Source organism: Mucilaginibacter sp. UYP27 (assembly GCF_040547175.1).
GTDB lineage: Bacteria > Bacteroidota > Bacteroidia > Sphingobacteriales > Sphingobacteriaceae > Mucilaginibacter.
Genome location: NZ_JBEPPE010000002.1, coordinates 460484 through 518154 on the forward strand (window position 1 = coordinate 460484; position 57671 = coordinate 518154).

Sequence of the window (57671 nt, forward strand, 5' to 3'; positions counted from 1 at the left end):
ACGATACTAAGGTTATCCCTCAAATCGGTAATTTTAAGAGCATACTTAGTGCTGTCGAGCCTTAATTTAATTGTTTTGCGCGGGGCCAGTTCTATCAGCCCATAATCTTTACTAAACACCAGTGTTGATGCGCACAGCATGCCCGCGCAAAGCGGGACGGCTGCCAGGTACTTTAGCCTTGCTAACTTACCCGATCGGTTTTTGTTTAACATAATGATCCTCTTTTTTAATAGGTTATAATTGAAAAATGAGTGCGCTATAGAATTGCCCTGTATGCCGTAGGCGTTGTTCAATAAAAAAGAAGAGTAGGCGAGGGCGTCCTGCTCGTGGGCAGCGGTTTGCTCGTCGGCTATGTATTCGTGGATGGTTTTAAGGCTGCGCTGTATCAGGTAGATAAATGGGTTAAACCAGTTAAAAACTTTTACCACCTCCAAAAAGATAATATCTGCCGAGTGCTTTTGGCGGATGTGCACCAGCTCATGCGCTATAATGGTTTCGGGCTGGGGTACATTGCTGCCAATGAACAGGTAATTAAAGAACGAAAAGGCGGTGTTCTCATCATTCAGCTTAACCAATTTATACTGGTCCTGGTATAAGGATTGATTTTTACGGGTGAGGATGTACAGCTTGCGCAAACGGAACATCAGCACAAATAAGGCTACGATCGCACCTGCTATATACAGGTAAACTAAAACCTCATCAAACGTAATATGCTCAACAGGCTCGGCTATTTGAATAGGCTGGACATTTACCGCGGTAAGATTTACATTGTAAACAGGCTCTTCTATCAATATCTCGGGTACAATCGGTTTAAGCACGCTTAGTTGCATAACCGGCATTACAAAGGCTATTACACAGCTAAATATCAGGTAAAAGCGACTTAACGTATAATGCGTATCGCGGTTTAAGAACAGGCAATAGCACAAATAAAATACGCCCAGGTATATATTTGCCTCGATAAGGTAATGCAACCAGCTCATTTTTTTTGAGATTTAAGTTTGTTTATCAGTTCGGTTAGTTCATCCAATTCTTTAAGGCCAAGGTCTTTTTCATCGGCGATGAACGATACCAGGCTCTTATAGGAATTATCAAAGTAGTTGCTCATCAGCTTATCAAACGTAAACTTCTTGTAGTCGTCCTCGCTAATGAGGGGGAAGTACACGTGCGAGTTGCCATAGGCTTTATGGTCGAGAAATCCTTTACCTTCCAGCACTCTAACTACAGTTGATACTGTGTTGTAAGCGGGTTTGGGCTCAGGGATCTTCTCGATAATATCTTTTACTATCCCTTCTTTTAATTGCCACAGTATCTGCATGATCTGTTCTTCGGCCTTGGTAAGTTCTTTAAGTTTCATAGCAAACTATCTTTGTAGTTGAATAAAGGTATAACTATTTCTATAGTTTGCAAACTATTTTTGTAGTTTCTATAGATTATTTTTTATAAAATATATTTTTACCTATAAATGCTAATTATTTTAGGAAAATATTTACTTTAGAAGTTCAGAAAAACGCATGTCTCTACTCCACCAGGTTGCTTTAACATTTGTAAATAAGATAGGGCCGGTGCTTGCCCGGTCAATGGCGAGCCACTTTGGTGGTGCCGAAGAAGTATTCAAAAAATCTAAAGAGGCTTTAACGCAAGCCCGCGGAGTAGGCGCGAAACGGTTAGAATTATCTGACTTTGATGAGGCCTTACGCAGGGCCGAGCAGGAATTGAAATTCATCGAAAACAACAAAGTAGATGTACTATATTATACCGATCCACGGTTTCCGCGTAAGTTAAAAACTTGCCATGATGCGCCTTTGCTGTTATATTCAAAGGGTAACGCCAACCTTAACAACCATCGCATAATAAGTATTGTGGGTACCCGCAACGCTACAGATTATGGACGTAACTTGTGTAAACAATTGGTTGAGGAATTACAGGACTATAACGTACTAATTGTAAGTGGGCTTGCCCTTGGCATAGACACAGCCGCCCATCGCGAAAGCATAGCTTTAAATGTGCCCACGGTTGGTGTGCTTGGGCATGGTTACGATAAAATGTATCCTTCACAAAACCGTTCCTTAGCTGAGAAAATGCAGGGTAACGGCGGCTTACTTACCGAATATCCATCGGGCACGATACCAAACCGCGAGAATTTCCCGCAGCGTAACCGCATTGTAGCCGGCATGGCCGATGCTACCGTTGTGGTAGAAGCGGGCTTAAAGGGTGGCGCGTTGATAACTGCCGAGATAGCAAACTCGTATAACCGTGATGTATTTGCTTTTCCAGGAAGGTTGGGAGACGAGTATTCTGAGGGGTGTAATTTCCTGATCCGCAATAATAAAGCTGCCCTGCTTACCTGCGTTGCCGATTTGGCTTACAGCCTCGGTTGGGAAATGAATAGTGATATTACCAGCGCCCCGGAACAATTAATGCTACCGATAGATCTATCCGCAGAAGAACGGGCAGTTTACGAAATTATCCAGCAGCACAAACTCCCGCTGGCAATAGACGACTTATCTATCAAAGCAAATATGCCTATGAGCCAACTTGCCATGACCTTGCTGGATATGGAATTGCAGGGCTTTATCCGGTCGTTACCCGGTAAAACGTATAAGGTGAATTAATCCTCTTTAGGGCTATCGTAAAAGGTAAGTTTGCCGGTTGCTTCATAGATCTCTGTCCAGTTATCCAGTTCAAATTCGATCAGCGCTACCGAACATGGCGGCACATCCCTGATAGCCCCGCTCAGATAATAAAGTACCTGGCTTATACCGGGGTTGTGGCCAATCAAAGCTATAAAATCTTTATCCTGCGGTAAGCTTTCTATCACTTTTAAAAGCGCGCTTTCGCTGGCATCGTAAATTTCTTTATCGGTAATAGCTTGTGGCAGATCTAAAACCTGGCTAAAAACATTTGCGGTAGATAACGTGCGTAAGGCGGGGCTTGCCACCAATATCTGAGGCCAAATGCTGTTCGCTTGCAAACGCGTTGCCATCAGTTCGGCCTGTTTAAAACCTTTGTCGGTAAGCGGGCGTTCAAAATCAGCGAAGCCAGATTCGTGCGTGGCTTTGGCGTGGCGGATAAGCAATAACTTTTTCATGGGCATAAAACAAAAAAGAGGAACGTTTGTCCCTCTTTTTTTGTTTGTATTTAAGCTTTAAGTCTTAGAATTTGTAACCGATAGAAACACCGAATACACGTTTTTTAGTTTTAACTGTATCATCATTAGAGATGTTAGACAGACCAAGGTCGTAGTTTAAACCAGCCAGGAAACCGCCTTTAAATTCAACACCTGCAATGCCATTTAAACCAAAATCAGTACGTTTAATGTCACCGGCATCACTACCAAAACTAAGGTCTGTGCTCTCAGTTACACCACCACTGGTAACTTTTGATTTAGCAATTACACCTACTGCGGCATAAGGGCCTGCACCCAAATATATGTTACCGATAACTACAGGGATGTGATAAACAATGTTTACCGGCACCTGTAAGTAGTAAAGGTTTATTTTTGCAACATCGCCGTCACTTTCTTCTTTACCACCTTTGCCGGTAAAGTTTAAAGCTGGTTGTATAGAAACACCGCCTAATTTAAAATCAGCAAATACACCGGCAGAAAACGTGGTTAAAGTACCTGAAGTGTAGGTAACAGATGAGCCGGATGCTGATGCAGACGCTGATAAAGTTGCGAAATTTGCACCGCCCCTGATACCAAAAGTTGGTAATTGTGCAAACGCTGTTGATGCCGCAAACGCGCAGCAAAGTAATAGTAATAATTTTTTCATGTGATAAGATTTATTGTTTGCGCTAAAATAAGAATTAAAACTAAATAATTCGTTTAAATTACTTATTTACAAATGCAGCTATAGGTTGTTCCGGGATTTCATACATACATTTAAAGTGCCCAAGCGGGCATTTTTCTAACCCGAATTTTGAACAGGGGCGACAGCTTAGGTCAACGCCGGCTACCAAAACATCCTTAACCATATAGGGTTGCACGCCCAAAAGTTCGGGCACCGTGCCACCCCAGATGGATACTATCGGAACGTTAAAAGCCTCGGCAATATGGGTGAGGCCGGTATCAAATCCAATAATGCTTTTGGCCTGCGACACCAGGAAAACTGATTCGTCAAGCGTGGTTATCCCGCAAGCATTATAAATTCTTGTGCCGATGGCCGCGGCAATTTCTTCGCCATTGGCTTTTACATCGTTACCACCTAAAAGCACAATTGGTGCATTGACCTGCCTGCAAATGCTGATGATCTTTTCATTTGGCATCCTTTTGGTAAAGTGTGTAGCGCCAATTACAAATGCCACATAGTTTTGGTGCGATGCAGGGAGCAGGGTAGATAGCTGATAATCCTGTTTAATGTAGTAATCTATCGGCTTGGCATCATTTGTTATCTCTAAAAATTGTACTGTTTTTAAATACCTATCCACCAAATGTGTGGGCGGCACCAGCTTTAAATTAAACTTAAGACTTAGCCATTTGCGGATCGTCTGCTTTTTGTAGGTTGACGATTTGATGCCCGTGCGCAGTTTTATGAGCGCGGTACGCAGGTTATTATGCAGATCGATAATGTGATCGTAACCCTCTGCTTTGATATCGGCAATGGTTTCGCCAAGAGTTGGTTTCAGAAGCAATAACTTATCTACGTAGGGGTTATTGTCGTAAATATATTTGAACGCGGATTTGGTTAGGAAGTGCACCTCAGCATCCGGTAATTGCATTTTTAAACAACGCACAACAGGTGTGGTATATATAATATCACCCATCGAGCTAAAGCGGATAACCAGGATCTTCATTAAATAATTAGTGATTTATTGATTTCGAATTTCGAATGTTCGGTTTCGGATTTATAAATTTGTGGTTTTATATCAACCTTTTTTCGCCTCACTTTGCGCTTTTATCCTGTTAATGATGGATGTGGACGAGTACCCATCAACAAGCGTAATGGTTTTTACTTCGCCGCCATTGGCTAACACTTCCCTGGCCCCGGCAATTTGGTCTACCGTATAATCGGCGCCTTTAACCAATACATCAGGCAGCAGTTCAGAAATAAGTTCACGGGGGGTATCTTCTTCAAACAATATCACAGCATCAACAAAAAACAGGGCGGCTAACAAAGCGGCGCGGTTATTTTGATCATTTACCGGGCGGCTTTCACCTTTTAACCGCTTTACAGATGCATCAGCATTTAGGCCGATGATGAGTTTATCGCCCAGTTCCGCAGCTTTGGATAGATAGGTAATATGCCCTAAATGCAGCAGATCGAAAACACCGTTGGTAAACACCACTTTTTTACCCTCTCTTTTCCACCCGGAAATGGCGGCTTTGAGCTGGGGTAAGGCAACTATCTTACTAAGAAGCGTTTTTTCGAGATCGTGGCGCATGCTATAAATTTAATAAAAATTAATAGGCATCATCCACCGCTTTGCACAGAATGTGGCCAATAAGGATATGCATTTCCTGGATACGGGCGGTAACATCAGATGGCACAATGATATTCAAATCACAAATGCCATTCATTTTACCACCATCGCGGCCGGATAACCCAAGTGTTTTACAACCGATTTTACCTGCTGCATCAAACGCATTCAATATTCCCTGGCTATTACCACTTGTAGAAATGCCTATAAACAGGTCGCCGGGTTGGGCAAGAGCTTCTATCTGGCGCGAGAACACGTGATTATACCCATAATCGTTAGCTATAGCTGTAAGTGCCGATGTATCAACCGTTAAGGCTATGCCCGGCAGGGCTTTGCGCTCTTTTACAAAGCGGCCGCTCAATTCTGCCGCTATGTGTTGCGCATCGGCAGCACTGCCACCGTTACCTGCAATCAATACTTTTTTACCATCTTTTAATACAGCTACCATGGTACGGCAAGCCACCTCAATATCGTTAGACAGGCTTTCGATAACCTTCTGTATTAATTTTTGATGCTCGTATAGTTCTTCAATAACCATCTGTTGTAAATCCTAATTTCTAAAACGCTAAATTCTAAAGTAGACTTAAATTCCAAGATTAAATCCTAATCTGTGATCACAAACCACTAATCTCTGCCTCGAATATCTTCCAGTATTTCTTTAACCGTTGTAACCGCTGCGCCGGTTTGTCTTATCACGATGGCGGCGGCGTGGTTTGCCAGCTCGCAGGCCTCCTCTACATTAAGGCCTTGTGCCATAAAATAAACCATGGTGGCAATAACGGTATCGCCTGCGCCGGTAACGTCAAATACGGATGTGGCCTTAACCGGTAATAGTTTGTATGTTAATTCGCTGATGATAACCATGCCTTGTTCGGATAAGGTTACCACAATATATTCTGCCCCGGTTTGTTTCAGTATGATGCGTGCTGCATGCTGAAGTTCGTCAATATTGGTGATCTTTTCTTTTTTGGCAGCCTCGGCCAGTTCCTTACGGTTGGGCTTGATGATGTAAGCACCTTTGTATTTACCGTAGTTAAGCCCTTTAGGGTCTATAACTACTTTTTTACCTTGTTTATTGGCTTCAGCTATTAATTCCTGTGTAAGGCCTTCAGAGAATAACCCTTTGTTATAATCAGAAAATATTACAATATCCGCTTGCGCGATGCTCGGTTTTATCTGGCTGATAAATTCGGCTTGCAAGCTTTCGGTTAGCGGGTTTGTTACTTCTCTGTCCACTCTCACCAATTGATGGCTGCCGGCCATTACGCGGGTTTTTACCGTAGTAGGGCGGGTATTATCCTTAAAAATGCCATCAACGTCAATGCCTTCTTCAATCAAAATATTGGTTAAGCGTACAGCATCAGTATCATCGCCGGTAATACCAGCTAACGAAATTTTGGCGCCGAGCGATAACAAGTTTTGCGCTACGTTGGCTGCGCCGCCGGGGGTAGTGAATTCTTTTTTTACATTTACGATAGGCACGGGTGCCTCGGGCGAGAGCCTGGTGGCATCACCTATAATATAATGATCGATCATCAAGTCGCCAATTACCAAAATGTTTGGCGTTGGGCCCGTTTTTTGAAGCTCTCGTACTTTATCTGTTAGGGTCATTCTTTCGTGTCATTGGTCATTAAGTCATTTCGACTTGCCGACTTTACAGTGTTTACTTGCCGCCTCTTTTCTTTTCAAATACCTTTGTAATCTCGACTAAAGATAGGGCATTAAGGCACATTTCTTTTGTTAAACCGCCCTTGCGGGCAACATTTATGCCGTATTCCATATCATGGAAACCGCTGTTACGGTGCGCATCGGGATTAATAGATAATGTAACACCTTTAGCCAGCGCATATTGGTGCCATCGCCAGTCGAGATCAAGCCTCACCGGGTTGGCGTTAATTTCTATTACCACATTATTGGCGGCACAGGCATCAATAACCTTTTTGTAGTCGATATCATACCCCTTTCGGCTAAGTAAAAGCCTGCCGGTTGGATGGCCCAAAATGGTGGTATATGGATTTTCTATCGCTTTAATTAAACGTGCCGTAGCTTTATCTTCGGCCATTTTTAGGTTAGCGTGTACCGATGCCACAATAAAATCAAACTTTTTTAGGATTTCGTCCGGATAATCCAGCCCGCCATCATTTAAAATGTCCGATTCGACACCTTTAAAAATGTGGAATCCGGTTATCTTTTTGTTGAGGTGGTCTATCTCTTCCTGTTGCTGCAATACACGCTCGATGCTTAAACCTTTAGCGTAGAAAGCACTTTTGCTGTGGTCGCAAATACCAAGGTATTGCAGTTTTAGCTCGTCGCGGCAGTATAGGGCAATTTCTTCAAGGGTGTTTACACCGTCGCTCCAGGTACTGTGGTTGTGCAGGGCGCCTTTCAGGTCGTGGTAACTTATCAGGGTGGGCAGCTTATTTTCTGCAGCTTTTTCAATAAAGGTAATGCCTTCGCGCAATTCGGGCTGCATCCAGGCAAGGCCGGCCTTTTGGTATATTATTTCTTCTGTTTCGGGCTGCTCTAAAGGGATATTGATGCGCGATAGTACTTCATCAACATGCTCAATTGTGCCTGTGTTAACAAAAAGCTCATAATAGTAATCAGCCTTATCAACGCAGATGATATCAACCAGTAGCCCGTTTTTAAGTTCGGCAGAGATATGGGTGCCGTTTAAAACAACGTTTTGCAGGGTATCCAATTCGGCTAATGCATTAAAGGCTATCTGCTGGCTTAGGCTGCCCACAACAATAACCAGTTCGCTGATGATCTCGTTCAACCTGCGAAACTCGCCTGCCACATGTTTAAGCGCGTCCGGGAAGATTCCTTTGATCTCCTGCATCAGGTTTTTAACTTCCTGCTCCACCTGCGAATAAAGGAACTTGCCATTCCCCGCCATGCGAAATTCGATAACCTTCTTTATCTCGTCCTGCGTTTTTAAACCGAAGCCTTTAGCTTCAACAAGGCGGTTTTCGTTACAGGCATAATATAGTTCACCAACGTTTTCGATGCCAAGCTCTTTCCAGATGATCGCCACTTTTTTTGCACCGATGCCCTTAATGCCCATCATCTCTACCACACCCTCGGGCGTTTGATCGAGCATGTCCTGCAGTTCGGCCATGGTGCCGGTTTCCAGCAGTTCGGCAATTTTGGCGGCCAGGCTTTTGCCAATGCCATCTATCTTCTCCAGTTCGGCAACGGTTTTACCCGCCAGTTGGAAAGGCAGCTTATCTACCTTAAGGGCAGCATTAGCTATCGATTTTATTTTGAAGGGGTTAACCTCGTTTAATTCCATCAATTGCGATAATAAACGAAGCTTGCGTGCTATGGGTTTGTTCTCCATAATTTAGATATGCTGTAAAAATACAAATTGAGGTAGTATAATTACAGATTGTGAGAACGATTGTTCACATATAACCCAAAAAAAGCCGCTCATAAGGCGGCTTTAATATTAAAATTATTAAAATTTAGTATGTAGTACCGTCTTCTGCAAGAACTATTGCTTTTGAAGTTAGAATAGTATTAGGAAGCGGGAACTGCCATATTATAGAACCATTGGCGTCATCAAACGCGGTAAAGTGACCGATTGCGTCGCCGTTATCGCTGCTGCCTATAAATATCCTGCCAAAAGCAACTGTTGGCGTACTATCGCTGACCAGGGTGTTTGCATCCCATATTTGTTCGCCGGTTGTGGCATTAACGGCATACAGATGATTGCCTCCATCGCTTGCATATAACACACCATTGGCTAAGTAAGGCCCCTGCCGAAACCCTCCTTTTCCAACAAGGCCCGTCCAAATAAGGCTGCCATCGCTTTCCTTAACCGCATATAAACTGCCTTCTCTGTTAAAGTCGTCCGGATCGTGCCAGCTACCAAAATAAAGTACCCCACTATGAATAATGATTGTTGAATACTCGAGAGATATGTTGTCATTAGCGTTAAAACTCCATTTTAGTATCCCGGTGTTTGCATCAACAGCCCTTACAAAGCCGCTTCTGTTACCGATAAAAACAACTCCGTTCGAAACTTCAGGCTTTGCTTGAATAATGGCGTTACCCGTAGCGTACTCCCAAATTTTAGTCCCGGCTATGGCATCGAATGCGAACAAGATCCCTGCTGCACTGCCAATGTACACCACCCCGTTTGATACCGTAGGGCTCGAATCAAGATTATATGGAGTTCGATATTTCCATTTTAAAGTGCCTGTCACGGCATCAACAGCGTATAAATAATGGTCTCTGGCGCCAAAATATACGATACCGTTGGCAATGGTAGGGCCTGACAATGTTTTAGCAGCGGCGGGAAATTTCCATTTTACTGCGCCTGTAGTAGCATCAAAAGCATATAAACCATAAGCGATATTGGTAGCGTAGATGACCCCGCTTTCATATACCGGGTAGCCATATGTAAAGTCTGCGTTGAGCTCCTCGTACTTCCAAATCAGAGTGCCGTCCGTTCCTTTAAGGGCATAAAAAAGGCCATTTTGAGACCCGAAAAAAACGGTGTAATTTTCAACCGGATCAGGATCTGGGTGTGGATGAGTGGGTGTCGTTTTATCTTTTTTGCACGACGTGCCAAAAAATATCAAGGCTAAGAAGAGAATTTTAAACAGCGGATTGTTTAAGGAAAGGTTAAATTTGTTGTTTGAAAAGTCGGATTTTTTCATGATAGATAACTTATTTAAATTAATAATCGGCTTATTTATCAATACGTTAAGTGCTTAGGTATATAAATGTAAATAAATTTTAATTTAAAAGCAAAAAAGCTGCCCATACAGGCAGCTTTCATACTCAGGATATTATAATCTTATTTTATAACCACATCGTAAGGCATACGTGCCTGAGGGGTGCGCATCATTTTGGTAACGCCCTTTATTTGTTCGTAATAGCGGTAATTGTCGCCAAGTTCGGCTTTTACAAAGTGTGCTTTTACTTCGGCGGTAAGGCCTGCGCCAAAACGGTCGAGCGTGCTTTTTTGCTCGGGGTAGGATACCAGTTTGTAATCTTTTAGGTTCGCTTTTTTGGCGGCCGATTGTATGGCGTCGTTGATGTTACCCAACCTGTCAACCAAGCCAATTTTTAATGCCTGGGTGCCTGTCCATACGCGGCCCTGGCCAATACTGTTAATATACTCCTGTGTTTTACCGCGGCCCTTTGCTACAGCTTTGGTAAAATCATCGTAACCGTGGTTGACGCTGTTTTGTAGGATAGCCCTTTCTTCGGGGGTAAGCGGACGGCTAACATCCCCCAGATCGGCATACTTTCCGGTTTTTACACCATCGAAACTAAGGCCCAGTTTATCGGTAAATAATTTTTGCATGTTTGGCAAAATGGCAAAAATACCGATAGAGCCGGTAATGGTATTTGGTTCGGCAATAATAGAATCGGCCGCGCAGGCTATATAATAACCGCCCGATGCTGCCACATCACCCATAGAAATTATGATAGGTTTTACTTTTTTGGTAAGCATCACCTCGCGCCAGATAACATCTGATGCCAGCGAACTGCCACCAGGTGAGTTAACCCTTAAAACTACAGCTTTCACTTTATCATCGTTACGCACTTTACGCAACTCTTTAGAAATGGTTTCAGACCCGATGCTGTTATCGTCGCCATCGCCACCAGCTATTTCGCCCGATGCGTATATTACCGCGATACGGTTTTTAGAAGAAATAGCGTCAGGATCGGTAGTAGATGCTACGTCGCTCCTTAAGTAATTGTCAAGCTCGGCGGTTGCTATATCGTTTTTTTCTTTTGTGCCGGTGCGTTGTTTCAGGTCAGAAAGGATCTCGTCTTTATACTTAAGACCGTCAACAAGTTTATATTTTAAGGCGTCTTCGGGTTGTTGTATCAAACCCGTATTGGCGTAATTAAATAACGAATCTTTATTAATGTTACGGCTTTTGGCAATGCCCGTTAAAAAGTGATCATACATCGACCCTAAGTACGAGGTAACCTGCAGGCGGTTGGCATCACTCATTTTGGTTAAGATGTACGGTTCAACCGCGCTTTTATAAGTACCAACCTTTATCACCTGTGCCTCAATACCCAGTTTATCTAACGCACCTTTCAGGAAGGTTATCTGGGAACTAAATCCTCTAAATTCGAAGATCCCTTTTGGATTAATGTAAACTTTATCGGCAACGGATGCCAGGTAGTAAAAGCCCTGGGTATAAATTTCAGAATATGCTATGATGAACTTTTTAGATTTCTTAAAATCGATAAGCGCGTTCCGGATCTCTTCGGTAGTGGCCTGGCCATTCATCATGTAACTTTCGTCTAAAAAGATGCCTTTTATCTTATCGTCTGTTTTGGCTTTTTTAATGCTTGCAAGTATATCGTTCAGGCCCAGGTCGCGTTTTTTATCCAGCCCTAAAAACGGCAGGTTACTAAACGGGTTGTTTGGCGTGCGCTCGTTTATCTGGTAATCAAACTTGATATGAAGTACCGAATTTGCATCAACCTCTTCCGCTTTCTCACTACCGGCCGCAGCAATCAGGCCAATTAAAATTGCAAATCCGATAACGAAAATAAGCGTAACACCAACTATGGTGGCCAATACAAATTTGAAGAATTGTTTCATTAACTGTTATAAATAATCTATATATGCAAACTTAGTAATTAGCACACCATTAAGAGCCTTATACATAATAATTGTTACAACATGATTAACGTTTTTTTACTACTTGGCAGTAACCTGGGCAACCGTAAATCGTTTTTGCATATGGCTATTGAACATGTGGGGCAGGAGGTCGGCACTATCATACAAAAATCGCCCGTTTACGAAACGCAATCATGGGGAAAAACAGACCTGCCCGACTATTTAAACCAAGTTATACTATTACAAACCACGTTAACAGCACAACAAGTATTAGAAAAGGTATTAGGTATTGAGATAGAACTTGGCCGCACCCGCGAAGAGAGGTGGGGCTCGCGCACTATTGATATTGATATTTTATTTTATGGTGATGAGATCATTAATGATGAAAATTTAACGGTGCCTCACCCGCAATTGCACAACAGAAAGTTTACCTTAGAGCCTTTGGGGATGATCGCACCTGATTTTATACATCCTGTGTTAAATAAAACTATATTAGATTTGAAAAATAGCCTTAACGACGATTTGGTCGTAAAAAAGTTATAAATTTGATTATCATAAACTTTGCAGATGCCTGATAATTTACCAAGCCAAGACCTCGACCTGTCGTTTTTATACGAGATTGCCGATGGCAGTGATGACTTTATTGTTGATTCTATCGGGATGTTCCTGGAGCAAACCCCACAATTAATAACAGCTATTACCGATGCCATTGATACCGGCGACTGGGTTGTTGCTGCACAAGCTGCTCATAAACTTAAACCAAACCTTGGCTTTTTTGGAATGCCCCAAAGCCAGGCTAATATTCAAGATGTTGAACTTGCCTGCAAAGCAGGTGGTGCAGACCCCGCAGATATAAAAACCAAATTTGAAGCGGTTAAAGCAGTAGTGGAAACTAACCTGATAGAGCTGGAGAAGATAAAGAAAGAGAAAGAAGCGAACCTATAGGAGTTTAAGGTTCAAAGCAGAAAGTTTAAGGTAGAAAAAAATATAAAAGGAAAGGCAATCACACGTGATTGCCTTTCCTTTTATATTTTATCAAATTTTAGCCCGTTTGAGGACTTTCTACTTTTAACTCTCTACCATTAAGCTACTTCTTCCAGCTTAAAGCTGTAGCTTTCCATAATAAGGTTGGCTAACAGGTTTTTGCAGGCCTGGTCAACTTTGGCGTTAGCTGTTTCGGTGCTGTCGGCTTCAATTTCAAGGGTGATGTGTTTACCTATACGCACGTTTTGTATTTCAGATAAGCCCAGGTTTTTCATGCTGCCAGTTACGGCTTTTCCTTGTGGGTCAAGTATTTCTTTCTTCGGCATTACATCAATTTCGGCCAGGAATTTTTTCATCTGTTTGTTTTTGTAGGGCGATAACGATAATAAGCTTAACTATGTTTATGAGTATTGCCTATTACGGTGCTATCCGCAAATTTTAGTTGAATAATTGATAAGGTGATATACATTACGATAACCACCGGAACTGCCGCAAATTTAAAAAATAGAATGAGTATTGCCGAGAATAACAACAATATATAGCGATAAAAATTTTTGTTAAAATCGCGGTTCTTAAATTTAAGCGACATTAAAGGAATCTCGGCCACCAGCAGCGTACACATAACAATTATGAACGCCGTTAAACCGTAAGGGTTAAGTATATAGCGCGATACATTGCTGTATTGTACCAGTATCAACGGAATAGAAGCTATCAGGATGGCATTAGCCGGAGTTGGTAAACCAATAAAACTTTCGGCCTGGCGTGTATCGGTGTTGAACTTGGCAAGCCTTAATGCCGAGAATACCGGGATAAGGAATGCTATAAAATTAAGGTATTCGCTTACGTGTTGTATTTGCGGGGCTTGTAGCAGCAACTCATACATAATGGCTGATGGCAATACGCCAAAGCTTACCATATCTGCAAGGGAGTCAAGATCCTTACCTATGCCCGAAAAGGATTGTAAAACACGTGAGGCAAATCCGTCGAAAAAGTCAAAAATTGCTGCCAGGAAAATGGCATAGGCGGCAAAAACAAGATTATCCTGAAAAGTGAAAACAATGCCTATGCAACCGCTGAACAGGTTCGCACACGTTATAGCATTTGGAAGATGTTTTTTAACCCGTCGCCTCATAATGTGATGAAGGTATCATAAAATTTACAAAAACCCAAAGGAGTTGTAATTAACCTTCTGTTAACTATTAACTCCTTTAGGTGTAAAGATATTATGAATTCATTGATATCAAAAATTCTTCGTTGGTACGGGTGCCTCTAATTTGCGCCTGTAAGAATTCCATCGATTCTTGCGAGTTCATATCTGCGAGGTGGTTACGCAGTATCCAGATCCGTTGCAGGGTGTCGCGGTCAAGCAGCAAGTCGTCACGACGGGTGCTTGATGCGGTGATATCGATAGCAGGGAAAATACGTTTGTTAGATAGTTTACGATCCAGCTGTAACTCCATGTTACCTGTACCTTTAAACTCTTCAAATATAACCTCGTCCATCTTAGAACCGGTTTCTGTTAATGCTGTCGCGATGATAGTTAATGAACCGCCATCCTCGATGTTACGGGCAGCACCAAAAAAGCGTTTTGGTTTATGTAGCGCGTTGGCATCAACACCACCCGATAATATTTTACCTGAAGCAGGCGCTACCGTATTGTAAGCACGTGCCAAACGGGTGATAGAATCCAGCAGGATAACTACATCGTGGCCACACTCCACCATACGTTTTGCTTTCTCCAAAACAATGTTGGCAATTTTTACGTGGCGTTCTGCAGGCTCATCAAAGGTTGATGAAACCACTTCTGCGCGTACACTGCGGGCCATATCCGTAACCTCTTCAGGGCGTTCATCAATCAGTAATATGATCAGGTAAACCTCAGGGTGATTTTTGGCTATCGCGTTAGCAACATCCTTTAGCAACATGGTTTTACCTGTTTTTGGCTGCGCTACAATTAAGCCACGCTGGCCTTTACCAATAGGCGAGAACAGGTCCATGATACGGGTAGAATAATTACCGGCATCAGTAAATAAATTCAATTTCTCTGATGGGAAAAGCGGTGTTAAGTGGTCAAACGGTACACGGTCGCGTACTTCGGCAGGTATGCGGCCGTTAATAGCTTCTACACGTACCAGCGGGAAATATTTTTCACCCTCTTTTGGCGGGCGGATGCTACCGCGAACGGTATCACCTGTTTTTAAGCCAAAAAGTTTTATTTGAGATTGTGATACGTAAATATCATCAGGAGAGGTAAGGTAGTTATAATCTGACGAGCGCAAGAAACCGTAACCATCGGGCATTATCTCTAAAACGCCTTCGTTAACAATAACGTTATCAAAATCAAGGTTAATAGCAGGCTCCTGGTTTTTGGACTGTTGCGGGGCACGGCGCTCAAATTTTTGAGGGCGGCTTTCAGTTGCAGGTTGTTCCGGCTGGCCGGCTTGCTCTGTTTTTTCACCGGCCTGCTCTTCAGTAGTTTCTGTAGCAGGGGCGGCCTCTGCAGTTACCGTAGGTTCATTATGGTTGTTACCGTCTTTTTCCTGCTCTTCATCTTCTTCCTCCTGGTTAAACAGGTTGGTATCATCTAAAGGCACCTCAACACGTGGGGTATCTTTGGTTTTTACAGAACGGGTACGCTTCCGTGTTTTCTCGTTATTATCTACAGCGGCTTCGGGAGCGGGCTTTTCTGCGTAATTATTTTCAACAGTGTTATGTTGGTTCCTGGCGGCTTCAATTAACTGTTGTTGTTCTACTATTTTGGTGATCAGTGATGCTTTTCTAAGCTCATCTGCTTCTGCAATACCCAAACTTTTAGCAATTTCGCGCAACTCAGAAACGAGTTTGTCGTTCAATTCGGTTGTATCAGACATGATATGAATTATAGTTCAAAAGGATTTTTTGTGTGAAAATTGTTTTGTGAAACCCTGATTATGCAATTAAACGCCAGGTAAAGTATTAGCTAATAAAGTACGTGGAGATAAAATTGTTTCTTTAGTGCAAGAAATAATGCAGGAAAACAATGCAATTTTAATCAAATTATCTTAAAATGCAAATTTATTAAAAAAATAAAGGGTTGATTTTAATTTTTTAGTTTTGCCAACCATAACAAATTCAAAATCTACATGATATCCCGCGCCCAACTCATCGAACAGATAAAACAGAAAAAATCATTTTTATGCGTTGGCCTTGATACCGACATAGATAAGATCCCCGAGTTTTTGCTGAAATATCCAGATCCTGTTTTCGAGTTCAACAAACGCATTATTGATGCCACTAAAGATCTTTGTATCGCTTACAAACCAAACGCTGCCTTTTACGAAAGCCGGGGTTTGAAAGGATTGCAAAGCCTAATCAGTACCGCGCAATACACGCCAAAGGATATCCTGAATATTATAGATGCCAAACGCGGCGATATCGGCAATACATCTGATAACTACGCAAAGGCATTTTTTAATGAAGAAACGTCGGGCATGAACTTTGATGCCATTACCGTTACGCCATATATGGGTAATGACAGCGTAACGCCTTATTTAAAATATGATGGTAAATGGGTAATTATCCTGGCGCTAACCTCATCTGTAGGGAGCAAAGATTTCCAGTACCTGGAAACCGAAACAGGCTTTTTGTACGAAACCGTTATTCAGAAGGCCAATACCTGGGCGGGGGCCGATAGGCTGATGTTTGTGGTTGGCGCCACCAAAAGCACCGAGTTTACCAATATCCGAAAATACGCGCCCGATAACTTTTTGCTGGTGCCCGGCATTGGCGCGCAGGGTGGTAACCTTGCAGATGTTTGCCAATACGGAATGACGAAAGATTGCGGCCTCATCGTTAATTCATCCCGCGGGATCATTTACGCCGGCAACGGCGAAGACTTTGCTGATGCCGCCCGTGCCGAAGCCCTCAAATTACAACGGCAGATGCAGGGTGAATTAGAGAAAGCAGGAGTTATTTAGGAAGAGTCAAGAGATAAGAACAAGAGATAAGAAACAAGAGTCAAGAAACAAGAGCTAAGGCCACGAGAATAAATTTTTTGTCATGGTTCTTGTTTCTTGACTCTCAAAAACTATACTTCCAGTTTTCCTTCAATTGAATCATCAAGTGTTTTACCAAGGGCGGCGCCTACCAGTTGTTTTACAAATGCTACAGCGTTGCCGTGTTTGTTATCCCAATAGTATCCTTGCGTTGGCGAGATCTTGATCACCGAGATCCGCGGGTCGTCCACACCTTCGGTAAACCATGTTTTTAAGATCGGCTCCCATAACTCTTTAATTTTTTCCTTGTCTTGGGTTATTTCGGCGATGCCATAAATATTCAGGAAGTCGGAGTATTTAGATCCCTGGAACAATAGCTGCACCATTGGATCTACAGCTATCTCCGCATTCTTGTGACTGTCATTTGCACTCAGGAACCAAAGGTCGCCGTTATCATCAATTTTTTGTGGCGACATAGGGCGGGTCGAGAAAGGTAACCCTGTTTTAATATTGCTACAGAAAAAGCAGCTGGTACCTTCGGCCATTTCTTTTAATTTTTTCCAGGCTTCATTGCCTTCCAGGTTTGCAAAATTATCTTCGGGTTGATTTTGGTTAATGCTGTCCATCGCTTAGTTTTAATAGTTAAATGATAATATATTAACCTATGAGAAATTTATTTGTTTGAGCGATGGAAAGTAATTTATAATTTTAATTACTCCTTAGGGAGAGGTGTAGTGGAAAGCGCGGCAGCAGGGACGCCATAAATCACTTAATATTTTATATGAACAACGTGGTGACACTGTTTTGTCAGTAGCCAAAAATTATAAGTATTTGATTATTAGTACCATACAAAAAATCCCATGCGTTCACGGCCGTGAACGTGAACATTTTGGCTCATTCTTTCAAAATAAAAGCATGTCAGCATTAACTTGTTTAAGACTTAGGAGTACCTAACGTTTCAAAGGGTCATCATGGCGAATATCACGCCGAAAAACTCACTTTCCTCTGCGGAAACCGCTCTGCATAGCCGGTTACAATATTGCGGATATAATCGTTACCAGGATAGGGGGTAAGGTAATTCTTAAGTGCCTGGATGTTGCCGACATCATAATAGTGAGAAATGTAGCCCATGCCATAAAAGCGGCCTTCTTCTATCAGGATGCAGCTATGCTCATCATCGGTACGGCCTTCATCGCGGATAGCAAATGTTGGAAGGGCCTTTTTCAATTCATCAAGGGCGCTTTGGATGCGGTTGTTATAAACCTCGGGCGGTTCGTGACCTTCGCAGGCGCAAGAGCCAACATTGACACCACTACATGGTTGGTCGTTTCTTTGGATGAAGCAGAGTTTCGGGCACAGGCCAAAAGTATCTATCAAATTTAATAACAGGCTGCGGCCTTCGTAAAGCGAGTTGCAGGCATAAACTGCCGGCATGTGTTTGCGGTGCTTATCAACGGCCAGTCGCAGGTAACCACGCTGGTCCTCATACATGTAAATGCCAAAGGTATTCTCGAACCGTTTTAACGAACGGTTGTATTTGGGCCAAAGGCGTTTTATCTCCACAGCTTCCGTTACCAGTGCGATCAACTCGTTCCCGCAAACCTGGTGACTAATGCGATAAATATTCTTTAAAAACTCCTGGCGTTGCAGGTTGGGGTTATTGCCGGTAAAGTGGCTGCAAACGCGTTTCTTTATATTCTTGGCTTTACCAACGTAAACAACTTTGCCTTTTTCATCGTGGAAATAATAGATCCCTGGTGATGTTGGTAACGCTTCAATATCTGTTTTAGGCAGATTGGCAGGTAGTACCTGTTCCTTACTGTTCTGCTTTAAGGCCGTATTAATATGGTTTGAAGCATCCTGTTTTAAATATAAACCGAACAGTTGGGCGGTAGCCTCCGCATCGCCCATAGCACGGTGGCGGCTGTTGTTTTGGATGCCTAAATGGGTACATAGCTTACCTAAGCTGTATGACATCAGCCCCGGCATAATTTTACGGCCCAAGCGAACAGTGCAAAGCTTGTTAGCATTTAGTTCGTAACCGGCGGCATTCAGGTGGTATCTCAGAAAAGAATAATCGAAATTTACGTTGTGGGCTACAAAGATCTGGCCTTTAAGCAAGTGGTAGATCTCGTGCGCTACATCCTCAAACAGCGGGGCATCCTGCACCATTTCATTGGTGATGCCGGTGAGGGCACGGATATAAACAGGAATATCCCTTTGCGGATTAACCAGCGACTCGAACCGGCGGGTTACTTTTTTTCCATCGTGGATGCATATAGCAATCTCGGTAATGCCATTAGCGCTGGCATGCCCACCCGTCGTCTCGATATCCACAATTGCATACATGGTTTCAAATGTAAACAATTTTGCTAATAATATTAGTTGATTTTTAAAAAAGTCGGCGAGTCTGAAAGTCGGCAGGTCCGAAAGATTTAAAGGGGTATTATATATTGCCACAAAAAAACCGACAACATAGTTATCGGTTTTTTCTTTCTGTCTTGCGGACCTCTCTATTTCTTCTTTGGCTGCAACTGCTGTTGCTGGCGCATTATTTCTTCCATTTTTGCACCGAAGCCTGTTTTTTTCTTTTTGTCCTCAGGTTTGTTTTTGTTTTCCTGGATCTGGGCGTGGATCTTTTTATCATCAACCATAAACTTAATCAGGTATTGCTGTAAAAAGGTTAGCATGTTGGCCAAAAAGTAGTAGTAGTTCAAACCTGATGGGTAGCTGTTCAGCGTAGCCAGGAAGATGATAGGGGTAATGTAACCTATGTATTTCATTTGGCCGGTAGCACCCGAGATCTGGTTATTGAAGTACGTGTAGATCAATGTAGATATCGTCATCAATAAACACATTAAACTGATGTGGTCACCAATAAAAGGGATCTTAGCGAAGGTAATTACCGCGTCATAAGTCGATAAGTCATGCATCCAAAGGAAGCTTTCGCCCCTAAGTTCAAACAAACTTGGGAAGAAACGGAAAAACGCGATCACGATAGGCATCTGTATCAGCAATGGTAAACAACCACCCAATGGGTTTACCCCGGCCTTTTTGTAAAGCTTGAGGTATTCCTGCTGTAAAAGGGTAGGGTTGTCTTCACCAACTTTACCTTTTATTTCGTCCATTTCCGGCTTTAAAACGCGCATTTTCGCCATTGATAAGTACGACTTATACGTAAGCGGCGACAATACCAGTTTAAGCACAATGGTTAATATCAAAATGATGATACCGTAGTTCCAGTTAAACTTGTTCAAAAAGTTAAACAACGGCAATACCGCAAACTGGTTAATGTATTTTAACGGCCCCCAGCCCAGGTTAACTAACTTTTGCAGGTCGTAACCCTGGTCTTTTAAGGTGTTGAAACGGTTAGGGCCAAAATAAAACTCTAAAGGCACCGCACCCGCCGCGTTTGGTGTAAGGGTTAGGTTGGCCTTCATTTTTTTAACGTTGGTTGTATCGGCAACATCGGTAGCAACCTCAAAATCAGATTTCGAGATGCCCTCTTTGGCGATCAGCACGTTGGAGAAGAAGTGTTGCTTGAATGCAACCCATTGCATTTTTTTCTCTACAATAGCCTTTTTATCGTCCTTGGTTTCGCTAAGGTAGTCAACTTCGTTATCGGTATTTTTATAATACACAGTAGAGTATTGACGCTCCTGCGTCATGTCCTTTTCCTTTTTAGGCAAACTCGCGCTCCAGTTAAGGTTGTAACCGCCTGTGGTAGATACTACTTGTTCCAGCCCGGTCGATTTGATATTCAACCCAACTTTAAAGCCTGTGCCTTTAAGCGAGTAAATATAATCTACATATTGTGTTGGGCTGTAGCTTAAACGCATGGTAACAGACGACGAATCCTGACCAGCCACCTGTAAACCTGTGCCGCTCGGCGTGAAATAAAGGTCATTAGTGTTTAAGGTACGGTCGCCGGCCTTAAGGGTTAGGCCAAACTTGTTATCGTCACCATCAAAAAGTATCAGTGGTTTTTTAGTGAACGTTTTGTAGTTTTTAAGTTCGGCAGAGTAAATGCGGCCACCTTTGGTAGATAGCTTTAGGCGCATCTCTTTGTTCTCGATGGTTACAAATTGCTCGGTGCCAACGGTAGCAGCGCCAAAAGGTGTTTTTAAAAGGGCCGAATCAACAACACCTGCTTTTTTAACGGTGTCTATTTTGGTAGCAGCCTTTGCCGCGGCTGTAGCAGCCGGGTCTTTTATCAGTCCTTTTTTGATCGAGTCAAGGTGAACGGTAAGCTGTTCTTTTTTAATGTCAGCTTCAGAAGGTTTCATGAAATATATGGAAGCACCCATAATAATCATGATCAGGAATAACCCTGTAAACGTATTTTTATCCATTATGTATTGTATCGTACTATTAATCAGTTCTTGCGGGCATAAGCTAGCGAAGCGGCGACAAAGTTAATAAAAAGTGGATGCGGATTAGCAACTGTTGATTTTAATTCGGGGTGAAACTGCGCCCCCACAAAAAACGGGTGATTTTTTAATTCCACAACCTCAACCAGGCCGTTATCCGGGTTAATGCCCGACGGGGTTAAACCTGCTGCTTCGTAATCTTTTAAGTAACTGTTATTAAACTCATAACGGTGCCTGTGGCGCTCGCTAATGTGTGTTTTACCGTATGCTAATGCCGCCTTGCTGCCTTTTTTAAGATCGCATGGGTAAGCGCCTAAACGCATGGTGCCGCCTTTGTTCACCACGGTTTTTTGGTCTTCCATCATGGCAATAACCGGGTGGGGGGTATCGGGATTCATCTCGGTGCTGCTGGCATCTTTCAAATTAAGCACGTTACGGCCAAACTCCACAACCGAACATTGCATGCCCAAACAGATCCCGAAGAACGGAATATTGTTTTCGCGTACGTAACGGATCGCTTCAATTTTTCCTTCAAAACCACGCTCGCCAAAGCCCGGTGCAACAAGCACACCATGCAAGCCACGCAATTTGTCTATCGCGTTCTCCGGCGTTAAATGTTCCGACGGGATGTATTGTACTTTCACCTTACACTCGTTTTTAGCGCCCGCGTGGATAAACGATTCGATGATAGACTTATAAGCATCGGGCAGTTCCACATATTTACCAACCAGGCCGATTTTCACTTCGGATGTCGGGTTTTTTAAGCGGCCCAAAAAGGCTTTCCAGTTATCCAGGTTGGGCTCGTTTTTATGCGATAGCTTTAATTTGGTTAAAACTGTTTTATCTAATTGTTCTTTCAGCATCAGCAACGGTACATCATAAATTGTTGATGCATCCATCGATTCGACAACCGCGTTGATGTTAACGTTACAAAATAAAGCGATTTTTTTTCTAATGTCCATATTAATATGGTGCTCGGTACGGCAAACCAAAATATCCGGCTGGATACCGTACTCCAATAACATCTTAACAGAGTGCTGTGTTGGTTTGGTTTTTAACTCGCCCGCTGCAGCCAGGAATGGGATAAGCGTTAGGTGGATCACCAGGGCGTTACCCGGGCCGGCTTCCCATTTAAACTGCCTTACGGCTTCCACAAAAGGTAATGATTCAATATCGCCCACGGTACCACCTATTTCGGTGATCACAATATCGTAATCGCCGGTTTCGCCAAGGATGCGCATGTTGCGTTTTATCTCATCAGTAATGTGAGGTACAACCTGCACGGTTTTGCCAAGAAATGCACCCTCGCGTTCGCGGTTGATCACATTTTGGTAGATACGGCCCGTGGTAATGTTGTTGGCTTTTGAGGTTGGCGTGTTCAGGAAACGCTCGTAGTGGCCAAGGTCAAGGTCGGTTTCGGCGCCATCCTCGGTAACATAACATTCGCCATGTTCGTAAGGGTTTAAAGTTCCCGGATCAATATTAATGTAAGGATCGAATTTTTGGATGGTTACGCGGTAGCCGCGTGCCTGTAAAAGTTTAGCTAATGAGGCCGAAATAATGCCTTTTCCTAACGATGAGGTAACTCCACCCGTAACAAAAATGTATTTAGTCATGATTTTTTTGAAATCCGGTAAGCGGTTTTAAGGCCGAAACCATTGTTTGTGTACGGGATACAAAAGTAGGAAAAATAACGGCATTTAAGAGGCCAAATTACATTTGTGGAAAAGCTTTTGGTGGGTTGGGCATTTGGAGAAAAGCAATAGGATAAGAATCAAGAGCCAAGACATTAGTTAAGCTTATTCAAAAAAAGCAGCCTGTTGTAGCTGCTTTTTAGTTTACTTCCCAATAGCACTTTGTATATGTTTCGGATATCTTGCACCAACAATTTCGATCTCTTTCAAAGCGTTTTCTATATTTACTAATTCATTTTCGTTTAAATGTATGAGTGCACCACCTACATTTTCTTCCAACCTATGAATTTTTGTTGTTCCTGGTATTGGCACAATCCAAGGTTTTTGAGCTAAGAGCCAAGCCAACGAAATCTGTGCGGGTGTTGCATTGTTTTTGGCGCCAATTTCACGAACCACATCCACTAAAGTTTGATTAGCTTTTCTATTTTCTTCTGAAAATTTCGGAACCTGATTTCTAAAATCCGTTGAATCAAATTTGGTGTTTTCATCGATTGCACCGGTCAAAAATCCTTTTCCCAATGGACTGAATGGTACGAAACCGATGCCCAATTCTTCCAACATTGGTAACGTTTCTTTTTCTACATCGCGAAAAAACAACGAGTATTCACTTTGCAAAGCTGCAACAGGCTGTATGGCGTGTGCCGTGCGTATGGTTTCTACCCCTGCTTCTGATAATCCCCAGTGTCTTATTTTTCCTTCTTTTATTAAATCCTGGATAGTTCCGGCAACATCTTCAATCGGAACGTTTGTGTCAACTCTGTGCTGGTAAAAAAGGTCAATATAATCTGTTTGTAAATAGCGCAGAGAGTTTTCTGCCACTACGCGGATCCTTTCCGGCCGACTATCAAGACCGTTAAAAGCTTCGCCATCTTTAAAGCCAAATTTTGTACCGATCACAACCTTATCACGGAATGGCTTTACAGCTTTTCCCAATAACGTTTCATTACCACCCTGGCTGTAAGCCTCAGCCGTATCAAAAAATGTGATGCCTAAATCAAAGGCTTTCCGAATCAGTGCAATAGCATCTTTTTCATCGGTTGCCGGGCCGTAACCGTAGGTTAATCCCATACATCCTAAACCTAATGCAGATACTTCTAACCCGCCATTTCCTAATATCCTCTTCTCCATATTGTTTACTTTTCGGTTGATAATTATTTAGACATTGTTTATGGCTCTAACCCAAACCTACAGATGAAAGTATTGACAAATTAGTATGTAGGAGCATGAAGTCCTATGCAAGGGCGGCTTTAAAACAACCCATTCACTTCCCGCTCAATCTTTTCTACGATAGAGGCCATGTCTTCGGTGTTGTTGGCAAAGTCCAGGTTGTCTTTATCAAGCACAAGCAGTTTGCCCAGTTTGTAGCCGTTTATCCACTTGTCGTATTTCTCGTTCAATTTGGATAGGTAATCTATGCGGATGCCAATCTCGTACTCGCGGCCACGGCGTTGGATGTTGTTTACCAGGGTGGGTACAGATGCTTTAAGATACACCAGCAAGTCCGGTGGTTTAATAAACTCCGTGATGTTATCAAACATGCTTTGGTAGTTCTCGTAATCGCGGGTGGTCATCAGGCCCATGTCGTGCAGGTTCTCTGCAAAAATGTAGGCATCCTCGTATATGGTACGGTCCTGGATAATATCGCGGCCACCTTTTTGGATATCCACTATCTGGCGGTAACGGCTATTCAGGAAATAGATCTGCAGGTTAAAACTCCAGCGTTTCATTTCGTTATAAAAATCTTCCAGGTAGGGGTTGTTATCAACCGCCTCGTAAAGGGGTTCCCAGCCGTAATTTTTCGCTAACATTTCGGTAAGTGTAGTTTTACCGGCGCCTATATTTCCTACAATAGCTATGTGCATCTTTATTTTATTGCGATTATTTGTTCATGGTCAATAGATAATAGTTCATGGTCAGTAATCATCGCGCGAACATCATTAGCTACATCGCTAAGATACGCTATGAACCATGAACCATCAACTATGAACTATCTAAAAATTCCTGAAACCGATAATTTCTCTTACCTCTTTGATGGTTTTCGCGGCGCTTTCTCGGGCCTTGGCAGCACCGTACCGTGCAACCTGCCTTAACATTGGCGCATCGTTAGCTATATCGGCAATTCGTTCGCGGATAGGCGTGGTCGCGATGACCATGTCCTCGGCAAGCTGTTTCTTCAGATCGCCGTAACGGATGGCGCAGGTATTGTATAGGTTATCGAAATGTTCAATAGTATCCGCTGTTGATACCACCTTCATCAGGTCGAACAGATTTTGGATCTCTTGCGGTTTTGGCTGATTATCTTCGGTTGGGCCGCTATCGGTAACGGCGCGCATCACTTTTTTGCGGATGGCTTCAGGCGTGTCGCTTAAAAATATGGCATTGCCTTCACCTTCACTTTTTCCCATTTTACCTTTGCCGTCAAGTCCCGGTATTTTTACCAGGCTCTCGCCCATGCTAAAAGCGTATGGCTCGGGGAAGTAATCGTTATTGTAAAGCCTGTTAAAGCGGTTGCCAAATGTGCGCGACATTTCAAGGTGCTGCTCCTGGTCTTTACCTACAGGTACTTTTGTTGCTTTGTGGATCAATATATCTGCAGCCATTAAAACCGGATAGGTTAAAAGGCCTGCGTTTACGTTATCGGGATTGTCGCGTACTTTATCTTTAAAAGAAGTTGCGCGTTCCAGTTCGCCCATATAGGCGTTCATGTTGAGGTACAAATATAGCTCTGTAACCTCGGGCACGTCACTTTGTACGTAAATGGTCGCTTTTTCAGGGTCGATGCCCGCCGCCAAATACTCTATCAAAACCTGCTTTACATTGCCATGCAGGTTGGCGGGTGTAGGGTGCGTAGTTAACGAATGCAGGTCGGCTATAAAAAAATAGCACTTGTATTCGTGCTGCATTTTAACAAAATTTTGTACCGCCCCGTAGTAATTACCCAGGTGCAAATTCCCGGTTGACCGGATGCCGCTAACAACAGTTTCCATATAGGGGGCGAAAGTAAGTATTTTTTCTATTTTTGGGGGCGATGAAAATGATATTGAAGAAAGTACACCTATACCTTTACCAGGGCAGTGTGGGGCTTTTTTATTTTCTGTTATGGCCTTTGATGTACTACTTTTCGCGTAAACCGCAAAGGTATAAGCACCTGAACCGTTTACGCCGTATCTGGGGGCTTATAAGTTCGTTTTGTGTTGGCATAAGGTATAATTACAATTTTGAAGAACCTATAGACTGGAGCAAAACGTATATTGTTTGCCCCAACCATACCAGCAATCTGGATATTACCGCCCTTAGCCTGCTGGTTAAAAGTAACTGCTGTTTTATGGGGAAAGAGGAACTGGTGGACGGCATTGTTACGCGCCTTTTTTTCCGTACGGTAGATATCCCGGTGAACCGCGAAAGTAAAATAGCATCCTTCAGGGCGTTTAAACTGGCTATGGGCAGGCTGGAGAATGGTATCACCGTAATTATTTTCCCCGAGGCTACCATCCCTGATAATTACCCGCCCCAACTGCATGGTTTCAAAAATGGTCCTTTTCGTATGGCTATAGAGCTTAAGGTGCCTATTATCCCGGTATCATCGCTAAACACCTGGAAGATTTTTTGGGATGATGGCAAGAAATTTGGCAGCAAGCCGGGGGTATGTGATATATTTGTACATAAGCCGATAGAAACGGCGCACTTAACGATTGATGATGCCGATGCGCTGCGTGACCAGGTGCACGCCATTATTAGCAATAAAATACACGAGCATGACCATAGACGAACAAACGGTTGATAAAATAGCCCACCTGGCACGCCTTAAACTGGCCGACAGCGAAAAGCAGGGCATGATCAAAGACATGAACAAGATATTGGGGTTTATGGATAAACTGAACGAGGTAGATACTAGCGGTGTTGAGCCTTTAGTTTATATGACCGCCGAGCCAAACATACTGCGCGAGGATATTATTAAACAACAAATTACCACCCGGGAAGCGTTACAAAACGCACCCGACCACGACCAAAGCCACTTTTTGGTAGAGAAAGTGATAAAGTAAAGGGGCAGCCAAGATATTAGAGTCAAGAATTAAGAAAAGGCACAATTTATCTTCATCCTGGTTCTTGGTTCTTAACTCTTGATTCTTTTTTCTAAGCGTGTAACATTTTATACCACTCTGCTGTCAAAGTAACAAAAAACGGAACATGGCAATAGCTACAAAAAAGGAAGAGCCTCTTATTATTATTAAAGATATCGGCCGTAAATACGTTATTGGTGCGGAGATCATCCACGCTATAAAGTCGGTAACCTTAAATATTAACAAAGGCGAATTTGTAGCGCTGATGGGCCCTTCGGGTTCGGGCAAATCAACCCTGATGAATATCTTGGGCTGTTTAGATACCCCAACCAAAGGCGAATACATCCTTAACGGCATCAACGTGAGCCACATGACGGATAATGACCTCGCTGAGGTTCGTAACACTGAAATCGGGTTCGTTTTCCAGACGTTTAACCTTTTACCACGTAACAGCGCTTTAGATAATGTTGCCCTGCCATTGGTTTATGCAGGCATCAGCAAAGAAAAACGTAACGAACGTGCACGCCAGGCTCTTGAAAATGTAGGCCTTGGTAACCGTACAGATCACCGTCCTAACGAATTATCTGGCGGTCAACGCCAGCGTGTGGCCGTAGCCCGCGCCCTTATAAACGACCCCTCCATCATCCTTGCAGATGAACCTACAGGTAACCTGGATACCAAAACATCCATTGAAATTATGGGCCTGCTCGAGGATATCCACGCTAAAGGCAATACCATTATACTGGTAACACACGAGGAGGATATTGCCATGCACGCCCACCGTATTGTGCGCATGCGCGATGGTTTGGTAGAGAATGATTACATGAACGAGAACATCCAAACCGTAAGCAGACGCGTACCAGAGACAGCCGAAAAAGAAGGCATCAACTTAGAAAAATAATAGTTTTTCATTTATAATAACAAAGCCCTTATTGCAATGCGCAATAAGGGCTTTTAGTTTTGTGTGCTTTTTAGTCTAACACTTCAACTCTGCCAGCCTTGCCACAAAATCGGCAAGGTATAAGGTATGTTCCGGAGTGATGGGTTTGCGGTTACCAATAATAAGCGTATGCTCGTAGATCTCAATCACAAAATCGGTTTCTTTAATAGCCATCATGGCATCACGAAACTCTTGTGTCATAGCAAATTCGGCTTTGCGCTTATCATCGGTTAATACGTAGTAGCGGTCGCTGAACAGCTTGTCTTCCTTAAAATCGAGCTCAATTGGGAATATGATCTCGCGAATCTTATCAATAATGGTTTCGGTACGGATGAAAACCCGGCCAAAGTCGCGCTTTAAATAGGCGAGGCCCCAGGGTTGGTATTCGGTGATGATGGTTTTACGCCCTTTTGCGGGTGTATGCTCGGTATCCATGTCCACAAACAACAAGTAGCTATCGCCGCAGGCGTTTTTGATAGCAAAGGTGTCGCGGATATTTACCGCCTTATGGTGGTTCAAAACCTCGAACTGCTCCAGCTGAAAATCAATAAAACCCGGCACCTCAATCCTGAACTTTTCTTTTAATGCCTGGCTGGTCGCTTCAAAATCATTGCTTTCGGTTAGATGTAGCCCGGTTGTGTCAAATAAAAATTTATCCATCAGTTACCATAAAAAAATGAGACTAAAGATAATAACAGATGTTACAGTTTGATAATAAATTCATTATCAACGAGCGGCAAATAAAAAAAATCCTAAATTAAATGTATTTTGCGTTACTAAGCATTTATCAATTAATATGAAGAAATTATTATTCCCGCTTGTTGCGCTTTTAGCTGTTGCGCTGATATTTCAGTCGTGCAAAAAGGCTAAGGAAGTTACAATAACCAACGGTATAACCATCCAAGGGTTATTATCTATAACAGGTAGTGGCAGTAGCCTGGGTATAACATCCAGTGCAGCCATGCAGGTTGCAGCAGAGGATGTTAACGACTACTTTGCTTCAAAAGAATATAATTACAGTATTGGAGTAAATATTGTAGATACCAAACAAACTGCAGACCTGGCCGTGTCATTATTTACTAATGCGAAAAACAACGGCATTCACTTTATAGTTGGCCCGCAAAGCAGTGCCGAACTTGCAGCCTTGAAACCATTGGCAGATCAGTCAAACATCATTGTTGTAAGCCAAAGCAGTACTGCAGGCAGCCTTGCTATTGCCGGCGATAATATATTCCGCTTTTGCCCGTCAGATAAGATAGAAGGCGCTGCAATGGCCAATACCATTTACAAAAGAGGCCAAACGGCTTTAGTCACCGTAGCACTTGACGATGCCGGCAACAAAGGCTTGCAAGCATCTGTAGGTAATGCATTCGTTGCTAAAGGCGGTGTTGTAAACCCGGTTACACCATACCCCGTTAACACTACCGATTTTACCACTGTAATAGCCAGTATTAAAACCAAAGTTGCCAGCTATAATGCAACCTACGGTGCCGGTAAAGTTGCTGTTTACCTGGCATCATTTGATGATGGTGCCCTGCTGATGAAATCCGCTGCTACCGAGCCAACTTTAGCTGCTGTAAAATGGTATGGCGGTGATGGTTCTGTATTAAACACCAAATTTACAGATGATGCAGTTGTAGCAGATTTTGCTATTGCTACAGGCTTTTTCTCTCCATCGCTGGGGTTGCCTGCCGCTTTTGAGCCACAGTATGCGCCAGTAGCAAAACGTATAAAAGATAAAACCAAGTTAAATGCCGATGCCTTTGCATTAGCCGCCTACGATGCGGTTTGGGCAATTGCCTACACTATTGAAGCTAACAATGGCGATGTAAGCGATTTTGCCAAGCTAAAAACCAGCTTTGTAGAGCAAGCCAATAAACACCAGGGCATTACCGGTGACGATAAACTTGACGAATTTGGCGACCGCGCAAGCGGCACTTTCGATTATTTTGGTATTACAAAAACAGGTACTATTTACAGTTGGGTGTTAGTAGGCAAATCTGATGATTAGGTAATGTTTGATAAAGAGCCTAATTGGAGATAACAAAAATGGGAATTAACTTTAACTTTATTCCCATTTTATGCTTTGATCCGCAGTTAGTTACTCCCACCATTTTGCCTTCTCAATTTGGAGTGCTTTTGTTTTATTTACTGATGATGTGTAGGCGTCACGTAAAGTTTGCCAACCCGCCGGCAGGTATTTATTATCCGGAGAAAATTCGCCTGCCCCAATATCAAAACCTTTTGAATTTGGGATTCGGTAGTCGCCCCAATTACACCGTTTAATTATTTTGTTGTTGTGGCTTATCCATTGGCCTGTAAACTGGTTATTTAAATACCCATCGGCATTTTTATTGATATCATCATAATAAACGGAGTTGTTTTTATCAAGATAAAACCCGGATGTAAAAGCACCTTTAAATGCGCCGGCGTGTTCTTGCTTTGTGGCTTCGGCTAAATTATAAGAGCCAATCAATAAATATTCGCCTTTAATGCCTTTATCTTTAAGTTCATCATCTACTCCAAACGAAGTTTTTTTGTACTTACGGATATTAGTTATTTTAATCGTACCACGAAATTCATTAATATTGTTTTTAACCATTGATTTGCCGTAAACATTGTAAGTATTAGGCAACGATGAGTTTTTGACTATAGAAATGATCTTTATTCTAATGCGTTGAAATTTATCACCAATAAAACCATATACAAAAGAGTTATCTGTTGTGATAAAAAGTTTTGAATAATCGTAGCGGATAAGTTTGCTTTTTAATTCTTTGGACGATAGAAAACTATCGGCTAAATTTTTATTCTTGAATTTTTCAGCCTCGGTTTGCGCAAATACTATTACAAATTTTAAAGTAATAATTGCAACGAGCAGTGCCTTTTTCATCATTATGGTTAAACCATTAAGTTAAGTAATTTATCTTAATACTTATATGGCTGCATCCTGCCACAGCTACATGCACAGTTATCGTCGGTAACGCCCAGTTTCTTTAGGAAGAACTGGTAAAAGCCAATACGATCTTTCATGCTGTAGTTGTCTTCGCCTTTGTTGCATTCCAGTTCACCGTTTACGATGAGTATCGTCATCCCGAAGCCGGAAGCGCGGCCTTTGACTTTGTCGGTAGCGTTTGGCTGCCATTTGCCTATCATTACATCGTGTGCCGATGGTTTGTGAGTTTCGGGTGTCATCCAAAAATAGATGGCCGTTTTAAAAGCAACAACCGGGTCGGTTTCTATTAGCGCCGGGTTATTAAGCAATACGTGCCTGTCGCCAAAAATACAATCTGAGGCATAGCCGTAGTTACCGTTGTAGCTTATTTGCATTGGCCCGCGGCCATAATATTTTTGCCCTTTAACAGGAGGATACTCGTCGCTGTCGCTAACGTAGGTGGCGTTGGTATTATCTTCGTGGATCAGCATCAGGCCGTCGGTGTAACTTTCATTACGGCCGTGGCGCGTTTCATGAGCAATCTGCGCGAAAAAGGCTGCCAGTTCGCGTTTGTTACCTGCGGCATCTTTTTCCGAACAAAAATTTCCGTAATCTACAGTATAGGTGCTATCCGGTTTTACTTTGGCCCAAGCCTCGTTCCAGTCGCCATCCTGGCGTACGGTGGTGGCTTTGCCGTTGCTTTTATTTGTACGGATGAATTGGTAAACCGATACCGCCCTGCGTGTAACCTGCAGCTTTATTTGCGCCAGCTCGTTAACGGCTTGTATAAAGGCTTTGTAGGTGTAAAATTTATTTCGCTCGGGGAATAGGGCGTTAAATTGCTGCTCGGTTAAAAAGGTGGCAAAGTCTGCCTTGTGTTTTGGCGCTATGGCAACAGTTTTTGATGCTGTGCCGCTGCTGCATTTAAAGCTTAGTAATGCAACTGTAATTAAACAAATAAGCCCTGCCCTGGCAGATGATATTATGGGTTTCATAGTTTCTAAATAATATATTTGAACAATATAATACTGTACAAGTTTAGCACAATATGTTAAAACGCCGCTAAAATTGTAAAATTGCTATTGTACTTATGAAGATATACACCAAAACAGGAGATAAGGGCTATACATCATTAATTGGCGGTACCCGTGTGCCCAAGCACCACCTGCGGATAGAAAGCTATGGAACGGTAGATGAACTTAACTCATACATCGGCCTGATACGCGACCAGCAAATTACTGACTATGATAAGGACATCCTGAAACAAATACAGGACAGGTTGTTCACTATTGGCTCGTCGCTGGCGGCCGATCCCGAAAAATCTAAAATGGTAATACCCGACCTTTACCCCCAAGATATAGAACTGCTGGAAAAAGAAATGGACCGCATGAACGAAACCTTGCCCCAGCTGCGCCATTTTATTTTGCCGGGTGGTAATAATACCATATCTTACTGCCACATAGCGCGCTGTGTTTGCCGCCGGGCCGAACGACTGACTGTGCATTTGGCCGAAGAAAGCAAGGTTGACGAGCAAGTGAACATTTATCTGAACAGATTGAGCGATTACCTGTTCACTTTAGCCAGGATGGTGGGGTACGCCGATAAAGTGCCTGAAAATCAATGGATACCCCGTGTTTGAAAAAATTACAAAAAAATAATAAAAATCAATTTAAAAATATTATACTTTTGCGAAAAAGCAAAATTTACCACTTTAACATAAAAACATGTATTGGACACTTGAATTAGCATCGCACCTTGAAGATGCGCCATGGCCTGCCACAAAAGACGAATTAATTGATTACGCCATACGTTCCGGAGCGCCGGTAGAGGTTATTGAGAACCTGCAGGCACTTGAAGATGATGGTGAACCGTATGAAAATATAGAGGAAATATGGCCGGATTATCCTACTAAAGACGATTTCTTTTTTAACGAGGACGAGTATTAAATATGCTTCGGTTAAATATTTAAAGCCCTGTAAACAGGGCTTTTTTTATTTTGACTACTTTTTGGAATGATTTTGGTATAGGTAGATTTAAATACATTTACTTAAACATAAAACATTTTACCATGAGAAGCTTATTGTACCTTATCGCTGTTATCCTTGTTATAGCCTGGATCTTCGGAGCATTTATATCACCGTTTGGTGGTAATATTATACACGTATTATTAGTTATAGCTATTATAGCCGTAATTTTAGGTGTTATCAGGAGGGCTTAGTAAAGCTTTCAAATAATATTAAACCCGGCTAAAGCCGGGTTTCTTTTATGCCAAAACTTTTTATAATAACGTTGGTTTAATATTTACATCTATAAATAAACATTAACTAAACACACAACACTATGAGAAGCTTATTGTACATTATCGCGGTTATTTTAGTAATAGGATGGATCTTCGGATTCTTTGTAAACCATGCAGGCGGTTTAATCCACATTTTATTAGTAATAGCGATCATCGCTTTAATATTAGGCGTAATAAGAAGAGCCTGATATATGTATTAAATACATAGCCATCAGCTTAACGCTGGTGGCTTTTTTTGTTTATTAGTGCCTCGGCGATGGTAATGTCCTCAGGGAAGGTGATCTTGATGTTACTGTAGCTGCCTTCAATAAGCGTTATAGCAACGCCGCTTTGTTCTACTACCGATGCATCATCAGTAAAATTATTTGTATAGGGCTGCTCGTACGCTTTTTTTAATATTTCAGATTGGAAGGTTTGAGGCGTTTGCACCAGGTATATGTTATCACGATTTATACTTGTAGATACGCCATTGTTTACCTGCCTTATCGAATCGCGGCTTTTAACAGCTGTTACGGCGGTTCCTTGGCTAAAAGCACATTGGTAGGCTTCGTCTATAATTGTAGTGCTTACAAGAGGCCTTACGGCGTCATGTACTGCAATAAGTGCATTCTCATCCTCAATTGTGTCTATTGCGTTTTTTACCGAATGGAAACGTGTTTCGCCACCGGCAATGATAGTGTGAGGGATAGAGAAAGAATGTTTGCGGCACAACTCTGACCATAACTCGTGATAGCTGGTATGTAGCGCCAAAATAATTTGAGGCGATGAATTACTATCCTTAAAAGCCCTGATAGTATGCATTAGTACAGGCTCGCCGCAAAGTTCAATAAACTGCTTAGGCAATACCGATTGCATCCTGCTGCCTGAGCCACCTGCTACGATGACTGCGTATGTGGATTTCGGATTTGAGATTTCGGATTTCGGATTTGAGGATTGCATGTGCCGCTAATTTACAGTTTGATAAGCAAAAAAAAGTCATTCCGGTTGGGAATGACTTTTTGTATGATAAATCCGACAGCCCAATTATATGATCAGCATCGCGTCGCCGTAGCTGTAGAAACGGTATTTTTCTTTTACCGCTACTTCGTAGGCGTTCATCACGTGATCGTAACCACCAAATGCTGCAACCATCATCAATAAGGTAGATTCCGGTGTGTGGAAATTCGTGATCATGCAGTTGGCGATACTAAATTCGTACGGCGGGAAAATGAATTTGCTGGTCCAGTCATTAGCAGGTTTTAAGATCTTACCTGCAGATACGGCCGATTCAACCGCGCGCATAGATGTTGTACCTACCGCGCAAATGCGGTTTTTTCTTTCGATACCGCGATTAACTATTCTTGCTTGTTTGTCTTCAATGATGAATTGCTCGGAATCCATTTTGTGTTTGGTCAGGTCTTCAACCTCAACCGGGCGGAAGGTGCCTAAACCAACGTGAAGTGTGACCTCAGCAAATTCAACACCTTTTAATTCAAGGCGTTTCATTAGCTCGCGGCTAAAGTGTAAGCCTGCTGTAGGGGCGGCAACAGCGCCTTCATGCTTGGCAAATATGGTTTGGTAACGTTCTTTATCGTCGGCAGTTGCCTTGCGTTTTATATATTTTGGAAGCGGTGTTTCGCCCAGGATCTCCACATTGCGCCGAAACTCCTCGTCGGTACCGTCAAAAAGGAAACGGATGGTGCGGCCACGTGAAGTAGTGTTATCTACAACCTCTGCAATAAGCAGGTCGTCGTCGCCAAAGTAAAGTTTGTTACCAACACGTATTTTGCGGGCAGGGTCAACCAATACATCCCAAAGGCGTAATTCTTTATTTAATTCGCGAAGCAAAAATACTTCGATGGTAGCGCCGGTTTTTTCTTTGTTACCATACATACGCGCCGGGAATACTTTGGTGTTGTTCAGGATCATTACATCCTGGTCATCAAAATAATCCAATACATCCTTAAATATTTTATGCTCAATTTTACCAGAATCGCGGTGTAAAACCATTAAACGGGACTCGTCACGTATATCTGACGGGGAATGAGCAATTAATGATTCGGGTAAATTGAATTTAAATTGAGATAATTTCATGCTAATATATATGAATTTTCAGGGCGCAAATGTACGGAATTTTTGTTATTTTTCACGCTTTTTTTGATAGGGTTATACTGTTAATAGTAAAAGTGAAAATTACTGTAACTTAAGTGGTTTAACACAGTCTAACAAATACTGTTTTAAAACAACGTTAAATCAATACCAGGCGCGCCTGGTTACATCAAAATAACGATATGATCATACTTAAACTTATTCGTGAAAGTTTCCTGTTCGCGTTTGACGCGCTTAGGCAAAATAAGCTGCGTACCATGTTGTCGTTATTGGGGGTAACCATCGGTATTTTTACCATCATCGCGGTATTCTCAGCAGTTGATACCTTGCGTAACAATCTGCAAAAAAGCGTAAATAAATTAGGTAGTAACAGCATATACGTACAAAAATGGCCCTGGGTAGGCGAGGACAACTTCCCCTGGTGGAAGTATATGCAACGCCCGGTACCAAAATTACGCGATTTTGACCAGCTAAGCCGCCGCAGCCAAACAGCCAAAGCCCTTTCATACGAAATAAGCATAGATAACCGTACCGTTAAATACCTTAGCAACACTGTTGATGGCGCGCAAATAGATGCCGTATCTCACGACCATGATAAAACCTGGAACTTCGATTTTCAGGATGGCAGGTACTTTACAGATATTGAATCGCGCACGGGCGCGCCGGTAACCGTTATTGGCGCTGATATTGCTGATGCGCTTTTTCCCGGTGGTACTGGTGTTGGCAAGCAAATAAAAATTATGGGCCGCAAGGTTACTATTATCGGTGTTTTTGCGAAAGAGGGGAAAGATATTTTGGGCATTACCAGCGATAACGAGATTCTGTTACCGCTAAATTTCGCAAAAAACGTAATTGATATTGAGAACGAAAAGTATAACCCGCAAATAGTTGTACGCGGCCAGGATAACCTGAGTGATGTAGAGGTGGAAAGTGAAGTGCGTGGATTAATGCGTTCTATCCACAGCATCCGCCCGGGTGGAGAGGATGATTTTTCGCTTAATAAATCAACCATCCTTACCAATCAGCTCGACCAGTTATTTGGTATTGTAAATATTGCAGGGGCTATCATTGGTGGCTTCTCGATACTGGTAGGTGGTTTTGGTATCGCCAACATCATGTTTGTATCTGTAAAAGAACGTACCAACATAATCGGGATCCAAAAATCGTTAGGGGCAAAAAACTACTTTATATTGCTTCAATTTTTAATAGAAGCGATATCATTATGCCTTATGGGCGGGCTTATAGGCCTATTCCTGGTTTACCTGGGAACGCTTGGCGTAAAGGCTGCATCCGGCATAGAGGTAGTACTTGATTCAGGCAATATTATATTCGGTATTGGAATATCGGTAGCCATCGGTATGATATCGGGTATCGTTCCCGCCTGGTTTGCCTCAAGGCTTGACCCGGTAGAGGCCATAAGAACTAATTAATTTGAGAGGGATGCAACGCCAATACCGCATCCATAAATTCCTTCATCGTAATACCCCTTAAAACCCTGTTAAATTATCCACGGGTATTACAACCTTACGGTGTTTTGATACCGTGTCAAACAGGACATCGGGTACAAAGGGTTTGGTGAGGTAATCGCACATGCCTGCTTCGTAGGCTTTGCTATGCGTTTCGGGCATGGCATCGGCGGTAAAGGCTATAATAGGGATACCCGGTTGACTTTGTTTGATAATCCTGGTAGCTTCAAAACCATCCATCACAGGCATTTGCAAATCCATTATTACCATATCGTAGCTATTGGCGCTTACCATGTCAACTGCTATCTGGCCGTTAATAGCCTCGTCAACAGTGGCCTGCCACTTCTTTAAGAACTTGGAGGCAATCATCAGGTTCATCTTATTATCATCAACCACCAAAATATTCATACCGTTAAGGTTTGGCGGCAATACAATATTTTCAATAGCGCTGGTATGTTCCGGTTCGTTAACAGGCATGGCAGTTTTAAATCGGATACTGAATGTAAAGCGGGTGCCTTTACCCAGATCACTAAGCACGTTTATGCTGCTTTCGTAAAGCTCGATAAGGCGTTTGGTGATGGCAAGCCCAAGGCCGGTACCACCATAATTATGGGTGATGGTTTGTGGCCCTTGTATAAACGGATCAAACACTATGGCCATATTTTCGGCAGCAATACCAATGCCCGTATCGTTAACCGTAAATTTGATGATCACCTCATCATTACTAAAATGCTCTTTTTCAAGCAGAATGCTCACTTTTCCCTCGTGTGTAAATTTAACAGCGTTGCTTACCAGGTTTATCAATATCTGGCCAAGGCGCGTTTGGTCGCCCATTAGAAATTCGGGAATGCTTTCGTCGGCAATCAACTCGATATCCAGGTTTTTTTCAACCGCTTTTGCATAGAACGACTGCTTTATGTTTTGCGCGAGCTGATGGATGTTGAACGGTATATTGCTCAGCTGTAGCTTACCGGCCTCTATCTTATTATAATCTAAAATATCATTTATGATCGCAAGCAGGTTATCGCTGCTAAATTTTAACGTGTTCAAATACTCTAACTGCTCGGGCTTAGGGTTTTCTTCTAACAGTAAATTAGTTGTACCGATAACCGCGTTCATCGGCGTACGAATCTCGTGACTCATTATAGACAGAAACTCCGATTTAAAGTGCGACGAGCGCTCTGCCTGTTCTTTGGCAGAGATCAGTTCCTGCCTTACCTTTTGCTGTACGGTGATATCCTCGCCAATGCTGGTAGTTTCTTTAACGTTTCCATTCTCATCATAACTAACTGTGTTTTGCCAGCTTATGGTTCGCAGTTCGCCATCGCGGCATATAATAGGGTTAACGTAATGCGCCCGTATGGAGTTGTTTTTAAACCAGCCGGTAAGAATGTCTTTATGTTCATCGGTCACAAAGTGCTCCATCCAATCCATACCCAATATTTCCATTTGGCTGTAGCCAAGCAAGTTTGCCAGATATTTATTACAAAAATTCACTTTACCATCGGCATTTAATGATACTGCCGCCAGTTTAATGGTTTCCAGCACCAGGCGGTATTTATTTTCTGTACGCCGGTAATCAATCTCGGCTTGTTTACGCTGTGTAATATCCTGCAAGGTGCCAATGATTTTGCGCACGCTGCCATCTTCGCGGTACATAAGTTTACCCGTAATAACGCTGATGTGCTTAACATTACCCTTTGAAGTAATAATACGGTACTCATAAGATGAGCCGCTATTTTCGCTGCTTTTAAACAGGTGCTTTACAATATACTTATCATCGGGGTGGATGTGGTTTAGCAGCAAACGGCCATAGCGCGATGCCGAACCCTTGTATCCTTCAACCTCATGAATTGAATTAACCTCGTCGCTCCATTGCAGCATGTGGGTAGTGCAATTGTATTTCCAGTTACCAATTTTGGCAATGGTTTGGGCTTCTAATAACTCGGCCTGGCTTACTTTTACAGCTTTTTCGGTCAGTTTAGATTCAGTAATATCTTGTATAATGCCTACTACACGTTTAAGGCTGCCGTCTTGGTTTTGCGATATTTCTCCGCGCAGTATCCTAAGGAATTTAAGATTGCCTTGTGGCGTTATCAACTTATGCTCCAGGCTGTTTTCGGTAACCGAATTGATATTTGTAAAATAGTAAACAGCAGATTCCTGATCATCCGGGTGCACCAAACTCATGTAAAATTCAAACCGGCTTAGGCCCTCGGGGGCTTCTTCAACCTCCATTATTTTAAAAAAGCTTTCAGACCAGTAGTTCTCTTTGGTTTCATCGTCGTACCACCAATTACCGGTTTTGGCAATATCCTGAGCCTGCAGCAACAGGTTCTTGTTTTCTACAAGGGCATCGGCATGTTTCTTTTGTTCGGATATATCCGTTACAGACACTGAGATGCGTTTGGTATAATTGCCATGAACATCAAATACCGGCGATGCCTTGGCAACAAACCAGCCCGGCTCGCCATAAACCGATTGAAACTCTACCGTGGTGGTTTTTTGATAACGCATTACATCTTCATACACTTCATCAAAAGGCTTAGCCCTCTCGGGGCCAATGGCTTCTATAATCGTTTTATTTAAGAACGCATCCACTGTTAAATAATCGGGGCTGTTGGGGCCAAACCATACATTTATACAAATGCGGTTCTCATCAAATTCAAAAATAGTGTCGTTAATAGAGCTGATCAAAGCGTGCATTTGCTGCTGGCTGTTACGCAGCTTCTCGGTATTAGTTAAAAGCGATTCGTTAAGCTGTACTATATTGGCCACCGCTTTTTTAAACTGCATTTTATAAGCCAGCATCACTAAAAAAGATACGTAAGCTATAACGGTGAAAATGCCGAGTAATACTATCAATATAGTAACAGATATGGCAACCTTGGGTGCTGTGTAATAAGCGGCAACTACTGCTATAAAGTTTACCAGGCTAATGCTTACAAATTCGCGCCGTTGCTTGCAGAACAACGATAAAGCGATAAATATGGTGATAGAACTAAAAACATAAACGTGCGAAAATCCGTTTACACTAAGCAGTACAAAATTGTTTACAAACAGGTATGAGCACATGGTAACATAAACCATGGCTTTAAAAAGGCCTTTATTTTTACTGTATGATAAACCCAATGTTAGCAAGCAAAAAGCGCAGTTAACAGCGCGCAGCCAAAGCGGGTCGTAAGAGTTTTCGAAACATAGGTAATGTAGCGATGGGCTGGCTATTAATAAGCCCAATAAAATAAGCCTGTATATGGTTATGTCGTTTTCAACTAATAGCAGTGCCCTGTTTTTAAATGACATATACAGTAGGGGAAATTTTATTTAAGCCAAACAATATTGGGGATTTACCCATAATTACTTAATAAGAATTTTACAAAGAGTAAATATATCTTACAGGGCATTAATACGCAGATTTATTTACATTTGTTGCAAATACATATTTTTTCTATGTCTGAAACTGCACAATTAAAGATTGGTGATAAAACCTACGATTTGCCGGTGATAGAAGGTACCGAGGGCGAAAAAGCTATTGATATTTCTAAACTGCGCGACCAAACCGGTTATGTTACTTTAGATATTGGTTATAAAAATACCGGTGCTACCAAAAGCGCCATCACATTTTTAGATGGCGAGGTAGGTATTTTAAAATACCGGGGTTATTCTATAGAGCAACTGGCAGAGAATTCGACCTTTACAGAGGTTGCCTACTTGTTAATATATGGCCAACTGCCAACTGCCGATCAGTTACAGGCTTTTGAGTTTGAGATAAGCCACCATACCCTTGTACACGAGGATATGAAGAAATTTTTTGATGGGTTCCCTTCGGGTTCGCACCCAATGGGGCAGTTATCATCATTAATTGGTGCGTTAGCTGCATTTAATCCTGCATCGTTAAAACCAGGCTTATCTGCCGAGGAGATAAACGTAGAGATCATTAAGCTGATCGCTAAAATGAGCACGATAGTCTCGTGGATCTACAAAAAATCGTTAGGGCACCCGGTTATTTACCCGCGCAACAAATTAGATTATGTGACAAACTTTATGCACATGACCTTTGGCCAGCGTACCGAGGATACCGAGATTGACCCGGTTGTAGTAAGCGCGATGAATAAACTGTTGATACTACATGCCGATCACGAGCAAAACTGCTCTACATCTACCGTGCGTATCGTTGGTTCATCAGATGCTAACCTGTATGCTTCTATATCCGCAGGGATCTCTGCACTTTGGGGCCCGCTGCATGGTGGTGCTAACCAGGCCGTTGTAGAGATGCTGCAGAAAATTAAAGAAGATGGCGGCGACGTAGATAAATGGGTTGCTAAAGCTAAAGACAAGAACGATCCTTTCCGCCTGATGGGTTTTGGTCACCGTGTGTATAAGAATTTTGACCCACGCGCCAAGATCATTAAAAAAGCTTGCGATGATATCCTGGAGAAATTAGGCATCAACGACGAAACCTTAGAGATAGCCAAGAAACTGGAAGAAGTTGCCCTTAGCGACCCTTACTTTGTTGAACGTAAACTTTACCCTAATGTAGATTTTTACTCGGGTATCATTTACACCGCGCTTGGTTTCCCTACAGAAATGTTCACCGTATTGTTTGCCTTAGGCCGCCTGCCGGGATGGATTGCCCAGTGGAAAGAAATGAAAGCCAACAAAGAACCTATCGGTCGCCCGCGCCAGATCTACGTTGGCGAAACTGATAAGGATTATACTGATATTAAAAACAGGTAAGAGTACTCGCGGAGGTAACTCACCCCGACTACGCTACGCTGGTCGACCCTTTCTGCTTTGCAAAGGGGGTATGAAGAGAAGCCCCTCTTTCCGCGCAGCGAAGAGAGGGTGATCGAGCGAAGCAAAGACCGGGTGAGTAAACTAACCCGCATACACATTATCCCAAGCCCGCCGTACGACGGGCTTTTTTTATACAAAAGATGACGCCACGCGAGATACTAAAACAATATTGGGGACATGATAGCTTCCGGCCGTTGCAGGAGGAGATCATTACGTCGGTATTGCAGGGTACAGATACGCTGGCCTTGTTACCTACAGGTGGTGGTAAATCGATATGTTTCCAGGTGCCGGCGCTGGCTATGGATGGGATCTGTATTGTGGTATCGCCGCTTATCGCGCTGATGAAGGACCAGGTAGAAAACCTGAAAGCCAAAGGCATCGAGGCAATAGCTATCGTATCAGGCATGGGCAAGCGAGAAGTGGATATCGCTTTGGATAATTGCGTTTACGGCCCCGTGAAGTTTTTATACCTATCGCCCGAGCGTTTATTATCTGATCTGGTGCGCGAACGGATCAAGTACATGAAGGTAAACCTGTTCGCGGTTGATGAGGCGCACTGTATTTCGCAATGGGGGTATGATTTCCGCCCATCGTACCTGCACCTTTCCGATCTGCGGGAGTTGCACCCCAATGTGCCTGTACTTGCCCTAACAGCAACCGCAACTGCCGAGGTACGCGATGATATACAAGAAAAATTGCTTTTTAAGAACGGCATTGTTTACCAGCAAAGCTTTGAGCGTAATAACCTGCGCTACGTGGTTCAAACCACCGAGGATAAACTGCGCAAGCTATTGGATGTTGCACACGGCATTAGCGGCAGCGGCATAGTATATGTGCGCAGCCGAAAGGAAACTTTTGACATTGCCAAACATTACAATCAGCATAACATCAGCGCAGATTATTACCACGCTGGTTTGCCCAGCGACGAGCGCTCTGCCAAGCAAGAGGCCTGGAAAGATAACCGCACCCGCATTATTGTAGCTACTAATGCCTTTGGGATGGGGATAGATAAACCCGACGTTAGGTTTGTGATACATAAAGATATGCCCGATAGCCTGGAAGCTTATTACCAGGAAGCCGGCAGGGGAGGGCGGGATGAGAAACGCGCATACGTAATACTATTATATAACCCAACCGACAGGCTTAAGCAGGAGAAGCGCTTCGTCCAGAACTTTCCATCTGTGGAAGAGATAAAACAGATCTGCCATTTTTTGGCTAATTATTGCCAGATAGCTTATGATGCCGGCGAAGGTATAAGCTTTGACCTTGACTTGGGCGAGTTTTGCAGCCGTTTCCAGTTAGATGCCATAAAAACCATCAACGCCCTCAAGTTTTTAGAGCAGGACGAATATGTGGCTTTTAACGAAAGCGTGTTTCTGCCGTCGCGGTTTAGGTTTGAGGTACTCAACGAGGAGCTTTATAACTTCCAGATCCAAAACCCTGGGTGGGATCCGTTCATTAAAACGCTGTTGCGATCATACGGAGGTTCGTTCGAGAATTATGTGCGGGTGAAGGAGTACGATGTAGCCAAACGCACCGGCATGAACACCCAGCAGGTGATAGATGGCTTAAAGCAATTACAGGATTTTAACCTGTTGAGCTATCTGCCGCAAACCGATAAACCACAGATAACCTGGCTTAAGCCAAGGCAGCATGCCAATAACTTATATATTAATAAGGTATTTATAGATCAGCGTAAAGAAACCTATCGCCAAAAAATGATAGCCGTATTTGCTTATGCTGAGCATAAACGCTGCCGCAGCCAAATGCTGCTTGGCTATTTCGACGAAACTAATGCCCCCAAATGCGGCGTATGCGATGTTTGCCTGGAAGAACGCCGCCAAAAAAATGCCGACGAGATCTTTGATGATATCACTAACGAGATAGTACAGCTGCTAAGTACAGATGCCTACGCCATAGATGAACTGATCACCTCCATAAAACTTGGTACCGAAAAAGAACGCATCGAAACTATCCGCCTGCTGCTTGATGCCGGCAAGGTGAAGACCGATGGCGGGAATTACTATTTGTAGGGTATTCCTATAAAAATATAGCATTAAGCAGTCTTTAGTCAATTGTCATTAAAATCGGCGTGACGATAAAACGCCACAATTCACATCTTCCCGCCCCTGTTACAGGTTGCCTCAAAAAAAAATTGCCATTTCGCCGTCACAATCGGGGCGTTTACCGACGTAATCGGGGTGTACATCTATTTGGCTCAAAACGGCTGTAACGTTTGCCGGATGGGGGTGTCATATGGGTGTATTTAAAAACAAGAAAATAATTAACACACTCACATTCAAATAATAATAAAATGAAAACTTCAGTTTTAACCATAGCAACCATCTTCGCATTAGCATTAGGCACAGTAACATCAACCTTTGCATTTGTTACAAACAACAACAACGAAGAAGTAAGCACAGTGCTTACCAATGTTAGCAAGATCAACAAAATAGAATTACACGGAAACGTGGAACTGTTCGTATCAGACGGCAGCGCAGATGAGGTGAAGGTTTACAACAAGTACTACGCAGAAAGCGCTTTGGTACAAAACCAAAACGGTACGTTACGTATCTCATCATACACGGATAAAAAATTAGTGGTTTGGGTAAAAGCTGCCGATCTGCAATCAATTGTGGCCAACGATAATTCATCAGTAAAATCATTTGGCAGCCTGCAGAAATTAGACCTTGATGTAACGCTTAACAATAACTCATCTGCAGATTTGAACCTCGACGCTTATAAAGCAAGCATCAACGTAAATGACCGTGCTAACGCAAACATCAGCGGTACCGTTAACGACTATAACCTGGTACAAGACCAGTCTGCGACTGTTAACCACGCAAACCTGGCTGCTGCTAACCGCAGCAAAACAGTAACCAACAAATTTGTTAAGGCTAACGTATCAGAATTAGCCATACTGTAAGTACTACTTTTGCAAAAGTTCAACATATATTTTAGGAAGCCATCGCCAAAAGCGGTGGCTTTTTTTGTGGTTCACCCCAGCCCTGTCCAAATCGCAAGTCTCAGAACTTACTCACCCCGACATTGCTTCGCTCGTCGACCCTCTCTTCGCTGCGCGAAAGAGGATAGGAAAATAAGGGAGTTGTCTCATTAATTCTTGTCTCTTGTTTTAATTCTTGTCTCTTGATCTTGACTCTTCTCTTTCCAACATGCAAATTCCCCGCCCTTTCACCGACTGTTTTATACCCTTTACCGACATAAACCCGCACTGTATCTAATACACCCAAAGTGTCTGTAACGTTTATGCGGCACGGTCGTCATATAGGTGTATTTAATAACACAACACAACTTATAGTATTCATAATCAAAATATTAATAAAATGAAAACATCAATCTTCACCATGGTAGCCGTAATGATTATGGCAGTGGTAACCACAACAAACACCTATGCAAACGTTAATGATAATAATGACGAAGCCGTAACCGTATTAACTAACGTAAACAAGATTAACAAGATCGAAGTTCACGGAAACGTTGAACTGTATGTATCTGATGGCACTGCCGACCAGGTTAAAGTTTACAACAAATACTACTCAGAAAGCGCCCTTGTACAAAGCAAAAACGGTTTGCTAAGGATCTCATCTTACAAAAACCAAAAATTAGTGGTTTGGGTAACAGCCGCCGACTTGCAATCTATCAGCGCTTATGATAATGCTGAAGTAAAATCATTTGGTAAATTAGAAAAGTTAGATCTTGAAGTTAACTTGTACAACACCGCAACTGCCTACTTAAATGTAGAAGCCTACAAAGCAACCGTAAACGTTAACGACAACGCCAAAGTGAACTTAACCGGAAACGTAAACGATTACAACTTAACCTGCACCCAACCTGCAAACGTTAGCCATAAAAACTTTGTAGCCGTAAACACCACCGCGCAAACTACCAGCGTAGCCATAGCAAAGGTTAAACAAAGCGAATTAGCAAATTTGTAATCAACAGCACTGCTGCACAAAAGTCCTTCTTATATCAAAAAGCCGTTAGATAATCAGCGGCTTTTTTTACTTTTAGTGTAACTTCAACCCATAAATCATCGTCCAAAAACTAAACTGATAAAACATGAAAAACTTAAACTTTAAAATAGTACTGCTGGTAGCAGCCTTATCAATCACATTGTTCTCATCGTGCAGGCGGTTCAGGTGTATAAAGGGCAATGGCAGCCAACGTACCGAAGCCCGTAAAATGACAAGCTTTACCAAAATAGATGTATCTGGCGGTTACAAGGTTGTTTTAAAACAGGATAGTACCGAATCTATTTCCATCACTATTGACGATAACCTGTTCAAATACGTAGAAACTACTGTTGAAGGCGGTACCTTAAAAGTACACAGCCGCCGTAATATTTGCCCAAGCGGCGAAAGCGTATTGGTTATTGGTGTTAAAAACCTGGAGGCAATTGGCGCATCTGGCGCGGTTGATGTAAGATCAGAAGGTCGTTTAAATGTTAAAGACCTTAATATCGACCTATCCGGTTCAACTAAAATCGACCTTGACCTTAGTGCCGGGAAAGTACACACAGGCGCAAGTGGTTCAAGCGAGATCTATTTAAAAGGCCAGGCGGCATCACACGATATTGATATGAGCGGGTCTGGTAAGGTGGAGGCACTTGATTTTGTGGTAGGTAAATATAAGATCAGCACATCGGGCGCGAGCGAGTGTAAAATAAATGTTTTGAACGAGTTGGATGTTCATACCAGCGGCTCGAGCGATATTCAATACCGTGGTAACCCTTCAAAAGTAAACAACGATCAATCCGGCGCTTCATCCGTTAAAAAAATAGACTAGTACACACAGGTTTTATTAATGATACCATATAACAAAGACGGCCCTGCGCCGTCTTTGTTATTTAAGAGCAATATTAAATGTAAGGTGGTGCTATATGCCTATGTTAAAACAGTTAAGCTGTTTAAAAACAACTTTGTTAAATTTCAAAGCAACCAGAGGGCATAACTAAATTCAAAATAAATTTATACTTTTGCGCCTCTAATTTTGTGCGCCTAAGGGCTGTACTATGAATAAAGATTAACTAATAACAGGTAAAAAGATGAATATATCACAGGAAAAAATTGATAACCTGAATACAGTTGTTAAGATCAACATCAACCCGGAAGATTACCAGCCACGTGTTGAAAAAGCAATGAAAGACCAGGCTAAGAAAGCGAAACTACCAGGCTTCCGCCCGGGTATGGTGCCGGTTGGTCACATTAAAAAAATGTATGGTAAAAGCATTTTGGTCGATGAGATCAACAACATGCTATCTGATACTTTAAACAAATATTTAGAGGAAGAGAAACTTGAAGTATTAGGCCAGCCTTTACCAAAAGTGGATGACAAGAAAGAGTACAACTGGGATTTTGCCGATAACTTTGAATTTAACTACGAAGTTGGTTTGGCGCCCGAATTTAACATCGATTTTTCATCGAAAGATAAAGTGACCCAATACGTAATAAAAGTTGATGAGAAAACATTAGCATCACGTATCAAAAATATCCGTCGCAGCTATGGCAAAATGACAAATCCTGACGTATCGGCAGATGATGACGTTCTTTATGCTGAATTAACGCAACTTTCTCCGGATGGTTCTGTTTTTGAAGGAGGCATAAGCAATATCACGTCTGTACGTTTAGATCAGATCCAGGACGAGGCGATCAAAAAATCGCTGCTTGGTTTGAAAAAAGGCGACGAGTTGGTATTTGACATCAACGCGGCTTTTGATAACGACGCGGCCAAGGTTGCCGGTTTATTAAAAATTGAAGAAGATGAAGCGGCTGACTTAAAATCCAACTTTAATCTAAACGTTAAAAATGTTAACCGTTTAGAAGAAGGCGATTTAAACCAGGAGTTCTTTGATAAATTATTTGGTGAAGGTGTAGTTACCGACGAGGCCGGTTTTAGAGCTAAAATTACCGAAGAGTTAGAAATGATGATGACCCAGGATGCCGAGCGCAAACTGCAGGACGAAATTTACAACTACAGTATTGGTAAAGTTGATTTTGAACTACCTGATGCATTTTTAAAACGTTGGTTAAAGGCTACGAACGAAAAACTGACCGGGGAAGAATTGGAAGGCGGTTACAACGATTTTGCAAAAAATCTTAAATGGACGCTTATCGAAAATAAGTTGATGAAGGAAAACAACATCGATATTAAATACGAGGAAGTGTTTGAGTTTGCAAAAGGCAGTTTAGACCAACAGTTCCGGATGTATAGCCCACAGGCGTTAACCGATGAGCAGTTAGGCCAGTACACTGTGCAGTACCTTCAAAATAAAGAAAATGCTAACAAAGTATTTGAACAAGTAAAAGCGCTAAAGGTGTTTGATTACATTAAAAGTGTTATTACGCTTGATAAAAAAGAGATCTTATTCTCTGATTTTAACAAGCTTGCTGTATAAACAGTAAAGTTCAAATAACATATTACCAAAAGCATTTGCCCAACAGCAAATGCTTTTGTGTTATAGGCCCCCCCTAAACCCTCTCCGAAGGCTTTAAAGAGATTTTTTAAAGTTTCCCCTTACGGGGGAGATTTAGAGGGGGCTCGTTTTTTTACTTTCACCAAACTAAATAGTATAAAATCTATTCAACTAAAAACTATATTTATTGCGGGCTAATCAGCCCGTGCCATAACAACTAAATTAAATACACATGAACAGTAATCCAGATAAAAACGAATTCAGAAAATATGCTGTTAAACATCACCGTATCAGCAGTACTTATGTAGACAGGTTTGTTGGCGGTGTAAACCGTAACAGTATGCCAACGGGTATTGTAAACCCGCCAATGGGTTACACGCCTTACATTATAGAAGAACGCCAGTTAAATATTTCTCAATTAGACGTGTTTTCGCGTTTAATGATGGACCGGATCATTTTCCTGGGCGATCCTATCTATGACCAAAACGCAAATGTTATCCAGGCGCAATTATTATTCTTGCAATCTGCCGATGCAAAACGCGATATCCAGCTTTACATTAACTCGCCGGGTGGTTCTGTTTATGCAGGATTAGGCATTTACGATACCATGCAATTGATTTCAAATGATGTAGCTACTATCTGTACAGGTATGGCAGCATCAATGGGCGCGGTATTATTATGTGCCGGTGCCGAAGGTAAACGCGCGGCATTGCCACACTCTCGTGTAATGATTCACCAGCCATCGGGTGGTGCACAGGGCCAGCAGTCTGACATTGAGATCTCTTACCACGAGATCACTAAATTGAAAAAAGAATTGTACCAGATAATTGCTGACCACAGCGGTGCATCATACGACAAAGTTTATGCAGCATCAGACCGTGACTACTGGATGATTGCCGAAGAAGCTAAGGAATTTGGTATGATAGACGAAATATTAAAAGGCAATAAAACAAAATAAAAATAAAATCAGTAGTAGTGAATAGTTGATTAAGTTGGTCGTATGGTGTAGTTAATAATAACGTTCACGAGCAACTTAATCAACCACTTACTTAAAATTGGTTTATAAAAAGCCAAATCCTTATCTTTGATAAAACCTTATAAAATGAACAAGAACAGCAAGGAGATCAGGTGCTCGTTTTGCGGCGCCGGCAAACAGGACTCCCTGATGCTGATAGCAGGGCTCGACGCGCACATTTGTGATAAATGCGTTGACCAGGCTAACGAAATACTGGCCGAAGAACTAAAGGTGCGCAAAGTAAAAGCTTCGCCCGCGGTGCCTTCTATGCTTAAACCTGCCGAAATAAAAGCACACCTCGATCAATACATCATAGGCCAGGACGATGCCAAGAAGGTATTATCAGTTGCGGTGTATAACCACTATAAAAGGTTAAACCAACGTATTGATAAGGATGAGGTAGAGATAGAAAAATCTAATATCATTATGGTGGGCGAAACCGGCACAGGTAAAACCTTGCTGGCAAAAACGCTTGCCAAAGTGCTTAACGTTCCTTTTTGCATTTGTGATGCTACCGTACTTACCGAAGCCGGTTACGTAGGCGAGGATGTGGAAAGCATCCTAACCCGTTTGCTGCAATCTGCAGATTATGATGTGAACACTGCCGAGCGTGGTATCGTTTATATTGACGAGGTTGATAAAATTGCCCGCAAAAGTGATAATGCGTCCATTACCCGTGATGTAAGCGGTGAAGGTGTGCAACAAGCCTTATTGAAGATACTGGAAGGTACTATGGTTAACGTACCGCCGCAAGGTGGCCGTAAACACCCGGATCAGAAAATGATAACGGTTAATACAAGCAATATCCTTTTCATTTGTGGTGGTGCATTTGATAGCATCGAAAAAAAGATTGCTAACCGTTTGCGTACCCAAACGGTGGGTTACAAAATGAAACGCGACGACAGTGAAATAGATATGAAGAACCTGTATAAGTATATTACTCCGCAGGACTTGAAATCTTTTGGTTTGATCCCTGAGTTGATAGGCCGTTTACCGGTATTAACTTATCTTAACCCGCTTGACCGCGAAGCGTTGCATAACATATTGACCGAGCCTAAAAACTCGTTACTTAAACAGTACAAAAAACTGTTTGAGTACGAAGGCGTGAAGCTTGAGTTTGATGTTGATGTGCTTGATTTTATTGTTGATAAGGCAATGGAGTTTAAACTTGGCGCACGTGGCTTACGCTCGATATGCGAGGCTATTATGATTGATGCCATGTTTGAGTTTCCATCACAAAAAGATGTGAAGCGTTTAAACGTAACGTTAGAGTACGCGAGAGACAAATTTGAGAAGAGCGACCTTAAAAAGTTAAAGGTAGCTTAACAATTATTTGATAGTATAAAAGTATTTTCGTATATTACACACTAACCCTGGTGAAAACACACCGGGGTTTGCTGTATAAAAAGGTTTTATAGCCTTAAAATACACATACATACACACAAAAAAGAGGACAAAAAAGATGAACGAAGAATTAGACGTAAAGAAAGATGACCACACAAACCCATCAAAAAAGATCAAAGAAGTTTCTACCCCGGTAAAATCGGGTTTAAAAACCAAAGAAGCCATTGTAGCCAACTGGCTGCCCCGGTATACCGGCCGGCCGCTTGATGCCTTTGGCGAATATATTATCCTGACAAATTTCTCCAAATACCTGCAGCTGTTTTCTGAATGGCATAATAACGAGCCTATCATGGGCCTGGATAAACCAATGCAAAGCGTAACAGCCGATGGCATAACCATCATTAACTTTGGTATGGGCAGTTCGGTAGCTGCTACCGTAATGGACCTGCTAACCGCCATACATCCAAAAGCCGTAATATTTTTAGGCAAATGCGGCGGCCTTAAAAAGAAGAATAACGTAGGCGACCTGATACTGCCTATAGCTGCCATAAGGGGCGAGGGTACATCAAACGATTACTTACCCCCGGAAGTGCCTGCACTGCCATCATTTGCGCTGCAAAAAGCCATCTCGACAACTATACGTGACCAGGCCCGCGATTATTGGACAGGTACCTGCTACACCACCAACCGCCGCGTTTGGGAACACGACAAAGAGTTTAAGAAATATCTGAAAAGCCTGCGCGCCATGGCGGTGGATATGGAAACTGCAACCATCTTTACAACCGGTTTCGCCAACAAGATCCCTACAGGTGCATTGCTGCTGGTATCAGACCAACCGATGATCCCTGAAGGTGTTAAGACTGCCGAAAGCGACAGCAACGTTACCACTCAGTATGTAGAAACACACCTGCGGGTAGGTATCGAATCTTTAAAGCAACTTATAAACGGCGGCTTGACGGTTAAGCACCTAAAGTTTTAAAGTGTAAGGCGGTTTTAAGTAAATAAAGAGTGGTTTTACTATCGGTTTGTCGCCTGCAAGTAACTACTAATTATTCAACTACTCACTTTCATCATTAATTATTAATTTTGTACCTGTCCTGTTAAACCTACGGGATAAGTAGATAATATAATATGTGGCATAATAATATACTCGAAACCATTGGTAATACCCCTATGGTGAAGCTTAACAAGATAGTAAAGGACATCCCTGCTACTGTTTTGGCTAAGATAGAAACAACCAACCCGGGCAACTCCATTAAGGATCGTATGGCCCTTAAAATGATAGAAGATGCCGAGAAAAGCGGTAAACTTAAACCCGGCGGCACAATTATAGAAGGCACATCAGGCAACACCGGTATGGGTTTGGCTATAGCGGCTGTCATTAAAGGCTACAAGTGTATTTTCACGAGTACCGATAAACAATCGAAAGAAAAGTTTGATGCGCTGCGCGCTTTTGGTGCGGAGGTTATCGTTTGCCCTACTAACGTTGAGCCGGAAGACCCGCGTTCGTACTATTCAGTATCATCACGTCTTGAGCGCGAAGTACCTAACTCATGGAAGCCCAACCAGTACGATAACCTGAGCAATTCGCAGGCGCACTACGAAAGCACCGGCCCTGAGATATGGGAGCAAACCGAAGGTAAAATTACCCACCTAATAGTAGGTGTAGGAACAGGCGGTACCATATCCGGCACGGCAAAATTTTTGAAAGAAAAGAACCCGGCTATCCAGATCTTGGGTATTGATACTTACGGCTCGGTGTTTAAAAAGTATAAAGAAACAGGCGAATTTGATAAGAACGAGATCTACCCATACATCACCGAAGGTATTGGCGAAGATTTCCTTCCGCAAAACGTTGATTTTAGCCTGATAGACCACTTTGAGAAGGTAACCGATAAAGATGCTGCACTAATGACCCGCGAAATAGCCCGTAAGGAAGGCATTTTTGCAGGTAACTCAACCGGCTCTGCAGTTGCAGGTTTATTGCAGATGAAAGATAAATTTAAAGAGGGGGATATTGTGGTGATCATTTTCCCAGACCATGGTACCCGTTACCTGGGCAAAATGTATAACGACGATTGGTTGCGTGACCGCGGCTTTATCAAAGAAGAAAAGCTTACCGCACGCCACATCATCAGCAAGAAAGAAAACCAGGAGATAGTAACTATAGATTGCGAAAAGACTGTTCTGGAAGCTATAAATACGATCAAATCGCTTAACATAAGCCAAATCCCGGTTACCCAAAAAGGTATGGTTATTGGCAAGATAACCGAAAGTGATATCCTGGATTCGCTGATAGAGAACCCCGGCATTAAATCACAGCCGATAAAAAATATCTCGACCGCGCCATTCCCTTTTATAGATTTGAATACATCTATTGATAAGATCTCCGGCATGATCAACAAGGACAATATCGCCGTGTTGGTTGAGGATGACAATGGTAAGATCGAGATCATCACCCAGTATGACATCATTAACGCGATATCTGCTTAGATCGTAATTATTACCGAAAATAAATTAGTAATAGAGACGCGATTTTTCGCGTCTCTATTTTTATCATTTAACCTCTCCTGTTAAACATTCATCTGGCCACTGTATATTAAATATTCCACAGGTATTGGTGCTATATTCTGTCATGTACTTAAATCAAATAGTCCTGATTGTTAATCGTTTATGAATATTCACGATGTTCACGGCCGTGAACGTGAACATTATACCTGTAGTATGGGAAGTAAGAGCGGAGGACGTTCTTACCTAATTTAATCTGCACATTTGCATATCCACGCATCTGCATATCTACATCACCACTTCTTAAATATCACGAACACCGCCAATACTATTAGCGTAAATCCTACCAAGTGGTTCCAGCCAAGCTTTTCGGTTTTGAAGAACACGACGGTGAATACCATAAACATGGTGAGCGTAATAGCTTCCTGTATGGTTTTAAGCTGAACTAATGTGAACGGCCCACCATCTTCTTTAAAACCCGCGCGGTTTGCCGGTACCTGGAAAAGATATTCGAAGAACGCCAGCCCCCAGCTGATGAGGATAATTGAGAATAGGCCAAGATTTTTCCCCCAATCATATTCCTTAAATTTGAGGTGCCCGTACCAGGCAAACGTCATAAACATATTAGATATGGTGAGGAAAAGGATAGTTTTTACTCCGCGCATAGTTGATCAGAATTTACAGAATTGGAAGATTAACAGAATTACAGCGCTATAGTTTTATTAGCTGAATTACTGCAATCTTTTCTTAGCCAACTCTGCTTTATAAATCTCGTTTAGCTTTGGCGATGGGTTGGTGATCAAATATATTCTTGACCCATGTTCGAGGGCTAAAGGGTTTAGTACCTGGCCCGTTTCGCGGTAACTTTCTACGACTTTGCTAAGCCTGCGTTCAACGTTGTCATCATCGTCCACATAAATAATGTAGTGCGCGCTCAGGCTATCGGCCGCCCATAGCTGGAAACTGCTGTTTAGGCTGGTAACCTCAGGCAAGTTGTATTTATGCCTGTAATGATGCAACGCGCCCGCCTGTCCATAGTTGTCGGCAAACAGCTGCGTGTGTTTTTGTTGTTCAGGGGTAAGGCTGTGGTAAGTGTCGGCAGCTTTTTTAGCCATTTCGTCCCAGCCCAGCATGTCGGCGTAATCTTGTGTTAGGGGGTGTTGTTTCTGGTCTTCCCATTTTGTTATGAAACTCAAAAAGGGCATACGGCGCTCCGCGTTTTTTATGAAAGTAACTGTTCTGTCTAACGGTAATATGGGTAATACCAATGGCAGTAAAAGCAAGTTTGGAACTACAACAATCAACACAGCAACCGTGCGTAATATGTAATAAGTGCGTTTCAGCATCCGCTCTAAAGCGAAACCACCGGCGGCAAACAGCATAGGGTAGGCGCCAAAAAGGTAATAGCTTTTGCCGTTCATCTCCAGTAAAAACAAAAATATCAGGACGTAGGCAATTGCCAGGTACCTAAACCTGCGCAGCTTGAACGAGAACAATAAAAAGCAAAACCCGGTGACCCAAACAAGTAACGCGACGCCGTTTACCAACACCTGCTGCATTACAAAATCCTTAGGTTTTACATAGTCCAACTGGGTTTCGCGCAATTCCTGCATGTGGTGGATAACCGGCAAATGATGCGCGAATTGCCAGATAATATTGGGCAGAAATATCAGGATGGCTATTAATGCCGAATAAGCAACATGTTTGTTAAAAAGCAGCTTCCGCTCGCGGCTTATCAAGATTCCCACTATAAGCGATGCGGTGAAAAACGCCATGGTGTACTTGGTAAGCATGCCAACACCCACAGCCACACCAAGCCAATACAGGTATTTTACGTCGGCAGTGTTGAGGTATTTGGCAAATAACCAAACCGTTACCACCCACCAAAGCTGATCGAATACCACGGGTTGGAACAAATAACCGCTTGCCGCGAAGGCAGGGGCAAAGATCAACGCTAAACAAGCGATGGTGATGGCATACCTGCGGCCACCAAGCTCGGTGGTTATCTGACCGGTGAGCCAAATTATTAAGCCGCTTGCTATGGTGCTGAAGATGCGTGCCGCGAAAACAGAATCGCCAAAAATATTAAGGGTGATTTTTGCCAGCAAGGCAATAAAAGGTGGTACTTCTTTATAGCCCCAATCCAGGTGATCGCCTAAAACCAGGTGTAAAAGTTCATCGCGGTGAAAGCCAAAATTGCTGATGGCAAAAAGGTTCAGGATGATTTTTAACGCAACAAAGATCAGTATAAAGGTAGAATACGATGACCTCCGGTTTTTATAAGGCATTATTGGCTATTGGTTGGTTGCCATAAAAATAGTATAAAAACGAATAATATCGAATGTTGAATTTTGAGCCCCGAAAAACGAAGTGTAAAGCCACTCCATTATTCGGGGTTCAATGTCTCGTGTGATGATATTTTAGACGCGTTTTATATCGGCACCAAGCGCGATCAGGCGCTCATCGATGTTTTGGTAACCACGTTCTATCTGTTCGATATTATAAATGGTAGACTGGCCTTGTGCCGAAAGCGCAGCGATCAGTAATGATACACCGGCACGGATGTCAGGTGAGGTCATGGAGATGCCACGCAGCTGCACCATTTTATCTAAACCAATAACGGTTGCGCGGTGCGGATCGCAAAGGATGATATTGGCACCCATATCCAGCAATTTATCCACGAAGAATAAACGGCTCTCAAACATTTTTTGGTGAATCAATACCGATCCTTTTGCCTGTGTGGCTACTACCAGCACAATGCTCAGCAAGTCGGGGGTAAAGCCCGGCCACGGCGAATCTGCAACGGTTAGTAACGAGCCATCTATGAAGGTATCTATCTCGTAATGGTCTTGCGAGGGGATGTAAATGTCATCGCCACGGCGCTCCAGTTTAATGCCCAGGCGTTTAAACACGTCAGGTATCATACCCAGTTCGTCGTAATGTACATCCTTAATGGTAATCTCGGAACCTGTCATGGCAGCAAGGCCTATGAATGAACCGATCTCTATCATATCAGGAAGCATGCGGTGCTCGGTGCCACCAAGTTCGGTTACGCCTTCAATAGTTAGCAGGTTTGATGCGATACCGCTGATCTTCGCGCCCATGCGGTTAAGCATTTTGCAAAGCTGTTGCAGATAAGGTTCGCATGCGGCGTTGTAAATGGTGGTTGTACCTTTTGCCAAAACTGCTGCCATCACAATGTTAGCCGTGCCGGTTACCGATGCCTCATCAAGCAGGATATAGGTACCCTGCAGGTTTGATGCATCTACATTGTAAAAGCCGTTGTCGGGGTTGTAATCAAAACGTGCGCCCAATTTTTCGAAACCCAAAAAGTGGGTATCTAATCTACGGCGGCCAATTTTATCGCCACCCGGTTTTGGGATAGATGCTTTACCAAACCGCGCCAACAGCGGGCCTAATATCATAATAGAACCGCGCAGACCGCCGCCCTTGGTTTTAAAAGCTTCCGAAGTGAAAAAATTCTGGTCTATTTCTTTGGCTTCGAAAGTGCAGGTGTCGCGTGATATGCGGTTAACCTCAACACCCATGTCGCCCAGTAACTCAATCAGTTTGTTCACATCCTGTATATCTGGGATGTTGCTGATGGTCATTTTTTCGTCGGTTAATAAAACCGCCGCTATAATTTGTAATGCTTCGTTTTTAGCGCCCTGTGGGATGATCTCGCCTTTAAGCTTTTTACCGCCCTGTATTTCGAATGCGTTTCTCATTTAGTTAATGGTTGATGGTTGATAGTTCATAGCCAAACCAAATTCGACTGATTTACCTCTGCAAAGATTATAAAATAATCGGCAAAAGGTCAGCCATATTTACAGGATTATCTATGAGCCATGAACAATGATCTAAGAACTGATTAATATTTTTTAGCGCCTCCCGGGTTTCGGTTACGGTTATTTTGGTTGTTGTTATTATTGCTGCGGGGATTATTATTGTTGGTACGAGCGCCGCCACCATTGCTGCTACCTCCGCCGCCGCGGTTATTTTGGTTATTATTATTGGTACGCCCGCGGCTGTTATTATTGTTCTGGTTATTTTGATATGGGTTAGCGCGGAACTCGACGCGATTTAGGTTTACGTTCTCTTCCAGTTTTAAGGTGCCGCCGGATAAGGCGTAAAGATCCGACAAGATAGTTTCATCAGCAACCGAATCTTTGTTCCATTGCACGTAGGCCATTTTCATAAAGTTGGCAATAGCCTGTACCATGTGGCGTTTACGTTCCGGCTCTTCAATGGCTTTGGCCTTCTCTATCATCATCTCGATAGTTTTACCGTAGTGCTTATACCGGATGCGCTGGTTAGGGTATTTAAGCGGCTCGGGTTTCATGTGGATGGCCTCAGGGCTTGGTTTTGGGTACGGCGAATCCACATCCAGCTGAAAATCTGATATGATATGCAGGTGATCCCAAAGTTTGTGTTTAAAATCGGCAACATCGCGCAAGTGCGGGTTTAAGAAGCCCATCAAGTCTATAACCACCTGTGCGTATTTGTTGCGCTCTTCTTTAGTTGGTAACGCCACAATGTATTTCACCATGTTTTGCACGTTACGGCCGTATTCTGTTAATAAAAGTTTATTCCTGGTTGAGTTATAATCAAACGGACCAGGCAAATTTGTTAATGCCATGTATATTTTTTAATTAAATAAATTGTCGTGAAGTTAGATTTTGGCGCATGGACGGTTTCTTAGATCGAAAGGCAGAAACCGGAGAACCGAAATGAAATAGTACGAAGT

54 protein-coding genes (1 of these 54 cut by a window edge) are annotated in these 57671 nt (G+C 42.6%); 23 read left to right on the plus strand and 31 right to left on the minus strand.

Annotated elements, in window-relative coordinates:
• A protein-coding gene (locus tag ABIB39_RS09940) for a TonB family protein (RefSeq protein WP_354429519.1) crosses the window boundary here: on the minus strand, positions 1 to 980 show its beginning. It extends 1231 nt beyond the left edge of the window; 980 of the gene's 2211 nt are visible here — the first part of the coding sequence; its start codon is at positions 978 to 980; its stop codon lies off the left edge, out of view.
• Positions 977 to 1354 carry a BlaI/MecI/CopY family transcriptional regulator gene (locus ABIB39_RS09945; RefSeq protein ID WP_354429520.1) on the minus strand — a complete coding sequence of 126 codons (378 nt, stop codon included), beginning with the start codon at positions 1352 to 1354 and terminating at the stop codon, positions 977 to 979. Before ABIB39_RS09945 ends, ABIB39_RS09940 begins: the two co-directional genes overlap by 4 nt.
• Before the next feature lie 157 nt (positions 1355 to 1511).
• Between ABIB39_RS09945 and dprA the strand changes: the two genes are divergently transcribed.
• A complete protein-coding gene (gene dprA / locus ABIB39_RS09950; RefSeq protein WP_354429522.1) occupies positions 1512 to 2612 on the plus strand; it encodes a DNA-processing protein DprA in 1101 nt (366 codons plus the stop codon).
• Here the strand turns inward: dprA and ABIB39_RS09955 are convergent.
• From ABIB39_RS09955 to sppA, 9 genes are all read right to left on the minus strand, one after another.
• Positions 2609 to 3088 (minus strand): SixA phosphatase family protein, encoded by a 480-nt coding sequence (locus ABIB39_RS09955; protein ID WP_354429523.1) that lies wholly within the window; start codon positions 3086 to 3088, stop codon positions 2609 to 2611. The two genes, dprA and ABIB39_RS09955, sit on opposite strands and share 4 nt — an antisense overlap.
• 64 nt (positions 3089 to 3152) lie before the next feature.
• Positions 3153 to 3773 carry a porin family protein gene (locus ABIB39_RS09960; RefSeq protein ID WP_354429525.1) on the minus strand — a complete coding sequence of 207 codons (621 nt, stop codon included), beginning with the start codon at positions 3771 to 3773 and terminating at the stop codon, positions 3153 to 3155.
• A gap of 58 nt (positions 3774 to 3831) precedes the next feature.
• The gene (locus tag ABIB39_RS09965; RefSeq protein ID WP_354429527.1) at positions 3832 to 4794 is read right to left on the minus strand and encodes a glycosyltransferase family 9 protein; all 963 of its coding nucleotides are present in this window, start codon (positions 4792 to 4794) and stop codon (positions 3832 to 3834) included.
• Positions 4795 to 4866: 72 nt separating this feature from the next.
• Positions 4867 to 5382 (minus strand): D-glycero-beta-D-manno-heptose 1-phosphate adenylyltransferase, encoded by a 516-nt coding sequence (rfaE2, locus tag ABIB39_RS09970; protein WP_354429529.1) that lies wholly within the window; start codon positions 5380 to 5382, stop codon positions 4867 to 4869.
• Between the two features lie 19 nt (positions 5383 to 5401).
• Complete coding sequence (locus tag ABIB39_RS09975) at positions 5402 to 5956, minus strand: D-sedoheptulose 7-phosphate isomerase (RefSeq protein ID WP_354429530.1); 555 nt, start codon at positions 5954 to 5956, stop codon at positions 5402 to 5404.
• A gap of 86 nt (positions 5957 to 6042) precedes the next feature.
• Entirely contained in the window at positions 6043 to 7029 is a 987-nt protein-coding gene (rfaE1, locus tag ABIB39_RS09980) for a D-glycero-beta-D-manno-heptose-7-phosphate kinase (RefSeq protein ID WP_354429532.1), read from the minus strand.
• Between the two features lie 52 nt (positions 7030 to 7081).
• The gene (locus ABIB39_RS09985) at positions 7082 to 8761 is read right to left on the minus strand and encodes a helix-hairpin-helix domain-containing protein (RefSeq protein WP_354429533.1); all 1680 of its coding nucleotides are present in this window, start codon (positions 8759 to 8761) and stop codon (positions 7082 to 7084) included.
• A 124-nt stretch (positions 8762 to 8885) separates the two neighbouring features.
• Positions 8886 to 10085, minus strand: a complete 1200-nt coding sequence (locus ABIB39_RS09990) for an outer membrane protein assembly factor BamB family protein (protein ID WP_354429534.1) — start codon at positions 10083 to 10085, stop codon at positions 8886 to 8888.
• Positions 10086 to 10225: 140 nt separating this feature from the next.
• Positions 10226 to 12001, minus strand: coding sequence for a signal peptide peptidase SppA (gene sppA, locus ABIB39_RS09995; RefSeq protein WP_354429536.1), 1776 nt, complete (start codon positions 11999 to 12001; stop codon positions 10226 to 10228).
• A gap of 81 nt (positions 12002 to 12082) precedes the next feature.
• Here sppA and folK point away from each other — a divergent pair, with 81 nt between their 5' ends.
• Both folK and ABIB39_RS10005 read left to right on the plus strand, forming a co-directional pair.
• The gene (gene folK / locus ABIB39_RS10000) at positions 12083 to 12562 is read left to right on the plus strand and encodes a 2-amino-4-hydroxy-6-hydroxymethyldihydropteridine diphosphokinase (RefSeq protein WP_354429538.1); all 480 of its coding nucleotides are present in this window, start codon (positions 12083 to 12085) and stop codon (positions 12560 to 12562) included.
• 24 nt (positions 12563 to 12586) lie between these two features.
• The gene (locus tag ABIB39_RS10005; protein WP_354429539.1) at positions 12587 to 12964 is read left to right on the plus strand and encodes an Hpt domain-containing protein; all 378 of its coding nucleotides are present in this window, start codon (positions 12587 to 12589) and stop codon (positions 12962 to 12964) included.
• Positions 12965 to 13101: 137 nt separating this feature from the next.
• Here ABIB39_RS10005 and purS read toward each other — a convergent pair whose 3' ends face one another.
• From purS to rho, 3 genes are all read right to left on the minus strand, one after another.
• A complete protein-coding gene (purS, locus tag ABIB39_RS10010; RefSeq protein ID WP_354429541.1) occupies positions 13102 to 13359 on the minus strand; it encodes a phosphoribosylformylglycinamidine synthase subunit PurS in 258 nt (85 codons plus the stop codon).
• A 35-nt stretch (positions 13360 to 13394) separates the two neighbouring features.
• Complete coding sequence (pssA, locus tag ABIB39_RS10015) at positions 13395 to 14135, minus strand: CDP-diacylglycerol--serine O-phosphatidyltransferase (protein ID WP_354429543.1); 741 nt, start codon at positions 14133 to 14135, stop codon at positions 13395 to 13397.
• A gap of 91 nt (positions 14136 to 14226) precedes the next feature.
• Positions 14227 to 15873 carry a transcription termination factor Rho gene (gene rho, locus ABIB39_RS10020; protein ID WP_354429545.1) on the minus strand — a complete coding sequence of 549 codons (1647 nt, stop codon included), beginning with the start codon at positions 15871 to 15873 and terminating at the stop codon, positions 14227 to 14229.
• A 255-nt stretch (positions 15874 to 16128) separates the two neighbouring features.
• On the opposite strand from rho, the gene pyrF reads away from it, so the two are divergent.
• Positions 16129 to 16959, plus strand: a complete 831-nt coding sequence (gene pyrF / locus ABIB39_RS10025; RefSeq protein ID WP_354430121.1) for an orotidine-5'-phosphate decarboxylase — start codon at positions 16129 to 16131, stop codon at positions 16957 to 16959.
• 110 nt (positions 16960 to 17069) lie between these two features.
• On the opposite strand, the gene ABIB39_RS10030 is transcribed toward pyrF, so the two are convergent.
• The 7 genes from ABIB39_RS10030 to trpS all read right to left on the minus strand — a co-directional run bounded on the left by ABIB39_RS10030 (position 17070) and on the right by trpS (position 26028).
• Positions 17070 to 17603: a pyridoxamine 5'-phosphate oxidase family protein gene (locus ABIB39_RS10030; protein WP_354429547.1), complete on the minus strand. Its 534-nt coding sequence runs from the start codon at positions 17601 to 17603 to the stop codon at positions 17070 to 17072.
• Between the two features lie 355 nt (positions 17604 to 17958).
• On the minus strand, positions 17959 to 19326 hold the full coding sequence (locus ABIB39_RS10035) for an exonuclease domain-containing protein (RefSeq protein ID WP_354429549.1): 1368 nt from the start codon (positions 19324 to 19326) through the stop codon (positions 17959 to 17961).
• Positions 19327 to 19490: 164 nt separating this feature from the next.
• A complete protein-coding gene (gene yidC / locus ABIB39_RS10040) occupies positions 19491 to 21329 on the minus strand; it encodes a membrane protein insertase YidC (protein WP_354429551.1) in 1839 nt (612 codons plus the stop codon).
• Between the two features lie 23 nt (positions 21330 to 21352).
• The gene (gene pyrG, locus ABIB39_RS10045; RefSeq protein ID WP_354429553.1) at positions 21353 to 22963 is read right to left on the minus strand and encodes a CTP synthase; all 1611 of its coding nucleotides are present in this window, start codon (positions 22961 to 22963) and stop codon (positions 21353 to 21355) included.
• 222 nt (positions 22964 to 23185) lie between these two features.
• On the minus strand, positions 23186 to 24169 hold the full coding sequence (locus ABIB39_RS10050; RefSeq protein ID WP_354429555.1) for an aldo/keto reductase: 984 nt from the start codon (positions 24167 to 24169) through the stop codon (positions 23186 to 23188).
• Positions 24170 to 24288: 119 nt separating this feature from the next.
• The gene (locus ABIB39_RS10055) at positions 24289 to 24903 is read right to left on the minus strand and encodes a deoxynucleoside kinase (protein ID WP_354429557.1); all 615 of its coding nucleotides are present in this window, start codon (positions 24901 to 24903) and stop codon (positions 24289 to 24291) included.
• Positions 24904 to 25032: 129 nt separating this feature from the next.
• Positions 25033 to 26028 carry a tryptophan--tRNA ligase gene (gene trpS, locus ABIB39_RS10060; protein ID WP_354429559.1) on the minus strand — a complete coding sequence of 332 codons (996 nt, stop codon included), beginning with the start codon at positions 26026 to 26028 and terminating at the stop codon, positions 25033 to 25035.
• A gap of 47 nt (positions 26029 to 26075) precedes the next feature.
• Here trpS and ABIB39_RS10065 point away from each other — a divergent pair, with 47 nt between their 5' ends.
• The 3 genes from ABIB39_RS10065 to ABIB39_RS10075 all read left to right on the plus strand — a co-directional run bounded on the left by ABIB39_RS10065 (position 26076) and on the right by ABIB39_RS10075 (position 28003).
• Complete coding sequence (locus tag ABIB39_RS10065; protein ID WP_354429561.1) at positions 26076 to 26822, plus strand: lysophospholipid acyltransferase family protein; 747 nt, start codon at positions 26076 to 26078, stop codon at positions 26820 to 26822.
• Entirely contained in the window at positions 26797 to 27084 is a 288-nt protein-coding gene (gatC, locus tag ABIB39_RS10070; RefSeq protein WP_354429562.1) for an Asp-tRNA(Asn)/Glu-tRNA(Gln) amidotransferase subunit GatC, read from the plus strand. The genes ABIB39_RS10065 and gatC overlap by 26 nt, the downstream gene beginning before the upstream one ends.
• A gap of 145 nt (positions 27085 to 27229) precedes the next feature.
• Positions 27230 to 28003, plus strand: a complete 774-nt coding sequence (locus ABIB39_RS10075) for an ABC transporter ATP-binding protein (RefSeq protein WP_354429564.1) — start codon at positions 27230 to 27232, stop codon at positions 28001 to 28003.
• Between the two features lie 75 nt (positions 28004 to 28078).
• Here ABIB39_RS10075 and ABIB39_RS10080 read toward each other — a convergent pair whose 3' ends face one another.
• A complete protein-coding gene (locus ABIB39_RS10080; RefSeq protein ID WP_354429566.1) occupies positions 28079 to 28702 on the minus strand; it encodes a hypothetical protein in 624 nt (207 codons plus the stop codon).
• A 136-nt stretch (positions 28703 to 28838) separates the two neighbouring features.
• On the opposite strand from ABIB39_RS10080, the gene ABIB39_RS10085 reads away from it, so the two are divergent.
• Positions 28839 to 30053, plus strand: coding sequence for an ABC transporter substrate-binding protein (locus ABIB39_RS10085; protein WP_354429568.1), 1215 nt, complete (start codon positions 28839 to 28841; stop codon positions 30051 to 30053).
• A 90-nt stretch (positions 30054 to 30143) separates the two neighbouring features.
• Here ABIB39_RS10085 and ABIB39_RS10090 read toward each other — a convergent pair whose 3' ends face one another.
• On the minus strand, positions 30144 to 30935 hold the full coding sequence (locus ABIB39_RS10090; RefSeq protein WP_354429570.1) for a hypothetical protein: 792 nt from the start codon (positions 30933 to 30935) through the stop codon (positions 30144 to 30146).
• Positions 30936 to 30967: 32 nt separating this feature from the next.
• A complete protein-coding gene (locus ABIB39_RS10095) occupies positions 30968 to 31969 on the minus strand; it encodes a chitinase (protein ID WP_354429572.1) in 1002 nt (333 codons plus the stop codon).
• A gap of 95 nt (positions 31970 to 32064) precedes the next feature.
• On the opposite strand from ABIB39_RS10095, the gene ABIB39_RS10100 reads away from it, so the two are divergent.
• The 4 genes from ABIB39_RS10100 (at position 32065) to ABIB39_RS10115 (ending at position 33461) form a co-directional block, all read left to right on the plus strand.
• Complete coding sequence (locus ABIB39_RS10100; protein ID WP_354429574.1) at positions 32065 to 32613, plus strand: cob(I)yrinic acid a,c-diamide adenosyltransferase; 549 nt, start codon at positions 32065 to 32067, stop codon at positions 32611 to 32613.
• 85 nt (positions 32614 to 32698) lie between these two features.
• On the plus strand, positions 32699 to 32920 hold the full coding sequence (locus ABIB39_RS10105) for a DUF2795 domain-containing protein (RefSeq protein ID WP_002996718.1): 222 nt from the start codon (positions 32699 to 32701) through the stop codon (positions 32918 to 32920).
• Between the two features lie 122 nt (positions 32921 to 33042).
• Positions 33043 to 33192, plus strand: a complete 150-nt coding sequence (locus tag ABIB39_RS10110; protein WP_322227803.1) for a lmo0937 family membrane protein — start codon at positions 33043 to 33045, stop codon at positions 33190 to 33192.
• A 122-nt stretch (positions 33193 to 33314) separates the two neighbouring features.
• A complete protein-coding gene (locus ABIB39_RS10115) occupies positions 33315 to 33461 on the plus strand; it encodes a lmo0937 family membrane protein (RefSeq protein WP_354429576.1) in 147 nt (48 codons plus the stop codon).
• Positions 33462 to 33489: 28 nt separating this feature from the next.
• Here ABIB39_RS10115 and ABIB39_RS10120 read toward each other — a convergent pair whose 3' ends face one another.
• Both ABIB39_RS10120 and queA read right to left on the minus strand, forming a co-directional pair.
• A complete protein-coding gene (locus tag ABIB39_RS10120) occupies positions 33490 to 34212 on the minus strand; it encodes a 2-C-methyl-D-erythritol 4-phosphate cytidylyltransferase (RefSeq protein ID WP_354429578.1) in 723 nt (240 codons plus the stop codon).
• A gap of 84 nt (positions 34213 to 34296) precedes the next feature.
• Positions 34297 to 35346 carry a tRNA preQ1(34) S-adenosylmethionine ribosyltransferase-isomerase QueA gene (gene queA, locus ABIB39_RS10125; RefSeq protein ID WP_354429580.1) on the minus strand — a complete coding sequence of 350 codons (1050 nt, stop codon included), beginning with the start codon at positions 35344 to 35346 and terminating at the stop codon, positions 34297 to 34299.
• A 197-nt stretch (positions 35347 to 35543) separates the two neighbouring features.
• Here queA and ABIB39_RS10130 point away from each other — a divergent pair, with 197 nt between their 5' ends.
• A complete protein-coding gene (locus ABIB39_RS10130; protein ID WP_354429582.1) occupies positions 35544 to 36791 on the plus strand; it encodes an ABC transporter permease in 1248 nt (415 codons plus the stop codon).
• A 57-nt stretch (positions 36792 to 36848) separates the two neighbouring features.
• On the opposite strand, the gene ABIB39_RS10135 is transcribed toward ABIB39_RS10130, so the two are convergent.
• The gene (locus ABIB39_RS10135; RefSeq protein ID WP_354429584.1) at positions 36849 to 40130 is read right to left on the minus strand and encodes a PAS domain-containing hybrid sensor histidine kinase/response regulator; all 3282 of its coding nucleotides are present in this window, start codon (positions 40128 to 40130) and stop codon (positions 36849 to 36851) included.
• A gap of 147 nt (positions 40131 to 40277) precedes the next feature.
• Between ABIB39_RS10135 and ABIB39_RS10140 the strand changes: the two genes are divergently transcribed.
• The 10 genes from ABIB39_RS10140 (at position 40278) to ABIB39_RS10185 (ending at position 52909) form a co-directional block, all read left to right on the plus strand.
• Positions 40278 to 41564 (plus strand): citrate synthase, encoded by a 1287-nt coding sequence (locus ABIB39_RS10140; RefSeq protein ID WP_354429586.1) that lies wholly within the window; start codon positions 40278 to 40280, stop codon positions 41562 to 41564.
• Positions 41565 to 41764: 200 nt separating this feature from the next.
• Positions 41765 to 43657 (plus strand): RecQ family ATP-dependent DNA helicase, encoded by a 1893-nt coding sequence (locus ABIB39_RS10145; RefSeq protein ID WP_354429587.1) that lies wholly within the window; start codon positions 41765 to 41767, stop codon positions 43655 to 43657.
• A gap of 281 nt (positions 43658 to 43938) precedes the next feature.
• Positions 43939 to 44550 carry a GIN domain-containing protein gene (locus ABIB39_RS10150; RefSeq protein ID WP_354429589.1) on the plus strand — a complete coding sequence of 204 codons (612 nt, stop codon included), beginning with the start codon at positions 43939 to 43941 and terminating at the stop codon, positions 44548 to 44550.
• A gap of 418 nt (positions 44551 to 44968) precedes the next feature.
• A complete protein-coding gene (locus ABIB39_RS10155; RefSeq protein ID WP_354429591.1) occupies positions 44969 to 45580 on the plus strand; it encodes a GIN domain-containing protein in 612 nt (203 codons plus the stop codon).
• A 124-nt stretch (positions 45581 to 45704) separates the two neighbouring features.
• On the plus strand, positions 45705 to 46430 hold the full coding sequence (locus ABIB39_RS10160; RefSeq protein ID WP_354429593.1) for a head GIN domain-containing protein: 726 nt from the start codon (positions 45705 to 45707) through the stop codon (positions 46428 to 46430).
• 259 nt (positions 46431 to 46689) lie between these two features.
• Entirely contained in the window at positions 46690 to 48039 is a 1350-nt protein-coding gene (tig, locus tag ABIB39_RS10165; RefSeq protein WP_354429595.1) for a trigger factor, read from the plus strand.
• Between the two features lie 250 nt (positions 48040 to 48289).
• The gene (locus ABIB39_RS10170; RefSeq protein ID WP_354429597.1) at positions 48290 to 49015 is read left to right on the plus strand and encodes an ATP-dependent Clp protease proteolytic subunit; all 726 of its coding nucleotides are present in this window, start codon (positions 48290 to 48292) and stop codon (positions 49013 to 49015) included.
• A gap of 144 nt (positions 49016 to 49159) precedes the next feature.
• The gene (gene clpX / locus ABIB39_RS10175) at positions 49160 to 50398 is read left to right on the plus strand and encodes an ATP-dependent Clp protease ATP-binding subunit ClpX (protein ID WP_354429599.1); all 1239 of its coding nucleotides are present in this window, start codon (positions 49160 to 49162) and stop codon (positions 50396 to 50398) included.
• A gap of 136 nt (positions 50399 to 50534) precedes the next feature.
• Positions 50535 to 51395 carry an AMP nucleosidase gene (locus tag ABIB39_RS10180; protein WP_354429601.1) on the plus strand — a complete coding sequence of 287 codons (861 nt, stop codon included), beginning with the start codon at positions 50535 to 50537 and terminating at the stop codon, positions 51393 to 51395.
• 152 nt (positions 51396 to 51547) lie between these two features.
• Positions 51548 to 52909 carry a pyridoxal-phosphate dependent enzyme gene (locus tag ABIB39_RS10185; RefSeq protein WP_354429603.1) on the plus strand — a complete coding sequence of 454 codons (1362 nt, stop codon included), beginning with the start codon at positions 51548 to 51550 and terminating at the stop codon, positions 52907 to 52909.
• A gap of 308 nt (positions 52910 to 53217) precedes the next feature.
• Here ABIB39_RS10185 and ABIB39_RS10190 read toward each other — a convergent pair whose 3' ends face one another.
• The 4 genes from ABIB39_RS10190 to ABIB39_RS10205 form a co-directional block, all read right to left on the minus strand.
• Positions 53218 to 53589, minus strand: coding sequence for a DMT family protein (locus tag ABIB39_RS10190; protein ID WP_354429605.1), 372 nt, complete (start codon positions 53587 to 53589; stop codon positions 53218 to 53220).
• A gap of 66 nt (positions 53590 to 53655) precedes the next feature.
• Entirely contained in the window at positions 53656 to 55212 is a 1557-nt protein-coding gene (locus tag ABIB39_RS10195; RefSeq protein WP_354429607.1) for an ArnT family glycosyltransferase, read from the minus strand.
• A gap of 132 nt (positions 55213 to 55344) precedes the next feature.
• Positions 55345 to 56652, minus strand: a complete 1308-nt coding sequence (gene murA, locus ABIB39_RS10200; RefSeq protein ID WP_354429609.1) for a UDP-N-acetylglucosamine 1-carboxyvinyltransferase — start codon at positions 56650 to 56652, stop codon at positions 55345 to 55347.
• A gap of 143 nt (positions 56653 to 56795) precedes the next feature.
• On the minus strand, positions 56796 to 57563 hold the full coding sequence (locus ABIB39_RS10205; protein WP_354429611.1) for a DUF4290 domain-containing protein: 768 nt from the start codon (positions 57561 to 57563) through the stop codon (positions 56796 to 56798).
• Between the last annotated feature and the right edge of the window lie 108 nt (positions 57564 to 57671).

Bases quoted from the DNA above. Each gene is read 5' to 3' on its own strand.
- ABIB39_RS10085 (WP_354429568.1), top strand. From the start codon at position 28,839: ATGAAGAAATTATTATTCCCGCTTGTTGCGCTTTTAGCTGTTGCGCTG.
- ABIB39_RS09965 (WP_354429527.1), bottom strand. From the start codon at position 4,794: ATGAAGATCCTGGTTATCCGCTTTAGCTCGATGGGTGATATTATATAT.
- murA (WP_354429609.1), bottom strand. From the start codon at position 56,652: ATGAGAAACGCATTCGAAATACAGGGCGGTAAAAAGCTTAAAGGCGAG.
- ABIB39_RS10090 (WP_354429570.1), bottom strand. From the start codon at position 30,935: ATGATGAAAAAGGCACTGCTCGTTGCAATTATTACTTTAAAATTTGTA.
- ABIB39_RS10190 (WP_354429605.1), bottom strand. From the start codon at position 53,589: ATGCGCGGAGTAAAAACTATCCTTTTCCTCACCATATCTAATATGTTT.
- ABIB39_RS09955 (WP_354429523.1), bottom strand. From the start codon at position 3,088: ATGAAAAAGTTATTGCTTATCCGCCACGCCAAAGCCACGCACGAATCT.
- ABIB39_RS10120 (WP_354429578.1), bottom strand. From the start codon at position 34,212: ATGCAATCCTCAAATCCGAAATCCGAAATCTCAAATCCGAAATCCACA.
- rfaE2 (WP_354429529.1), bottom strand. From the start codon at position 5,382: ATGCGCCACGATCTCGAAAAAACGCTTCTTAGTAAGATAGTTGCCTTA.
- purS (WP_354429541.1), bottom strand. From the start codon at position 13,359: ATGAAAAAATTCCTGGCCGAAATTGATGTAATGCCGAAGAAAGAAATA.
- tig (WP_354429595.1), top strand. From the start codon at position 46,690: ATGAATATATCACAGGAAAAAATTGATAACCTGAATACAGTTGTTAAG.
- rho (WP_354429545.1), bottom strand. From the start codon at position 15,873: ATGTCTGATACAACCGAATTGAACGACAAACTCGTTTCTGAGTTGCGC.
- ABIB39_RS10055 (WP_354429557.1), bottom strand. From the start codon at position 24,903: ATGCACATAGCTATTGTAGGAAATATAGGCGCCGGTAAAACTACACTT.
- ABIB39_RS10100 (WP_354429574.1), top strand. From the start codon at position 32,065: ATGAAGATATACACCAAAACAGGAGATAAGGGCTATACATCATTAATT.
- ABIB39_RS10130 (WP_354429582.1), top strand. From the start codon at position 35,544: ATGATCATACTTAAACTTATTCGTGAAAGTTTCCTGTTCGCGTTTGAC.
- ABIB39_RS10150 (WP_354429589.1), top strand. From the start codon at position 43,939: ATGAAAACTTCAGTTTTAACCATAGCAACCATCTTCGCATTAGCATTA.
- clpX (WP_354429599.1), top strand. From the start codon at position 49,160: ATGAACAAGAACAGCAAGGAGATCAGGTGCTCGTTTTGCGGCGCCGGC.
- ABIB39_RS10145 (WP_354429587.1), top strand. From the start codon at position 41,765: ATGACGCCACGCGAGATACTAAAACAATATTGGGGACATGATAGCTTC.
- ABIB39_RS10155 (WP_354429591.1), top strand. From the start codon at position 44,969: ATGAAAACATCAATCTTCACCATGGTAGCCGTAATGATTATGGCAGTG.
- ABIB39_RS10030 (WP_354429547.1), bottom strand. From the start codon at position 17,603: ATGGACAGCATTAACCAAAATCAACCCGAAGATAATTTTGCAAACCTG.
- ABIB39_RS10205 (WP_354429611.1), bottom strand. From the start codon at position 57,563: ATGGCATTAACAAATTTGCCTGGTCCGTTTGATTATAACTCAACCAGG.
- ABIB39_RS10115 (WP_354429576.1), top strand. From the start codon at position 33,315: ATGAGAAGCTTATTGTACATTATCGCGGTTATTTTAGTAATAGGATGG.
- rfaE1 (WP_354429532.1), bottom strand. From the start codon at position 7,029: ATGACCCTAACAGATAAAGTACGAGAGCTTCAAAAAACGGGCCCAACG.
- ABIB39_RS10095 (WP_354429572.1), bottom strand. From the start codon at position 31,969: ATGAAACCCATAATATCATCTGCCAGGGCAGGGCTTATTTGTTTAATT.
- ABIB39_RS10065 (WP_354429561.1), top strand. From the start codon at position 26,076: ATGATATTGAAGAAAGTACACCTATACCTTTACCAGGGCAGTGTGGGG.
- ABIB39_RS10005 (WP_354429539.1), top strand. From the start codon at position 12,587: ATGCCTGATAATTTACCAAGCCAAGACCTCGACCTGTCGTTTTTATAC.
- ABIB39_RS10185 (WP_354429603.1), top strand. From the start codon at position 51,548: ATGTGGCATAATAATATACTCGAAACCATTGGTAATACCCCTATGGTG.
- ABIB39_RS10160 (WP_354429593.1), top strand. From the start codon at position 45,705: ATGAAAAACTTAAACTTTAAAATAGTACTGCTGGTAGCAGCCTTATCA.
- ABIB39_RS09975 (WP_354429530.1), bottom strand. From the start codon at position 5,956: ATGGTTATTGAAGAACTATACGAGCATCAAAAATTAATACAGAAGGTT.
- ABIB39_RS10075 (WP_354429564.1), top strand. From the start codon at position 27,230: ATGGCAATAGCTACAAAAAAGGAAGAGCCTCTTATTATTATTAAAGAT.
- ABIB39_RS09985 (WP_354429533.1), bottom strand. From the start codon at position 8,761: ATGGAGAACAAACCCATAGCACGCAAGCTTCGTTTATTATCGCAATTG.
- ABIB39_RS10105 (WP_002996718.1), top strand. From the start codon at position 32,699: ATGTATTGGACACTTGAATTAGCATCGCACCTTGAAGATGCGCCATGG.
- ABIB39_RS10140 (WP_354429586.1), top strand. From the start codon at position 40,278: ATGTCTGAAACTGCACAATTAAAGATTGGTGATAAAACCTACGATTTG.
- ABIB39_RS10050 (WP_354429555.1), bottom strand. From the start codon at position 24,169: ATGGAGAAGAGGATATTAGGAAATGGCGGGTTAGAAGTATCTGCATTA.
- yidC (WP_354429551.1), bottom strand. From the start codon at position 21,329: ATGGATAAAAATACGTTTACAGGGTTATTCCTGATCATGATTATTATG.
- gatC (WP_354429562.1), top strand. From the start codon at position 26,797: ATGACCATAGACGAACAAACGGTTGATAAAATAGCCCACCTGGCACGC.
- folK (WP_354429538.1), top strand. From the start codon at position 12,083: ATGATTAACGTTTTTTTACTACTTGGCAGTAACCTGGGCAACCGTAAA.
- queA (WP_354429580.1), bottom strand. From the start codon at position 35,346: ATGAAATTATCTCAATTTAAATTCAATTTACCCGAATCATTAATTGCT.
- ABIB39_RS09960 (WP_354429525.1), bottom strand. From the start codon at position 3,773: ATGAAAAAATTATTACTATTACTTTGCTGCGCGTTTGCGGCATCAACA.
- ABIB39_RS10110 (WP_322227803.1), top strand. From the start codon at position 33,043: ATGAGAAGCTTATTGTACCTTATCGCTGTTATCCTTGTTATAGCCTGG.
- ABIB39_RS09945 (WP_354429520.1), bottom strand. From the start codon at position 1,354: ATGAAACTTAAAGAACTTACCAAGGCCGAAGAACAGATCATGCAGATA.
- ABIB39_RS10180 (WP_354429601.1), top strand. From the start codon at position 50,535: ATGAACGAAGAATTAGACGTAAAGAAAGATGACCACACAAACCCATCA.
- ABIB39_RS10170 (WP_354429597.1), top strand. From the start codon at position 48,290: ATGAACAGTAATCCAGATAAAAACGAATTCAGAAAATATGCTGTTAAA.
- ABIB39_RS09990 (WP_354429534.1), bottom strand. From the start codon at position 10,085: ATGAAAAAATCCGACTTTTCAAACAACAAATTTAACCTTTCCTTAAAC.
- dprA (WP_354429522.1), top strand. From the start codon at position 1,512: ATGTCTCTACTCCACCAGGTTGCTTTAACATTTGTAAATAAGATAGGG.
- ABIB39_RS10135 (WP_354429584.1), bottom strand. From the start codon at position 40,130: ATGTCATTTAAAAACAGGGCACTGCTATTAGTTGAAAACGACATAACC.
- sppA (WP_354429536.1), bottom strand. From the start codon at position 12,001: ATGAAACAATTCTTCAAATTTGTATTGGCCACCATAGTTGGTGTTACG.
- pyrG (WP_354429553.1), bottom strand. From the start codon at position 22,963: ATGACTAAATACATTTTTGTTACGGGTGGAGTTACCTCATCGTTAGGA.
- ABIB39_RS10195 (WP_354429607.1), bottom strand. From the start codon at position 55,212: ATGCCTTATAAAAACCGGAGGTCATCGTATTCTACCTTTATACTGATC.
- trpS (WP_354429559.1), bottom strand. From the start codon at position 26,028: ATGGAAACTGTTGTTAGCGGCATCCGGTCAACCGGGAATTTGCACCTG.
- pssA (WP_354429543.1), bottom strand. From the start codon at position 14,135: ATGAGGCGACGGGTTAAAAAACATCTTCCAAATGCTATAACGTGTGCG.
- ABIB39_RS10035 (WP_354429549.1), bottom strand. From the start codon at position 19,326: ATGTATGCAATTGTGGATATCGAGACGACGGGTGGGCATGCCAGCGCT.
- ABIB39_RS10080 (WP_354429566.1), bottom strand. From the start codon at position 28,702: ATGGATAAATTTTTATTTGACACAACCGGGCTACATCTAACCGAAAGC.